We start from the raw sequence: 55,958 nt of genomic DNA, 5'->3' as shown, positions 1-55,958 counted from the left end.
CGAGGACCGCCCGGCCGCGCGCGGCGCGGGCGCGGACGTGGCCTACGTGCACACCTCGGAGTGGACTTTGACCGCCTCGCAGAACGCCGACACCGACGAGGCCGGCTGGGGCGTGCTGCCCGTGGACCGCCGGGTCTGGCGCTCCCTGGAGGACTCCGGCTACGCGGTTGAGCAGCCCCAGCCGCCCGAGCACCTCTCCGGCGACCCCGACCCCCTCACCCAGCTCTTCAGCGAGGGCCCCACCGAGGAGGAGTGGGGCGACGGCGAGGGCGGCAACGGCATGTTTCTCACCTGGAAGCCCGACACCCTGCCCACCGACCCCGACGAGCTGGCCGCCCGCCTGTCCACCGTGCACGGCGTGGACAGCGGCAGCAGCGCCCAGCTCTTCGCCGGGATCCAGACCCTCTACACCGAGATGCCGGTCGAGCCGGAGGTCCAGGCGGGCATCCTGCGGGCGCTGGCCGACCGCGACGACGTGCGCTTCGCCGGCACGGCCACCGACCGCGAAGGCCGCGAGGGGCTCCTCTTCCTGACCGAGGACCGGGAGTCCGCCGAGGGCGAGGTGCTCCAGCGCCGCCTGATGTTCGACCCCGAGACGGCGGCGCCGCTGTACCACGAGACCGTGGTGGTGCGCAGCGAGTACGCGACCCCGGCCGACCTGCCGCTGGTGAACAACTACACCGCCCTGGTGGAGACCGCCTGGGTGGAGGAGGTCCGCGCGGCCCCCTCCCCGCGGGCCCCCCCGCCCCCCCCCCCGCGGGGCCGCCCCGGGGGGGCCGCGGCGCGCCCGCCGGCCCGGCCGCCTCCGGGAGCGGCCCGGGCGCAGCCCGCGCCGAGGGGGTCGGCGCGGGCGGCGGGCGGTGCGTGCGGCGCGGTGCGCCTCAGGCCACGGCGGTACCCTCCAACTCCACCATCAGGGTGGGCAGCGCCAGCCGCGACACCCCCAGCATCGTGGTGGCCGGCGCCGCCTTGGCCGCCCCCAGCCGCGCCGCCAGCACCCCGTAGTGCTGGAAGAGCAGGTCGACGTCGGTGGTGTAGACGTTCAGCCGGACCAGGTCGCCCAGGGACATGCCGGCCTCGCCCAGCACCGCCTCCAGGTTGGCCAGGCTCGCCTCCACCTGCGCCGCCATGTCGCCGGGGTGCAGGGGCTCGCCGGCGCCGTTCATCGCGGCCTGGCCGGAGCAGTACAGGGTCCGGGTGCCCCCGGACACCAGCTCACCCTGGTTGTAGCCCATCTCCACCGACCACGGCCACGGGTTGACCGCCGTGCGTTCCATCGCCATATCAGCTCCGTTCGGATCACCGAGTACAGGGACGCCGGCGGCGCGGATGCCGCGCCGCCGACGCCGTGGTGGAGAGCCTGCCAACGAATCACGACATCTCGTGTCGTGTATTCCGTTAGGGTTGCGCACATGCGCGCCGACCGGTTGGTCTCACTGGTCCTGCTGCTGCGCCGCCACGGCCGGCTGTCCGCCGCCGCGCTCGCGCGCGAACTGGAGGTCTCCACCCGCACCGTGCTGCGCGACATCGAGGCGCTGTCGGCGGCCGGTGTCCCGGTCTACTCCGAACGCGGCCGCCACGGCGGCTTCGCACTGCTGCCCGGGTTCCAGACGGAGCTGACCGGGCTCAACCACGACGAGGCGCTCGCCCTGCTGGTCGCCGGGTCCCGGCGCGGCGCGCAGGCGTTCGGATTGGGCTCGGCGCTGGCCTCGGCCATGCGCAAGGTGGTCGACGCGCTGCCCGAAGCCGACCGGGCCACTGCCGCCGAGGCGGCCCGGCGGCTGCTCGTCGACCCCGAGACCGACCTCCTCGCGCGCCGGCTCACCGCCGAGGAGGTGCCCGAGGCCGTGGTGGCCGAGGTCCGGGGCGCGGTGTTCGCCGGCCGCCGGCTGCGCATCCGCTACGCGGCGCCCGACCGGTCCCCCCGGTGGCGCACGGTGGACCCGATCGGCCTGGTGACGGCGGGCGGCCAGGGCTACCTGCTGGCCACGCGGTCCGGCGAGGACCGCACCTACCGGCTGTCCCGCATCCTGGCCGCCGAGGCCCTCGCCGAACCCGCGCAGCGGCCCGACCGGGTGGACCTGGACCGGGTGTGGCGGCAGCGCGGCACCCGGTTCCGCACCGGCGGCGCCCAGGTGACCGTGCGGGTGCGGGTGGACCCCCGGCGGCGGGCGGAGTTGACGGCCACCGCTCTGGCCGTGCGCGCCGAGGAGACCGAGGCGGACGGCCGACTGCGGCTTGAGGTGGCCTTCCAGGACGCCCGGCACGCCGAATGGGCCGTGTGGCAGGTCGCCGCCGACGCGGAGGTCCTGGCCCCGCCGTGGCTGCGGACGGCCCTGCACACACGCGCCGCCGCGATAGCGGCCCGCCATGCCCCGCCGCCGTGAGGCCGTGCCGCCGCCGTCTTTACGAAGTAGATTCGTTTGTCCGCGTTTGTCCGCCCGCCGGCGTGAACCAAGGGCCGCCGCCACCGCGCCCGGTGCGGCGGCTGGTTTGCGCCCGACCGAAGGGCCTTACGCGGCCGGGGCGATACCGGGCGCCGGATGCGCCGAGCGCCCCGGCTTGCCCCGTTGCGCACCGGGCCGGCGGCGCCGGGTCGGTGCGGCGGGGTTGGCGCCGCGGGCGCCGCGGAAACGATGTAGGCGGTACCGCCCCCACCGGTCGGGCCGGCGCACCGGCCGCGACCGCTCCCTCAGGCCAAGGAGGCACCCCACCGATGGCGCCCACACAGCACACCACCTCCGCCGACCTCGGCCGGCTGGTGCCGGTGCTCTTCGGCCACGCGGCGTTCCAGCAGCTCAACGCCGGCTGCCAACTCGGCCTGTTCGAACTGCTCGACGCCGAGGGGCCGCTGCCGGCGGCGCGCGTATGCGAGCGCCTGGGCCTGCCGGAGCGCTCCGGCGACATCCTCCTGCTGGGCACCACCGCGCTGGGGCTGACGGCGCTGGGCGAGGACGGCTACCGCAACGGCCCGCCGGTGGCCGCCGCCTTCGGCGCGGGCCTGTGGCCGGTGCTGCGCGACATCGTGGAGTTCCAGGACCGCATCGCCTACCTGCCGGCCGCCGACTACGCGGAGTCCCTGCGCACCGGCACCAACGCCGGCATCCGCCGCTTCCCCGGCACCACCGCCGACCTGTACTCGCGGCTGGCCGGGGTGCCGGGCCTGGAGGACCTGTTCTACCGGTGCATGCACTCCTGGTCGCGGCTGTCCAACCCCGTGCTGGTCGAGCGCACCGACCTGTCGGGGGTGCGCCGGCTGCTGGACGTGGGCGGCGGCGACGCGGTCAACGCGGTGGCCCTCGCCCGGGCGCACCCGGACCTGCGGATCACCGTCATGGACCGCGAGGGCGCCCTGGAGGCCGCCCGGCGGACCATCGGCCGGGCCGGGCTGGCCGACCGGATCGACACGTGCGCGGCCGACATCTTCTCGGGCGCCTACCCCGACGGGCACGACTGCGTGCTGTTCGCCCACCAACTGGTGATCTGGTCGCCCGAGCAGAACGCGGCGCTGCTGCGCGCGGCGCACCGGGCGCTGCCGCCCGGCGGGCTGGTGCTGGTCTTCAACGCCTTCGCCGACGACGACCGCTCCGGTCCGCTCTACGCGGCGCTGGACAACGTCTACTTCACGACCCTGCCCTTCCGCGACTCCACCCTCTACCGGTGGGAGCAGTGCGAGGGCTGGCTGCGCGAGGCCGGGTTCACCGACGTGCGCCGCACCGCCGGCGCGGGGTGGACGCCGCACGGCGTGGTCAGCGGCCGCCGCCCGGTGGGCTGAGGCCGCCCGCGCCGCTCCCCTGCCCCGCCCCCGTCCGCCGCTCCCGCTCTCCCGCGCCCGTCCGCCGCCGCCCGACCGGAGCGCCGGGCTGGGCGGCGGGGTCCGGCGCGGTGTCCGGCCGGCGCCGGGCGAATGCGCAGAAATACGAAACCGGGTGGCCTGATTTCGGGGAATTCGACCAATGAATACCGGCACCCGCCCGCAAATGGGTAAACTGACCTCAGTGATTATGCGAATCTTATGTGTGTACTGATATACCGTCGCGCCCCACACGCGGCGGATGTCACTCCACCACTACGGGGGGAACCGCATATGGTCCAGCATGGGGAAAAACCGTGCGCCTTCCAGGGGGAAGACCGGTCCGAAAACACCTTTTCCCCACCCGAGGAAATCCCGCCGGTACCGCGCCAGGCGGACCGCAGCCCTGAATTCGACTGTCCGGCGACCGCCCCCGCCGACCAGATCACCACCGCCCTGGACTGGATGAAATCCTTTCTCACCACACCCCACCCCGACATCGGCAGAAAAGGAGCCGTCTGCCCCTTCGTCGAACCCGCCATGCGCGGCCGCACCCTCCACATCCAGCACCGCCGCCTGCCGCCCGACGCCGCCCCCGCCCACATCAGCGCGCTCGTGGAGGACATGGTCCACACCTTCGCCACCGCCCGGTGGAACCACCCCAACAAGACCCTCCACGCCCTGGTCACCGTCATCGACGGCCTCCCACCCCACCGCACCACCGTCCTGGACGACGCCCACCCCCTCATCAAACCCTCCCTCGTCCGCCGCCGCCTCATGCTCGGACAGTTCCACCCGACCTGCCCCGAGACCGCCGCCCGCAACCCCGACTTCCCCGTCTCCCAGTCCCCCGTCCCCCTCCTGGCCCTGCGCCACATGGCCTTCCACGACATCCTCTTCCTCCACCACGACCCCGCCTACTTCACCGCCTACGCCCAGACCTACGGCCACCGCTACCGCCGCAGCACCATCCCCGACCCCCACTTCACCGACCTCTACACCCGCGCCTGCCGCACCTGGGACATCACCCCGTAGCCGGCCGACGCGCCCGGCCTCAGCGGGTCTCGCGCAGCCGGCGCAGGTAGGCGGCGGTCAGCGCGACGGCGCGGTCGGCGTCCTTCGCCAGCTCGGCGAGCGCGGCGGAGGCCCTGGCCCCCGGGATGTCCGCCAGCGCCTGGGTCAGCCGCAGCCGCGCGGGCGCTTGGGCGGCGCCGGCGCGGATGCGGCCCACGACCTGCGCGGCGATCCGGTCGGCCGACTCGGGGTCGCTCGCCAGCGCGCTGAGGGCGTCGGCCGCGTCGGTGTCGTTCCTGCCCTCCACCACCATGGCGACGAGCACGGGCACCGCCGCCGCCTCCCCGCGCGCGCCCAGCGCCAGGGCGGCCTGCCCCCGCACCGCGGCGTCGGGGCTCTCCAGGGCGGCGCGCAGGTGGGCCGCGGCCTGGTCACCGGACATCTCGGCCAGGGACCGCACGGCCCGTTCGCGCACCGCCGCCGCCGGGGAGTCCAGGCCAGCCGCCAGCGCCGCCGCGGCGCCCTCGCCCGACCGCGCCAGCGCCCACCGCAGGGCGCCGGCGACGTTGGGGTCGGCCTCGCTGAGGACCGCCTCGACCAGCGCCTCCACCGGGACCTCCTCGGCCGCGGCGAGGGCCGCGCGCTGGCGGGTGCCGGGGCTGGTCGACCGCAGCGCCTGGAGGCGGGCCACGACCTGGAGGACGTCGGTCCAGTCGGCGGGCTGGGCGGCGCCGATGCGGCGCAGCCGGGTGAGCAGGTCGGTCTCGGCCGCGATCCGCTCGCGGGTCTGGTGGATGAGGTCGTCCACGAGCGCGGCCGGCGCGAAGGCCGGGTCGTCGAGGGCGCGCCCGATCTCCCGCAGCGACAGGCCCAGCGACCGCAGGCTCTCGATGTGGAAGATCCGCCGGATGTCCTCGCCGGAGTACTCCCGGTAGCCCGAGCCCGTGCGGGCCGAGGGCCGCACCAGGCCCAGCGCCTCGTAGTGCCGCAGCATCCGGGCGCTGACCCCCGAGCGCCGCGCGACCTCGCCGATCAGCACGTCCTATCCCTCCTCCTGCGCCTTCTGGTCCGGGACGCCGAGGGTCGCCACGCGCTTGGCCTCCTCGACCGCCGACTCGAACGCGGCGTCGGGGTCGCGCAGCAGCCGCTCGGTGGCCAGCGCGTGGGCGCGCACGCCGGGGTCGGCGTGGGCCGCGGCGGACGCCAGCACCGGCACCACGGCGTCCTCCTCCAGCGCGACCAGCGCCCGGCTCAGGCTGAGCTGCGTCTCCCGCCCGCCGCGCCCGAACTGGGTGGCCAGCACGGCGGCCAGTCCGGCGTGCTCGCCGTCGGGCACGAGCACCACCGCCGCCCGCCAGGCGCTGCGCGCCACGTCGTCGTCGGGGTCGGTCAGCAGCGCCCGGGTGATCGCCGGCCACGCCTGCCGGTCGCCGATCTTGGACAGCGTGTGCAGCGCCTGGCTGCGCGCCCGCGCCCGCCGCGAGCGGAGTTCGCCGAGCAGCGGGGGCAGCGTCTCCGCGACCGGGTGGCGGGTCAGCGCCCAGGTCAGCATGTCGCGGACGAAGAACTCGGGCTCGACCGCGCAGCGCTCGACCAGGGTGGCGACGTAGCGGGGGTCGGGCGCGGTGCCCACCGCCAGGGCCGCCCGCAGCCGCACGGACGAGCGGCCGTCCGCCAGTCCCCGCAGCGCGCCTCGCACGTCGGTGTCCTTGCTCGCCATGGTCATCGGGACCACCTCCTCGACACGCAGTCAACGCCTTGCCACCGTGTCAAGGTCAACACGTCCGAGGTGCGGGTTTTTGGAGGTGCCCGCTGGGGGCCGCCGGCGGCGGCCTACGCGCCGCCCGGCCTACCCCCGCCGGGCGGCCCCGCGGCCGGCGCGCTGCTGCGGCGGTGGGGCGCCGGCGCCCCGGGCCGCGGGGGGTGCGGCCACGGGGAAGCGCGCCTTCAGCGCCTGCTCGATCCCGTGGGGGGTGTCGGGGCCGGCGCCGGCCCGCCGGGTGCGGGCCGGTCCCGGGCGGCCGCGGCCGATGTCCAGGTATCGGGGCATGAGCAGCAGGTGGTTGGCCATCGGCCGGCCCTTGGCGGGCTCCCAGACGTAGTCGGTCTGAGTGCCCGTGGGCCAGCGCAGGTAGTGGCGGTTGCCGTAGTCGCGCACGGCGGTGTCCTGGCGGGTCCAGATCCTGGCGGTGCTGCCGCCGTCGAGGAAGCAGCCCCAGGTGAACCCGAACCTGGCCGCGACGTAGGCGCGGGCCTCCTCGGGGGTGGCGCCCACCAGGTCCGCGGAGCCGGGGCGGGCGTCGAACAGGGTGACGTGGATCCGGCCGTCCGCGCCCCCGTGGAGGAGCATGCGCGCCGCCCGGACCTCCGCGAAGGGCGGGTTGTCCCCCAGGGAGGGGTCGGCGTTGATGGGGTGGCCGGCGAGGTCGGGGTGGTGCAGCGAGGGGCCGGCCGAGACCGCGTGGTCGGGCAGGCGGCCGGCCGGCCACGGCCCGACCTGGAGGACCCGCAGGGTGTCGCCGGTACCGCGCACCAGCGCGCGGGGGCACCGGATGACCACGTCGTGGGGGAACAGGGGCAGCCCGCCGCCGGCGCGGGCGGCGGAGGAGCGGAAGACCCCGCCCTCCGCGGCGTCGAAGCCGACGTCGACCACGTCGGGGTCGCCGGTCGGCGGGGTGTGCTTGGAGGACTCGCGGACCGCGCGGGAGCGGTTGCGGGCGTTGTCGACCTCGATGGAGATGTTGCCGTTGCCGTAGACCTCGGCCCCGGCCCCGGTGCCCGCACCGGTGTCAACGCCGCCGCCGCGCCCCGCGCCCGCGCCGCCGCGCCGGCTGCCCCGCCACGGCAGGACGGTGCCGTTGACCTCCAGCAGCCCGGCGGCCGGCACGTGCTCCACCGAGAGGTCGCCGCCGCGGCACACCACCGCCTCCCGGTCCGCCACCGGCAGGCTCAGCGCCCGCCCGTCGCGGACGACCAGGTTGAGGCTGGTGTGGCGGGGCAGCACGGGGGTGCGGTCGGCCAGTGCGAAGAACGAGCCGCTGGTGGTGGCCACCGCCCTGCGGTCGGTGTGGGAGACGTGGGCCGGCTGCTCGTGCACCCGGATGCCCGCGGAGACCAGGTCGCGGCTCCAGGCGATGTCGTAGACGTTGGTGAAGCCGCCGTCGGGGAAGTGGTGCGCCCGCTGGGTGAGCACCGCGCCGTCGGCGACGGCGCTGTCGTGGCTGACGACCGGGCGGTCCAGTACGGCGCCCAGGTAGGCGGTGGCCTCCTCGACGGAGGAGAAGGAGATGTCGTGCGCCATGGCGGCCTCCTGTCCGGACCCGCGCCCACGCGCCCGCGCGTGCCGCCCGGCCCGCGTCGGCCCCGGGCGTCCGCTGCCCCAAGGGTAGTCCGTGCGCGCGGCGGGCTTCCGGCGGCGCCGGCGGGGGCACGCTGACGGGTGCGTCCCGGCGGCGCCCCAGCGCCGCCCGCCCCCAAAGCACGACGGAGACCACCGTGACCGACGAACCGCCGCACGTCGCCGCCGTGTCGCGCGAGGACCGCAGGGTCCTGGCCGGCACGCTCGCCGGAACCACGATCGAGTGGTACGACTTCTTCATCTACGCGCAGGCCGCGGGGCTGGTGTTCGCGCCGCACTTCCTGGCCCCGCTGAACGAGCGCGCGCCGGGCCTGGCGACCATCGCCTCGCTGGCCACGATCGGCATCAGCTTCCTGTTCCGCCCGCTGGGCGCGGTCCTGGCGGGCCGGTTCGGCGACCGGCTGGGCCGCAAGCGCATGCTCGTGCTGACCCTGCTGCTGATGGGGGCGGCGACCACGCTGATCGGCCTGCTGCCGACCTACGGCCAGATCGGGGTGGCCGCGCCCGTCGCCCTGGTGCTGCTGCGCGTCCTCCAGGGGTTCTCCGCGGGCGGGGAGTGGGGCGGGGCCGCCCTCCTCGCCGTGGAGCACGCGCCGCGCGGCAGGCGCGGCCTGTTCGGCGCCTTCCCCCAGATCGGCGTGCCCGTGGGGCTGGTCCTGGCCACCGGGGTGCTGTGGGCGACGAGCGCGGCCACCACCCCGGCGCAGTTCGCGGCGTGGGGGTGGCGGGTGCCGTTCCTGCTGTCGGTGACGCTGATCGTGGTGGGCTACCTGGTGCGGCGGTCGGTGGAGGAGAGCCCGGTGTTCGAGGAGCTGCGGCGGCGCACCCGGACCTCCTCGGCGCCGCTGCGCGACCTGTTCCGCACCGGTACCCGCGAGGTCGTGCTCGCGGCGCTGGTGTTCATGGCCAACAACGCGGCGGGCTACCTGCTCATCGCCTACTTCATCGGCTACGGCACCGGCCCGCTGGGGCTGCCCCGGAGTGCCGTCCTGCTCGCCACGGTGGCGGGGGCGCTGGGCTGGCTGGTCTTCACCCTCTACGGCGGGGTGCTGGCCGACCGGATCGGCCGCGTCCGCACCTTCCAGATCGGCTACGCGGCGGTGCTGGTGTGGATGCTTCCGCTGTTCGCGCTGATGGAGACCCGCGACATACGGCTCTTCACCGCGGCGGTGCTGGTGCTGAGCGTGGGGCTGGGCCTGTCCTACGGCCCGATGTCGGCGCTGTACGCCGAGATGTTCCCGCCGGAGGTGCGGTACTCGGGCGCGGCGATCGGCTACGCCCTGGGCGCCATCCTGGGCGGGGCGTTCGCCCCCATGATCGCCGAGTCGCTGGTGCAGGCCACCGGCAGCGCCTACTCCGTCGGCGCTTACATCATGGTGCTCTGCGCGGTGTCGCTGGCCGCCGTCTCGGCGGTCCGGGAGACCCGGGGCGCCGACCTGGGGGCCGGCCGCCCGCCCGCCTGAGAGGGTGCGCCCGGCTCCCGCCCCGGGGGCCGGGCGCACCCGGGGTGATCCCGCCGCGCGGGCGGGGTGCACACTGAAGCGCGCGGGCGCCCCAAGCGCCCGCTGAGCGGAGAGGTGCGCGATGACCACCGGCGGTGTCACGATCGGGCAGGCGGCGGCGTTCGCCGGGGTGACGGTCAAGACCGTGCGGCACTACCACCGGCTGGGGCTGGTGGCCGAGCCCGAGCGGGATACCTCGGGCTACCGGCGCTACCGGTCGGACGACCTGCTCCGGCTGGTCCGGGTGCGGACCCTGGCCGAGGCCGGCGTGCCGCTGGCCGAGATCGGCGACCTGCTCGACGCCGACGCCGAGCGGTTCGCCGAAGCCGTCGGCGACGTCCACCGCAGGCTCACCGAGCGCATCGACGAGTTGACCGCGCGCCGCGACGCCCTCGACCGGCTGGCCCACGGCGACCGGGGCCTGCTGCCCGAGCAAGCGTGCGCGCTGCTGGACCGGGTCGCCGAACTCGGCTTCCGAGCCGACTACGTGGAGACCCAGCGCGAGGGCCTGGTGCTGGCCCGCGTGCTGGTGCCCGATCTGTTCGACAGCCTGGTGGACCGGCTGGAGCGGCGGCTGGCCGACCCCGAGTACGTCGAGTTGACCAAGCTCGGCTGGGAGGCCGGCTCCTGGGACGCCGACGATCCCCGGCTGGAGGGGCTGGCGGCCGCGCTGGCCGACCGGCTGCTGGCCGACCGCGCGCTGCTGGCACCGCCCGACGGGTTCGGCCGGCGCACCGACACCGGCTCCCGGTACGAGATGGTCAACGCCCACGGGACCGAGCAGGCGCCGGCGGTCGTCCGGTTGAACGCGCTGATCGAGGCGCGGCTGCGCTCGGCCGGCATCGACGTCCCGCGCCACTGAGGCCGGCGGGCGCCCGCGCCCCGGTGCCCGGCCCCCTCCGCCGCCCCGGAACCGCCCGTACGCGGCGGGTTCCGGCGCCGGGCCCCACCCGCTACGTTGGAGCGGCCCGTCAGCGCTGCCCCGTGGAGGAGTGGTCGTGTCCGATCCCATGAACACCGTGGAAGTCGAGTTGGCCCGGGCGATCGTCCAGACCCTGGTGGGCGGGCTCGCGGAGCTGGTGCGCAAGGTCCCCGCCCTGTTCCGGCGCGGCGGGGAGCGCGAGGAGCAGGCGGCTCAGGCGGAGCTGGAGCGGTCGGCGGCGGCGCTGGAGGCGGCCGAGGGCGCCGACCGGGAGCGGGAGGAGGTCCGGCAGGAGGCCGTGTGGGAGACCCTGCTGCGCCGGCTGCCCGACGACGACCCCGACACCCGCGCCGCGCTGGCGGCGCTGCTGGAGGAACTGCGGGCGGGCCTGGCCGGGGCCGCGCCGGGCGGGGAGGGCGGGCAGGTGGTCTCGGGCGGCGAGGCCGGCACCGTGCAGCAGGTCCGGGCCGGCCGCGACGCCTACACCGCGGGGGGTGACCAGCACTTCGGCTCCGGACCGGACCGGCGCCCGTGAGCGATCCCGTCCCCCCGCCGCAGTACGTCTCGGCGGGCCGCGACGCCTACACGGCAGGGCGCGACCAGCACTTCCACCTGACACTGGCGCCCCCGGTGCGCTGGCTCGCGGTGCTGCTGGCGGTCCTGCTGGCCGCCGGAACCGGGCTGACCGCCGTGATCGTGGTCCACCTGGGCTCCTCGGCCGCCGTTCAGTCGCTGGTGGGGGTCCTGGCGTTCCTGGCGGCCGTGGCGGTGGGCGTGGTGGCGGCCGTGGTCATGTGGTCCCGGCGGCGCCCCTCCCGGCGGCTGGGCCGCCGGCACCTGGCCGGGCTCAAGGCCGACCTCGCCCGGCGGGTCCGCGACGAGTGGGCGCGCGAGTGGCGCACACGCGTGCGGTTCCCGCTGCTGGAGGTGGAGTGGGCCGCCGCCGGTCCGGCGGCGGAGGCACCGGGCGGCGACCCGCCGCAGACGGGCACGACCGCCGACGTGCTCGCCGCCTTCACGCGGCTGCCGCCCGAGGAGCGGCGGCTGATCGTGACCGGCGCGGGGGGCTCGGGCAAGACCGTGCTGGCGCTGCGGCTGACCCTCGACATGATCGACGCGGTCACCGACTGGGGCGGCCCCGCGCCGGTGCCGGTCTACGCCCCGGCGGCGCTGTGGGACCCCGCCGCCCAGGACCTGCGCGGGTGGCTGGTCGACCGCGTCGCCCAGGACCACACCGGGTTCGACGCCGTCGTCGTGGACGAGGAGGACGGCCGGGCCAAGTCGGTCGCGGGCCTGCTCTTCGACCACGGCGCGCTCCTGCCCGTGCTGGACGGCCTGGACGAGATGGGCCCCCGGCACCTGGCCGCCGAGGCGCTGGCCAGCCTGGGCCGCCCCTTCGTGCTGACCAGCCGCCCCGCCGAGTTCGACGACGCGGCCGCCTGGCTGCGCGGCCAGGGGCTGGACTTCGGTCCGGCCCTGGTGGTGGGCCTGCGGCCGCTGACCGACACCGACGCGGTGGTCGACTACGTCAGCGCGGGCTCCCCGCCGCGCCACGCCGAGGGCTGGGCGCAGGTCCGGCGGCAACTGCGCGCGGCGCCGCGCGGGCCGCTGGCCCGCGCGCTGGCGACCCCGCTGATGGCGGCCCTGGCCCGGACCGTGCACGGGGCCGCCGACCGGGGGCCCGGGCCGCTCCTGGACGCGCCCGACCCGGAGTCCTACCTGCTGGGCGCGTTCCTCGCCGGGGTCTACGACGACGGGCTGCGCTCGGCGGACCGGGAGCGCCACGAACGCGACCGGCCCCGCCACCGGGGTGACGCGCCGCTCCGCTGGCTGGGGTTCCTGGCGTCGGGCACCCGGCGCACCGGGCGCCACACCGTGGCGTGGTGGGAGTTGCGCGGCCTGACCGCGCCCGTCCTGCCGGAGGCGGTGCTGGGGGCGGCGGCGGGCGCGGCGGCGGCTCCGCTGCTCGCCGCGCTGGCGGAGCGCGGCCTGGGCCTGGTGGCCGGCCCGTGCCTGGGGCTGCTGTTCGGCGCCGCGTTCGACCTCGCCTACGCCGGCGTGCGCGGCGCGCGCTCCGCCGACCGCTCGGTCGGCGGCTTCCGGACCCGGCTGGACCCGCCGACGATCGCGCGCTGGCTGGGCACCGGGGCGCTCGTGGTCGCGGCGGCGCTGGCCGCCGGGGCAGCGCTGCTGGGGGCCGGGGCGGCGGCCGGCTGGTGGCACCCGTTCGCGGTCGCGGTGCCGCGCGCGGCCACCGCCGTGCTGGGGCTGCTGCTCGCCGTCGTGGTCGCGTGCACCGCCGGGCTGGTGATCGGCCTGGTGGCGGGGGTGGCGCTGAGCCGGCCGGCGGTGGAGCGCAAGGTCGCCACCGTCCGCGCGGCCACCCCGGCGGGCACGCTGGCGCGGGACCGCACCGCGAGCCTGGCGCTGATGGCCATGTTCGGCGTGGCGGTGGGGTTCGCGGCGGGCGCGGGGGCGGCGGTGGCCTTCGGCGGGGACCTCGCCCTGGGGGCGTGGGCGGCGGCGACCGCGCTGGTGCCGGGCGGTGTGGCGGCGGCCATGATGTTCACCGCGTGGACGCCCTATGTGCCCGTCCGGCTGTGGCTGGCGGCGGGCGGCCGGCTGCCGCTGCGGCTCACCGCGTTCCTCGCCGACGCGCGCCGGTGGGAGGTGCTGCGCCAGTTCGGCGCGCACTACCGGTTCCGGCACGAGGCGCTCCAGCGCCACCTCGCCGACCGCTACGAGGCCGGGCGGCGCCCCGGCCGCCGGGCGCGGCGCCGCGAGGGGCGGCGGGAGGACCGGGGGTAGGCCGGCGCCGGCGGGCCGCCGCGCCCGGCGGGGGCCGGTCCGCGCCCGGTTGGCGCCGCCGGCGCGGTCAGCGCCCGGCCGCGAAGTCCGCGCCGCCCAGCACCGCCAGCAGGCGGATCCTGTCCTCGGCCGCGCTGCCGGGTGCGGGGGTCAGGACGAGCAGGGCCTGGGACTGGTCCTCGGTGAACAGCGCCTGGCAGTCCACGTCGATCCGGCCGACCTCGGGGTGCACCAGGGTCTTGTGGTCCTCGAAGCGCACCCCGACCTCGTGGCGGTCCCAGACGCGGCGGAACTCCGGCGACTTCGCCCGCAGCACCCGGACCAGTTCGGCCGCGCGCGAGTGCTCGCCCTGGGCGCCGTAGGCGGCGCGCAGGCCGGCGACCATGCTGCGGGCCTGCCGGGCGTGGTCCTCGGGCGGGTACACCGCGCGGGAGGCGGGGTCGGTGAACCAGCGGTAGACGTCGCTGCGCGCCCAGCCGGTGAGGTGCGACCGGTCGCCGAAGACGGCGGTCGCCAGCCGGTTGGCCACCAGCACCTCGCTCAGCGAGGACAGGATCAGCGCCGGGCTGTCCTCCAGCCGGTCCAGGACCCGCAGCAGGGCCGGGGCGACGTGGGTGTCGTCGGGCGTGCGCCGGGGCACGTTGTGGCCCGCCAGCCGGTACAGGTAGTCGCGCTCGTCGGCGGTCAGCCGCAGGGTGCGGGCCAGCGCCGCCAGCATCTGCTCGGAGGGCTGGGGGCCGCGCTGCTGCTCCAGCCGCACGTAGTAGTCGGTGGACATCCCGGTCAGCCCGGCGACCTCCTCGCGCCGCAGCCCGGGGGTGCGGCGGCGCGGTCCGGGCACCAGGCCCACGTCGGAGGGGCGCAGCCCCTCGCGGCGGCGGCGCAGGAAGTCGGCGAGTGCGGCGCGGTTCACGCCTCCCATGGTGGCCCACCCGCCCCGGCCCAGCCAGGGACCGGCGGTCCTACGATCGGCGGGTCTCTCCCGCCGCCGGGCCGGGGCGCGCAGGGTGGGGGCATGGACATCACCGGAAACACCGTCTTCATCCCGGGCGCCACCTCGGGCATCGGCCTGGCGCTGGCCCTGCGCCTCCAGGCCAAAGGCAACACGGTGGTCATCGGGGGGCGGCGCACCGAGCTGCTGGAGAAGCTGGCCGCCGAGCACGGTCTGGACACCGTGCGGGTGGACACCGCCGACCCGGAGTCGATCACCGCCGCCGTGCGGGAGGTCCTGGACCGCCACCCCGACCTCAACGTGCTCGTCGCCATGGCCGGGATCATGCGCGTGGAGGACTGGCGCACGGCCGGCTTCCTGGCCGACGCCGAGGAGGTCGTCACCACCAACCTGCTCGGCCCGATCCGGCTCATCGCCGCGCTGGTGGAGCACCTGGCGGCGCGGCCCCGCGCCGCGATCGTCACGGTCTCCTCGGGCCTGGCGCACGCCCCGCTGCGCGTCACGCCTTCCTACAACGCCACCAAGGCCGCCATCCACATGCTCAGCGAGTCCCTGCGCCTCCAGCTCGCCGACACCGGGGTTCAGGTGGTCGAACTGGTCCCGCCGTCGGTCCGCACGCAACTGCTGCCCGGCCAGGAGACCTCGGACTTCGCCATGCCGCTCGACGCGTTCGCCGACGAGGTCATGGAGCTGCTGGAGGCCGACCCCGACGCCCGCGAGATCCTCGTCGAGCGGGTGAGGTTCCTCCGCCACGGCGAGGCGCGCGGCGACTACGACCAGGTCGTCGCCGCGCTCAACGCCGCAGACCCGCACGCCCGCTGACCGCCGCCGATCACCTCGCCACGACAGGAAGGACCCACCATGCCGTTCGCCAACATCAAGGTGCCCGCCGACACGCTCACCCCCGAGTCCAAGAAGCGGCTCCAGGACGCCGTCACCGAGGCGTTCGTCGGCGTGTACGGGGAGCGCGCCCGGCCGACCACGCTGGTGGTCCTGGAGGAGGTCGCCGACGGCGGGTGGAGCCTGGGCGGCACCGTGCTCACCGCCGAGATGCTCGGCCGCAGCTAGCGGCCAGGCCGGCGGCGGGCCGGGCCGGCCGCGCCGCTCCCGCCGCACCTGTCCCAACCCCGCCCCTGCCCCGGCGGGCGGCGGCCCCGCCCCCGCTTCAGGGGCGCGGGGCCGCCGGCGGGGCGCCGCCGGCTGCCAGGCCGGCCAGTTCCGCCATGGCCGCGCGCTCGGTGCGCGCGATGCCGCTCAGCAGGGCGCCCGCCCGGTCGAGGGCGCCCTGCTCACCCGTCTCGCCGGCCTCGGCGACCAGGGCCGCGACCCGGCTCCATGCCTCCGCCGCCTCGGTGTACAGCTCGTGGCCGGCGCGCAGGCGGGGGTCGTCCAGCAGCCCGGCGCACTCGCCGAGGAAGTCGCGGTAGAGGTTGCGGAACAGGGCGCCGCCGGTGCCGGCCCGCTCCATCAGCAGGGCCGCCTGGGGCAGGTCCCGCCGCGGGTCGGCGGCGCGCCGCAGCCAGCCGGGCACCAGCCGGGCGGCCTTCTCGATGCCGCGGTGGCCGATGTTGGCGATGGGCGGGTCGAGGAAGGCGCGGGCGCACGCGGTGATCGCGGGGACGATCCGCTCGCGCGGGTCGGGCGCCTCGGGCGGGGCGGTGATGGTGAAGGACCGGTGCCGGGCGGTCATCGGTCCGCGCGCGGCCCGCGCGGCGGCCAGGCTCGCCAGGCCGGTGGTGACCGCGCCGCCCTGCTGGTCGGTGTCCACGAGGAAGGCGCGGGTGTCGTCGTAGCCGTACATGGCCACCACGTGGCCGCCGAAGTGCACCCGGGTCGTGAAGTAGTCCAGGTGGTAGCTGTCGAGTTGGAGCCCGACGGGCCGGCCGGCGTCGAGCGCGGCCGCCACGTTGTCCCACGCCCGGCGCGGCGAGGCGGTCTCGCGGACGTCCAGGCGCAGCCCGAGCCGGTCGGCCAGGTTCGCGGTGAGCACGAAGGGCTTGACCCGGCCGGCGAGGAACGGGACGTCCATGGCGCGGGTGTCCCAGTACAGGAAGGACAGTCCCGAGCCGAGGCCGAACAGCATGGGCTCGGACAGGTCGATCCCCTGGTGGCGCAGCAGCACCCCCAGCGCGGTCGTCTCGCAGTGGGCCATGCCCCGGGGCTCGATCGCCACCGTGGTGGTCATACCGTCGCCTCCTCGACGCCGAGGACCAGCCGGACCGCCGGTTCTCCCGGCCTTCCCGGCTCCGCCTCTCTTGGCCCGGCGGGGTGGGCCTCGCACACGGGCGGGCGCGGGGTCAGCCCCCGCTCGTGGACGGCGGCGAAGAGGGCGTTGTAGGCCAGGGGGAGTTCGGCGTAGGACCCCACGTGGGTGGTGTGGAGCACGGGTCCGCCGGGCAGGTCGACGGACTCCAGGCCGGGCGGCGCCTGGCCCGGGGGCGCGCACACCCCGACGGCGATCTCCATCGGGTCGGCCAGGTCGAGCGGGTACAGCGCCCACAGCGGGTGCTCCCCGGCGCTATCGGTGCCGCCGGTGCCGCCGAGCGCCGCCGCCAACCGGCCCGCGCACGTCCCGAACGCCGCGCCGATCCCGGCGGGGGCGCACCGCGCCCGCACCGCCACCAGCCGCCGGTCCGGCTCCGTGCCCGCCGCCACCTCGTAGGCGGGCAGGCCGTCCTCAGCCAGCCGCTCCAGCACGGCCAGGCGGGCTTGGTCCCGGGTGATCCGCTCGGCCAGCCGGTCGCGCTGCGCGCGCAGGATCCGCGTCCGGGGCCCGGGGTCGGCGGCCAGCGCCTGGGCGATCACGGCCAGCGGGAGGTCCACGTCGCGCAGGAGGGCGATGGTCAGGGCGTCGCGGGCCTGGTCCGGTGCGTAGTAGCGGTAGCCGGTGTCGGGGTCCACCCGGACCGGGGCCAGCAGCCCCAGGTCGTCGTAGTGGCGCAACTGCTTGACGCTGAGCCGGCACAGGCGGGCGAAGCGCCCGATGGTGAGGAGGTCGTCGTGCACGCCCCCCATGGTGGACCCTCCCACGGTGGGAGGGTCCACCGCCGCGCCCGTCGGTCGGCCGGTGAGGGAGGGCTGGGGGTACACGGGAGGGCCGGGGCGCCGCGCGCCCCGGCCCTCCCGCGCGTGCCGCGCCCGGCGGCTACCGGTCCGCGGCGGCGTCGGCCGGCGGCGGAGCGGTGTTGAGGTTGGACTTGCGGTAGGAGTAGGCGAAGTAGATCACCAGCCCGATGAACAGCCACAGCAGGAACCGCAGCCAGGTCTGCACGTCGAGGAAGGAGATCAGCCAGATGGAGAACACCACGCCGACCAGCGGCACCACGGGCATGCCCGGCGTCTTGAACGTGCGGGGCAGGTCCGGGCGGCGGTAGCGGAGCACGATCACGGCGATGCACACCACCACGAACGCCGACAGGATGCCGATGTTGGTGAGCGCGGCCGCCTCGCCGATCGGCAGCAGGCCCGCCAGCACGGCCGAGACCACGCCGGCGATCCAGGTCACGCGGACGGGGACGTGGTGCTTGGGGTCGGTCTTGGCGAACCACTTGGGCAGCAGGCCGTCGCGGCTCATCGCCCACCACACCCGCGTCGCGCCGAGCATGAACGTGAACATCACGGTCAGGATCGAGATCACCGCGCCGATGGCGATGAGGTTGGCCAGCCAGCCCAGGCCGTTGGCCTCGAACGCCACGGCGAACCCGGCCGTGGGGTCGATGTCGGTGTAGGACTGCATGCCGGTCAGCACCAGGCAGGCCAGCACGTAGAGCACCATCGAGATGACCAGCGACAGGATGATCGCCTTGGGCATGTGGCGCTGGGCGTCCTTGGACTCCTCGGCGGCGGTGCTCATCGCGTCGTAGCCGAAGACCGCGAAGAACACCACCGCGGCCCCGGCCATCACCCCGCCGGCGCCGTAGGGCAGGAACGGCGAGTAGTTGGCGGTGTCGACGTAGAACACGCCGACGAAGATGATCACCAGGACGATGGCGACCTTGAGGCCGACGAAGAACGTCTCGAAGCGCGCCGCGTTCTTCACGCCGCGCGTCAGCAGGAACGCGATGAACAGGCACAGCAGCACCGCGAACAGGTTGATGCGATAGGAGCCGTCGGGGACGCCCTCGGGCTCGGTGCCGGGCGCGCCCATCATCCACAGCGGCAGTTCCATGCCGATGGACGACAGGAAGAAGTTGAAGTAGCCGGAGATGCCGATGGCGACCACCGCCACGATCGCGATGTACTCCAGCAGCAGGTCCCAGCCGATGAACCAGCCCACGATCTCGCCGAGCACGGCGTAGCCGTAGGTGTAGGCCGACCCGGCGCGCGGGATGAGGCCGGCGAACTCCGCGTAGGAGAACGCGGCCGCCGCGCTCGCGATGCCCGCGACAAGGAAGGAGAAGAGGACACCGGGGCCGGCCGTGCCGTTGGCGACCTCCCCGGCCAGGGAGAACACGCCGGCGCCGATGATGGCGCCGACGCCGATCGCGGTCAACTGCCACAGGCCCAGGGAGCGCTGGAGCCCGCCGCCGCCCGCTTCCTCGATGTGGTCGATCGGTTTGCGGCGGAACACCCCTCGTGCGGGGCCCGCCTTACCGGTGGATGCCATGGTCGCGTCCAGTTCTGCTCGTGACAGTGAAACGCCGAGCACCGTCCCCGTGTCGTCGGGCGCAAGGCTGGACGAACCGTATTACGCGCGGCCGCCGGAAGGGGACAACGGTTACGACACTGGGCACGGCCCGTTGTCCGATCGAGAGAAACGATCACCGGCCCGGCCGGCGCGCCCGCCCTCACGCCGGCCGGGTCGTCTTTCCGGCGGTGGCGCCGGTGCCGGCGCCGAGCGCGCGGACGGTCGCGCGCACGACCTCATCCCACGGCGTCGCCTCGATTCCGAGCACCTCGGTGGTCTCGGCGGCGTCCAGCACGTAGGGGCGGTCCCACTGGTACAGCAGGTCGCCGACCTCGCGCAGGAGCGGGGCCACGGGGAAGGCGAGCCGGACCAGCGGGCGCGGGACCCGCACCACGCGCGGGGGCCGCGCCCCTGCCTCGTGTGCCAGGTCGGCGGCCGTCTGGCGCAGGGTCCGCGCCGGCGGCGAGGGGACGTGCCAGGCCCGGCCCCAGGCGCGCTCGTCCGACGCGGCGGCGGCGAGCGTGCGGGCGACGTCGGGGACGTAGGTGACGGTGTGCGGCACGTCGGGGTCGCCGAGCACGACGGCCGGGCGGCCGCGCACCGCCGGGGCGGCGAAGAGCAGGGGGAGGCTGTTCATCGGCGCCACGGCGCCGACGTAGTCGGAGGCGCGGACCTCGGTGGCCCGCACCGCGCCCGCCTCGTGGCGGGCCAGGGCCTCCCGCCACATCCGGGCGCGCAGCCGCCCCTTGCGGTCGGTGGCGGCCAGGGGCAGGTCGGGGGTCATCGGGCCGTCGACGGGGCCGTAGCCGTAGAGGTTGCCGGCGACGGCCAGCACCGCGCCGGTGTCCTCGGCGGCGCGCAGCAGGGCCGCCGCCAGCGGCGGCCAGTCCCGCGCCCACCGGGTGTAGGGGCCGGGGTTGGCGCAGTTGTAGAGGGCGGCGGCGCCGCGCGCGTGCTCGGTGAGCACCGCCGCGTCGGAGGCGTCGGCCCGCACCCGGGTCACCCCGGCCCGCTCGGGGCCGCCGCCGGAGCGGGTGAGGACCCGCACCTCCTCACCGGAGTCGGCGAGCAGGTGCGCGAGCGCGGTGCCGACCGGTCCGGCACCGACGATGACGTGGAGGGGCATGGCCGCCCTTTCGGATGAACGCGGGAGTGGCGGGTGAGGGGGTGGTGTGGGAGGGGTGGGGAGGGAGTGGCGGGTGCGGGGGTACGCGGGTGATCAGTCTTCCACCCTCGGCTGCGCGCGCGGGCGCGCGGAGGCGGGGGCCGGATGTCAGAGCATGCCCAGCAGGACGGGGGCCGCGTTCACCGCGCCGTGCACGACCAGCAGCGGCCACATCATCCGGTACCGGCTCCACAGGTAGCCCAGGAACAGCCCCTGCACCCCCTGGTTGGCGAAGGCCGAGGCCAGGTCGGTCGGCAGGTGGCCGGTGCCCTGGATGGCGACGTGCCAGGAGGCCCAGAGCAGCGAGGACAGCAGGATGGCGGGCCAGGGGCCCAGCAGGCGCTCCCACCGGGTTTGCAGCCAGCGCCGGTAGAAGACCTCTTCGAGCAGGCTGTTGACCGCGAACACGACGACCACGGTGACCAGCAGGGTGACGGCGTCGACCTGGTCGGCGTAGCCGCTGGGCGGCACGGCCAGCGGCCCGGTGTAGGTGAGGGCGAGCCAGGCGGCCACCGGCACCAGCGGCCCGTAGCGGCGCCACGCCCCGGTCCGTTCGCGCGCCGGCCGGGGCACCTCGGGAGCGGGGCGCGTCAGCCGGAACAGCACCAGCGGCACGGCCAGCAGCAGCACGAGTTTGAGGACGGTGTGCGCGGGCTCGCCGCCGCCCAGGAGGTACAGCGCCACCGCGAACAGCACGGCCGCGGCCGTCAGCACGCCCGCCTGGACCCGCGGCCCCCGCTCCCCCACGGACCCGATCGCCGCCGGTACCGCATCGAGTCGGGGCGGCACCAGCCGCACCAGGAGCAGGCCGACGAGGGCGGGGACCCAGCGGTGCCACACGGGAACCGTGCCGTTGTGGTCGGCCGTGTAGCGGATCTCGGTTGCCCCGCTCACCACCAGCCACGCGACGGAGGCCCCCAGCAGGAGCAGCCCGGCGCCCAGCACGGCGAGGGAGGCCGCCCGGCGGCCCGGGGAGCGGTGGTCTGTCGTCTTCGGCACGGCCGCACCCTAGTGGCTCGGCCGGAAACGCCGACAGGTCCGACTTCCCTATGACCGATTGTGGTCCGGGCGGGCGGTCACCGGCCCGCAGGACCGATGGCTGCGGCAGGCGGCGAGGCGCCGACGGCGGTGCCCGGGGCGGCCTGCGGCCGTCCCGGGCACTAGGTGCGGGTGTGGGTGCGGGTGCGCGTCAGCTCCGCTCGGAGGGCACCCGGTCCGCCCCGCCGCGGTCGGCCTCGGCCGTGGGCGCGGTCTGGGCCGGCTCCGGGTGCTGGTGGCGGGACTCCAGGGCGGCGCCCTCCACGTCGATGTCGGGCAGCAGCCGGTCCAGCCAGCGGGGCAGCCACCACGCGGCGTCGCCGGCGAGGTGCATCAGCGCGGGCACCAGCACCATGCGCACCACGAACGCGTCGATGAGCACGCCGAAGGCCAGCGCGAAACCGATCGAGCTGATCATGACGGTCTCGGAGAACACGAACCCGCCGAACACCGAGATCATGATGACCGCCGCCGCCGTCACCACCGCGCGACCCGCGCGGAAGCCCTGCACCACCGCCGTGCGGGCGTTGGCGCCGTGGACGTAGGCCTCGCGCATGCCCGTGCCGATGAACAGCATGTAGTCCATCGCCAGGCCGAACAGGATCCCCACCAGCAGCGTGGGCAGGAAGTTCAGCACCGGGCCGGTGTTCTCGATTCCGATGAGGCCGCCCAGCCACCCCCACTGGTAGACGGCCACCACACCGCCCAGCGCGGCGAAGAAGGACAGGATGAACCCGAGCGTGGCCACCACCGGCACGAAGACCGACCGGAACACCAGCAGCAGGATCACCAGCGACAGCCCCACGACCACCGCGAGGTAGGTGGGCAGCGCCGCGCTCAGCGTCTCGGAGATGTCGATGTTGCCGCTGGCCACGCCCGCGACCCCCAGCGGCCCGGTGCCCTCGATCGGCTCCAGGTCGCGCAGGGAGTGCACCAGGTCCTCGGTGGAGGCGCTGGCCGGGCCGCCGACGGGCACGACATGGAAGAGGGCCGTGGTGTGGTCGTCGGAGACGCCGATCGGCGCCACCGCCGCCACGTCGTCGAAGGAGTAGATCTCCTCGGCGATCTCGGCCTGCTCGCGCTGGGCGTTGCGCTCGGCGGCCTCCTCGGTCGGCCCGCCGGTGAGGCGGGCGGCGGCCAGGAGCGTGCCGTTCTGCCCGGCGCCGAAGTTCTCCGCCACGGCGGTGTGGGCCTGGTACTGGGTGGAGTGGGTGGGCTCCGACGACCCGTCGGGCATGCCCAGCCGCAGGTCCAGCGCGGGCAGGGCGATGATGACCAGGGCGGTCACGGCGGCGGCGGCCTGGGCCAGCGCCCGTCCGGTGGGCATCGGGCGCGGCGGCGCCGCGGCCTCCTCCCGCGCCGCGTCGCCGGGGGCGCGCTCGGCCAGGCGGGCGCGCTCGCGGCGGGCCAGGATGCGGGGGCCCAGCAGCGACAGCAGCGCCGGGACCAGGGTGATCGCCACGAGCACGGCGACGGCCAGCGCGAGCGCGCCGATGCTGCCCATGAGCCCCAGGAAGCCGATGCCCATCAGGTTGAGGCCGAGCAGCGCGATGAGCACGGTCGTGCCCGCGAAGACCACGGCGTTGCCGGCGGTGCCGGTGGCCAGGCCGATGGACTCGGCGACCGCCACGCCCTGCTTGAGCTGGCGGCGGTGCCGGTTGACGATGAACAGCGCGTAGTCGATGCCGATGGCCAGCCCCAGCATCAGGCCGAGGATCGGCGTCACCGACGCCATCTCCACCACGCCCGACAGCGACATCGCGGTCAGGGTGGCGATCCCGACGCCGACCAGGGCCGTGACGATCGGCAGGCCGGCGCCCACCAGGGTGCCGAGCATGACCACCAGCACCACGCCGGCCACGATCACGCCGATGATCTCGGCGGCGCTGACCAGGGTGGGCATGGTCCGGGCGAGGTCGCTGTTGAAGTCGACCTCCGTGCCGGGCACGGGGTTGTCGGCGAAGGCCGCCATCACGGCCTCGCGGGTCTCCTGCGAGACCTCCATCTGGTCCTCGGTGAAGGAGACGTTGACCAGCGCGGTGTCGCCGTCCTCGGAGACCGTGCGGATCTCGGCGGCCATCTCCATCATGGCCTCGCCCTGCTCCAGTTGGCGGTACTCCGACTCCAGGGTCTCGCGGCCCTCGTCGATCTCGGCCTGCTCGGCGTCGAACTGCGCCTGGGCCTGGTCGAGCATCCCGGCGGCCTCTGCCTGCTCGCGGGCCTGGTCCAGCTCCTCCTGGCCGGACTCCAGCTCCTCCATCGCCGCGTCCAGCTCCTCGCGGCCGTCGGCCAGCTCCTGCTCCTGGTCGGCGCGTTCGCGCTCGGTGGCGAAGGGGTCCACGGCGTCGGCGACACCGGGGAGGTCGGCGGCGTCCTCGGCGCGCTGGGCGATGGCCTCCCGCTGCGCCTCGGTGAAGTCCGAGCCGTCCTCGGTCTGGTAGACGACGATGCCCGCGCCGCCGCCCATCCCGGAGAACTTCTCCGACAGCAGCCGGTTCACCTCGTCGGTGGGGGTGCCGGGGATGGAGAAGCTGTCCTCCAGTTCGCCCGCGTAGAGGACGTAGGCGGTGCCGGCCGCCGCCAGGAGCGCCAGCCAGACCGCGATGACACCGCGGGCACGGCGCGCGCACGCGCGCCCGAGTCGGTACAGAAGTTCAGCCATGGAGTTCGCCAATGAGGTAGGTGAGGTGGGAGGTAGGCGGGGGTGCGCGCGGCGCGCTTAGGGGGAGGCGGGGCCGGCCGAGCCGTACCCGTCGCGGTTGAGGGCGATCATGCGGTCCAGCAGTTCGACCCAGACCCGGCGGGACTCCGCGCTGTCGACGCCGCCGGTGATCCGCTCCCAGTGCTGGACGGTGACCGCGCCGCCGCTGATGATCGCGCCGCACATGAGGTCGACCACGAGCGGGTCGGCGCCGGGGTGGCGGCGCATCATCATCGCGGCCAGGCGGGCGCCGACGTCGTTGATCGCCCGCTCGTACAGCGCCGCGCGGCTGGGCGGGGCGGGTTCGTGGCCCTCCGGGCCGACCAACTGCCTGAGCCGGGTGATGGGGGCGACCAGGTCGGTCCGGCGGATCGCCGCGGCCAGGCCGTCGAACATGCCGTGGGGGCCTTCGGCGGGCACCGCGGCGAGGTTGGCCTCGATGCCGTCGACGATCGCGTCCAGCATCGTGCCGAACGCCTCCAGGACGATGTCGTCCAGGGACTTGAAGTGGTTGAACACGGTGCGGCGCGAGACGTCGGCCCGCTCGGCGAGCTGGTCGACGGTGAAGCCGGTGTCGCCGCGCTCGGTCATCAGCGCCGAGGCGGCGTCGACGATGGCGCGGCGGTGCCGCGACTTCAGCGCCTCGCGCCGGTCGGGCGCGGGCGAGCGAGGGGACAACCGGGGCTGGTGCACGCCACCACGGTACGGAGGTCACTGCACTCAGTGCAACGACGCACTGAGTGCAGCGTGTCACACCCCGGCGGCCGGGTCACACCCCGGCGGCCGGGTCACACCCCGGCGGCCGGGTCACGTCAGCTCCGGCCGGGGCCCCGCCCACACGTGGGCGGTGATCGCGGCGGCCATCAACAGGGCGTGGGCGTCCTCCTTGCCGGCGTTGCTGAGCAGGCAGGCCAGGTCGTGCTTGGGCCGGGTGACCCGCGTCCGGGCGGCCTTGGTCGTGAGGAGGCGCAGGTGGCCGTAGTCCCAGCCGTCGGAGGGCACCCATTCGGCGCCGGTGATGTGGGCCAGCGCGATCTCGCGGCGGTGGGCCTTGCGCTTGCGCGACGCCGCCGCCCAGCCGGTCCACAGCAGCCGCACGGCGGACCGGTCGAGGGTGGCCGCGCCCTCCGCCGTCTGGATGTGGAAGGGCAGCGGCGGCACCAGCCGCGTCGCCAGGTCCGGCGGGAGGGCGGCCGTTTCGGCGGCCTGCCCGGCGGCGAAGCGGATCTGGTCGGCCAGGTACTCGGCGACCAGCTCGGTGCTCGCCGGGCCGACCAGCCGGAAGGGCTGCGCCTTCTCCGCCAGCATCGCCCCCGCCGCCGCGTAGGGGTCCGTCCGCTCGCGCAGGCGCAGGTGCAGCGCCCAGCGCCGCTTGCGGCCGCTGAACAGGTCGAAGTCGACCGCGGCGACGGCGGCCACGGGCACCTCGCACCGGCCCAGGGCCTGGAGCACCGGGTTCGCGAACCGGCCGGCGCGGTAGCGGATGGCGACGGTCTCGCCGTCGAAGCGCCAGGTGGCGCGGTCACCGTTCAGGTCGTCCATCGGTCGTCCATCACCGGTCCTTCGCGGCGGGGTGGCGCTGGGGTGCGGCGGGCGGCGGCGCGGGGCGCGGCGCGCCGGGCGGGGCACTCGGCCGGCCGCCGCCCGGCGGGCGCGCGGGCTACTCGACCGGGGACAGCCAGAACTCCTCGCCGTTACCCATGCCGGCGTGAGGGGTGGAAACCTCGATGCGGACGGTGCCCTCGCGGCCCTCGGTGCGCCAACTGTCGCGGTCGCGCCCCCACGTGCAGGTGACCGGCTCGCCATCGCCCTCAGTGGGGATGACGTGGACCTCGTCCATGTCGCAGCGCACGGTCTCGGTGTCCATCTCGAAGCGCACGAGGTCCTCGGCGACGTCGCGCACCACGTGGCGGCCCAGCGGCCGCATCTGCGAGGAGGCGAAGTAGTCGCCGCCGTTGACGGTGACCTCCCATTCGGCCTCCACGCCTTGGAAGACGACCGTGCACACCAGTTCGGAGTCGACGCTCGTGTCGAACTCCGGGCACTCGGCGGCGGCGTCGGGGTCGGCGACGCGGGCGAAGCGGCTGGCCGAGTCCACCAGGTTCCACTCGATCTTGTCGGCGAACGGCGCGTCCTCCCCCGGCTCGGGGGGCAGGTCGGCGTCGGCGACCCGGGGCGCGTCGTCGGGGATGGGCGCCGAGCGCAGCGAACTCAGGTCGGGGCCGCAGGCCGTGAGCGCGAGGGGCAGCGCGGCCGCGAGGGCGGCGGGGCGCAGCAGGCGGGCGGGCACGGCGGGGGCGGAAGCGGGCATCGGAGGTCTCCGGGGATTCAGGGCATGGTCAGGCGCCGGACCGGGGCAGGGTCGGGCGCTTCGTGGCAGACCAGACGCATTGTCGCGCACTCCTGGGGCGGCCCCCGCTCTCGCGCGGACCGACCCGGGGCGCGTCGGCCGCCGGCCCGCCCCCGGTACGCGCAAACGGCCCTGGTCAAGGGCTGGACCGCCGCCGCGCGCCGCCGGCCGCGCCCGGGTGCGGCCGGGCACCGGCCGGAACCGGCCGCGCGGTCGGGAACTCGGCTACCGACCGGTTGGAACCCGCCGGAGCGGGCGGGCATGGGGATCGGCGGGCGGGCGGGCGGCCCGGGTGAGCGGCGCGGGATCGGCGGGCGGTGGCCGGGTGCGGACACGCGGATCCGGGCGGGGCGGGAGTCTGGGATCATCGGGCCGTTCGCGTGCCCCCGGCGGAAACGGTGCCATGCCCAGCCCCCTCCTCGACGGCGATCCCACCCGGATCGGCCCCTACCGGCTGCACGGGCGGCTGGGCGGCGGCGGGATGGGGCTGGTGTACCTGGGCCTGTCCCCCGGCGGGCGGCCGGTGGCGGTCAAGGTGGTGCGGCCCGCGCTGGCCGAGGACGCCGACTTCCGCCGGCGCTTCGCCCAGGAGGTGCGGGCGGCGCGCCGGGTCGGCGGGTTCTACACCGCCCAGGTGGTGGACGCCGACACCGAGGCCGCCGCGCCGTGGATGGCCACCGCCTACATCCCCGGCCCCTCCCTGCACCAGGCCGTCGCCGACCACGGGCCGCTGCCCGCCGCGTCGGTCGCCGTGCTCGGGGCCGGCCTCGCCGAGGGACTGGGCGCGGTGCACGCCTGCCGGCTGGTGCACCGCGACCTCAAGCCCGGCAACGTCATCCTCGCCGCCGACGGCCCCCGCCTCATCGACTTCGGCATCGCACGGGCGACCGACACGCTCACCTACACCAGCCACCAGCCGGTGATCGGCACCGCCGGTTTCATGTCCCCCGAGCAGGGGCGCGGCGAGGAGGTCGCCCCGCCCAGCGACGTGTTCGCGCTGGGCTGCGTGCTCGCCTTCGCCGCCACCGGCCGCTCGCCCTTCGGCACCGGCCCCGCCGAGGCCGTCGTCTACCGCATCGTGCGCGAGGAGCCCGACCTGTCGGGCGTGCCCGCGCCGCTGGCCGGCCTGGTGGCGGAGTGCCTGGCCAAGGAGCCCGGCGCCCGGCCCGGTCTGGAGCGGGTGCTGGGGCTGCTGGCCGCGCCGGCGCCGTGCGGGGGCGGGAGGGCGCGGGAGGGGTGGCTGCCCGACGACCTCACCGCGGCCGTCACCCGGCAGGAGACGCGCCTGCTCACCCTCGTGGAGACCGCGCGGCGGGATCCGGCCGCCGCCGGTCCGGCCCCCGCCGCGACCCCGCCGACCGGATTGGCCGTCGGCAACCTCACCCCGGCCGGCCTGGACGTCGTCTGCGACGACGCCGTGCTCGGCACGGTGCCCCCGTTCGCGAGCGCGGTGTTCCCGGTGGCGGCGGGGACGCGGACGGTGCGGGCCGGCGGCGGCCGGGGACCCGGCGCGGCGCGGCGGGTCGAGGTTCCCGCCGACGGCGTGGAGCGGGTCGTCTTCGGCGGCGGGCCGGGCGGCGGGGGCCCGCCCAAACCGGTCGGCTCCGCGGTGTTCTCCCCGGCCCGGGCGGCGGCGGTGGCCGGGAGCGGCCTGGGCTGCACGGCGGCGGCCGCCGCCGGCATGGCCGTGCTGACGGTCCTCGTCATGGCGGCGCAGGCGCTGGCGGGCGAGGAGTTCCGGGGGAACTGGCCGGACCTGCTGCTGTTCTGCGCGGCGGCGACGGCGCTCGGCGGTGCCCTCGGCGCGTTCCTGCGCTGGCGGAGCCCGTCGGCCCGGCTGGTCGTGGGCCGCGACGCGCTGGCGTTCACCCCCACCCCGGGCCTCGACCACCGCGCGCCCGTGCGCACGACCACCGTGCGCTGGTGCGACCTGACCCAGGCCAGCCTGGTCGAGCACCGGCGCGCCACCCGGCTGGTGGTCTGGCCCCGCCCGGGGGCGCCGCGCCCCGAGGGCGAGGAGGTCCAGGGCGGTGTGGCCGTGTGCCGGGCGGCCGAGGTCGGCGCGGGCGGCGGCGCGGACGCGCGGCGGCTGCGGGCGGCGCTGCGCTGGTTCGCGGACGGGGTCTACCTGGAGCAGGCGCGGTGAGCGCCGCCCGCGCGGGAACGGCGGCCCGCGCGTGCCCGAAGCGTTTGGGCGGCCATTGTCGAACGTGGGTGAACGGCGCGTGAGAACCGCGGGAATAGCGCGGAACCATTGCCGTCCGCCGGGAAAGGGGAATGGTAGGCTCGCGGCCTCGGTAATCGCGGCCGGCGCGCGCCGCACCGCGTCGCGCGGCGCCCCACGAGAATAGGGAGCGGTCATCCGGTACCTCGTCCGCTACCGCGTGGGCATCCGCACCGGAATTCTCGGTATGGCGGCGATGCTCGGCCTCTCCGGCGACTTCATCGGCACCCTTGAGGGGTCGGCCTGGTTCCAGCGCGGCTGGATGGTCGCCGTCGGCCTGCTGCTCCTGGGCGCCCACGTCGCCGTGGAGATGCTGAACACCCGCGAGGACCGGCTGCTCGCCGCCGAACTGGAGAAGGCGCGCGTCCAGCGGGAGGAGGCCGAGGACACCGTCCGCCGGCTCGACCGGGAGCGCGCGGAGTTGCAGGGCAGCGTCAAGGCGCTGCGCACCGAGGCCGAAGTGATGAAGCGGCGGGTGGGCGAGCGCGCGCGGGAGCAGGAGGGCCTGGACTGGCTGGCCGGTGAGCAGGGCCGGGCGGCGCTGGAGGGGCTGCGCGACTTCGCGGAGCGGTTGAACACCGCCTACCGGTCGGCGGACGGCGGCGAGGACCCGCCGCGCCCCGCCGAGGTCCGCCCCCGGGCCGCCGCCGATCCCTCGCCCCTGCGCCTCACCGCCTCGCGGATGGTGCTGCAACTGGTCGTCGGACTACTCGCGGCGGCCGTTTTCGGGTTCACCGTGTACGTCGTCGAGGTCTACTTCGACTGACGTCCGAACGGCGTCCGGAATCGGCCGTTCCCGAACTCCGATATGCCCGTTCCCGCGCGCGGGAACGGCGGCCGTGGGACTATGTCGGGCGGCGCGGCACGGAACTCCGCCGCGTTTTCGGGCATCGAACATCGCGACCGGCACGAAAGGCGGGAGTCATGCCCGTTCCGTCCAGGACAGCGCGATTTCGGGTCCGGTCTGCCCTTCTCCTCGCGGCCGTGGCACTGGCGGCCTCCGGGTGCGGCGCGGCGTCGGGAGCGGTGGACATCGTCAGCTTCGCCGATCCCCGCGGCGCGGCCTGCACCGCGCTGGTCGTCAGCCGGGGCGGCGCCTTCGGCGGCGACGACGAGATCGAGGGCAGCGCCGACTGCGAGGTCCCGCCGGCCGACCGCGAGCCCGTCCCCGAGGACCGGCGGGTCCTGCCCATCGACGTCCCCGCCCTGTCGGTGGACCAGCGGGGGGCCGAACTGGTCACCACCACCGACGCCCACGGGCGCGCCTGCACCCTGGTGGCCACCGTGCTGGTCGGCGGGGTCGACGAGACCAGCATCGACTGCGACTACCCGCCCGAGGGCGTCCAGCCCGGCTCCCCCACGCAGCAGCCGCCGCCCGACCCCGGCACCCGTTCCGACTGGAACCGCGTGGCGATCGCGACCTTCGCCGACACCCACGGCCGCACCTGCACGACCTCCACGGCCGACGGCGGGGCCTCCACGGAGATCGACATCACCTGCGAGTACACCGACCGGGAACCGCCCGAGCGGCCCGTCGAGACGCCCCTGCCCGGATGACCCACGACCCGAAGGCGGGAGACATGCGCGTTCCCTTCAGCCCGGCGCGGCCGGCACTCCTGTTCGCGGGCGTGGCGCTGGCGGCCGCCGGCTGCGGCCACGTGCCGACCGAGACCGCCGACATCGTGAGCTTCACCGGCGCCGGCGGCACGGCCTGCACCGTGCTGGTGGTCGTGTCCCCCGACAGCCCCGACGAGTACACCGACCGGGGCGACGAGACCGACGCCGGCATCGACTGCGAGGCCCCGCCGCGGGGCCGCGAGCCGGTGCGCCAGGACCGGCGGCCGCTGCCCGAGCCCGACCCCGGCCGCGACTGGGGGTGGGAGGAGCTGCTGACCACCACCGACGCCCACGGGCGCGCCTGCACGATCGTCGCCTCCACCCTGGGCTCCGGCGAGGTGGACGAGACCCGGATCGACTGCGACTACCCGCCCGAGGGCGTGGAGCCGGGCGAGCGGACCCGGCGGCCGCCGCCCGACCCCGATCCGGAGTCCGACGCGGACCGCGCCTCGGTGGTGGCGTTCACCGACGCCCACGGGCGCGCCTGCACGACCATCACCACGCGCGGAGCCGCGCGCGCGGAAATCGACATCGACTGCGCCTACACCGGCACCGCCCCGCCCGGCGGCGCGGAGGAGGCCCCCGTCCCCCGGTGACCGGCGCCCGGCCGGGCGGGGAGCGGCGCGGGGGCGCGCCGCGCGCCGGGCGGGTGTCGGTACGGTGGCCCCTATGAGCGGGCGGATGACGCGGACGGACCGGGTCGCGGCGACCCGGGAGACTCTCCTGGACGCCGCCGAGCGGCTGTTCGCCGAGCACGGCCTGGCCCAGGTCTCCAACCGCCAGATCAGCCAGGAGGCGGGCCAGGGCAACAACACGGCGGTCAGCTACCACTTCGGCTCCAAGGCCGGCCTGGTCCGCGCGATCGTGCGCCGCCACGCCGGGGAGATCGAGCGGATCCGGGGCGCCATGGTGCGGCGGGTGCTGGCGGCCGAGCGCTCCCCCGGGGTGCGCGACTGGGTCGCCTGCACGGTCGAGCCGCTGGCCCGGCACCTGGCCGACCTGGGGATCCCTAGCTGGTACGCCCGCTTCAGCGCGCAGGCGGTGAGCGACCCCGCCGGCCGCGAGGCCGTGGCGGCCGAGGCGATGGCCTCCCCCGCGATCGTGCGCGTGGGCGAGGAACTGCGCCGGTGCCTGCCCGACCTGCCGGCCGAGGTCCGCGCCGAGCGCCAGGAGATGGCGCGCCTGCTCATCGTGCACACCATGGCCGAGCGCGAGCGCGCCCTGGCGCAGGGCGAGCACACCCCGCGCGACTCCTGGCAGCGGGCCGCGGCGGGGGTGACCGACGCCCTCACCGGCGTCTGGCTCGCCCCGGTCACCGAGCCGGCGGCGGGGTCCTGGGCGGACTGAACCCCACGGCCCCGGCGGTCCTCGCAACACCGGCGCCCCCGGCGGCGGCGCCGCGCGGCGGGCCGGCCCCTACAGCGCCGCCCCGGCCGCCAGGTGCGCGAGCGCGTCGTCCAGGTCGGCCACCGGGTCGCGGCCGGGTTCGCGCGCCCAGCGCAGGAAGACCGTGACGGCGATCCCCAGCACGGCGCCGGTCAGCGCCCGGATCGCCGGGTCTTCGCGGGTGCGCCCGGTGCGCTCGGCGACGAGTCCGGCCAGGACCTCCAGGCCGGTGGCGAGCAGGCCGGCGTTGGCCGACCACAGCTCGGGCACCAGGACCAGTCCGGCGTCGCGGTCGCGGCGGCCGGCGCGCTCGTCCGGGGGCAGTTCGGCGAAGACCTCGCGCAGCGTCCCCCGCAGGGCCTCCACGGCGGAGAGGTGCGCGGGCTGGCGGGCGAAGGCGCGCTCGATCAGCGGGCGCAGCGTGTAGTGGTCATCGAGCGCCGCCAGTTCCTCCTTGGTGGCGAAGTAGCGGAACACCGTGCTGGGCGCGACCTCGGCGGCCTCGGCGATCTGCTCGACGGTGGTGGCGTGGTAGCCCTGCTCGCGGAACAGCCGCAGCGCCTGCCGCTGGATCTCGGTCCTGGTCTTGGCCTTCTTTCGCTCCCGCAGCCCGGGAGCGGGCGCGGGGTGCTCGGAGCTGGGTGTCATGGGCGCGTTCCGCGGGGTGAGGTGGGGCACTGGGGCCATGGGGAGGCCGCGCGGCCGGGCGGGACGCGCGGCGGGAGGGTCCCAGCGTAGCGGCCCGGGTCTGCCTCGCACCGAAAACAAGACCGGACACTCATATAGTAGTGTGATCGCACTTGATATCGAGTCTCACATTCCCTTGGACGTTCACCCCCCATCAAGGAGCCGCCATGCCCGCCCTCCCCTCCCCCGGCCCGGTGATCACGGGGCTGCACCACGTGGGCCACGTGGTGCGCGACATCGCGGCGGCCGGCGCCGTGTACCTGCGGCTGGGGTTCCGGCTGCCGCCCGCCGCGTTCCCCGCCCTGCCGGCGCCCGAGGGCGGTCCGCTCCGCCCCCTGGGCGCGGGCAACACCCGCGCCGTGTTCGCGCGCGGGTTCGTGGAACTCGTTGCGGTCCTGGATCCCGGGGAGCGGTCGGGCGGCGTGCGCCTGCACCCGCTGAACGTCCCGCCCCAGGCCCGCGAGGGGCTGGCCCGCAGCGCCGAGCGGACCGCCGCCCGGCTGCGCGCCGCCCTGGAGCGCTTCGAGGGGCTGCACATCCTCGCGTTCTCCGCCCCCGACGCCGACGCGGCGGCGGCGCGGTTCACGGCGGCGGGCATCGGGCACAGCGGGGTGCACCGCCTGCGGCGGCCTGCCGCGGAGGGGGAGGGCGAAAGCCCGGTGGACGTGGGCTACCTGGAGTTGGACGACGCGCCGGGGCGGACCCCCGAGGGGCGCCTGGCGGTCGCCGAGCCGGCGCCGGCGGACCCGGCGGCGGCCGCACCCGGCCACCCCAACGGCGCGGTGGCGCTCGCCGAATCGGTCCTGCGCGTCCCCGACGGCGCGCTCGACCGCTACGCGGCCCGCTACGCCGCCTACCTCGGCCGGGATCCCCAGGGCGGCGGCGGCGTGCGCGTCTTCGGGCTCGGCGGTTCGCGGCTGGTCCTGGCCACCGCGGCGGGCCTGCCCTCGGTGGCGCTCGGCCACGGTGATCAGGGTGAAGGCGCGGCGTTCGCCGCCTACGGGGTCGAGGTCGGCGACCTCGACGCGGCGGCGGCGCTCCTGCGGCGCAACGCCGTGCCGTTCCGCGAGGCGCGCGGGGGCACCGAGGTGCACGTGCCGGCGGCGTTCGCCCTCGGTGCCGTGGTGGTGTTCCGCCAGGCCGCGCGCCCGGCGAAGTCTCCCCCGGTGCTAGGGCTTCACGGCGACGGCCGCGTGCTCCCAGATCGGCTTGTCGGCCGGGCGCTCGACGGGGGCGGCCTCCGGGCGCCGCCAGGTGTCGCAGTCGACCAGCACCTCGGGGTAGGAGCCGTCCTCGGCCGGGGACACCACCCGCAGCCCCGCCACGGCCGCCTCACACTCCTCGGGCGAGCGCACCCGCCCCCACGGCGCGCCCGAGGCCAGCACGCCGGAGGTGAAGTCGTCGGCCCGCTCGCGGCGGTCGGAGCACAGGTGGGAGTAGACCAGCGCCGACCCCGAGGGGAACGGCTCCAGGTAGCGGCGCACGAGGTCGAAGGGGTTGTCGTGGTCGGGGATGCAGTGCAGGAGCGAGACCAGCATCAGGCACACCGGCTCCTCGGGGCGGATGAGGCGGCGGGTGGCGTCGTCGGACATCACCCGATCCACCTCGCGCAGGTCGGCGGTGATGACGGCGGTGTGGTCGTTCTCCTCCAGCAGCGCGCGGGCGTGGGCCAGCACCATCGGGTCGATGTCGACGTAGACCACGCGCGCGTCGGCGGCGGCCCGCTGGGCGACCTGGTGGGTGTTCTCCACGGTGGGCAGGCCCGAGCCGAGGTCCAGGAACTGGCGCAGGCCCAACTCGGTGGCGGCGTAGGTGACGGCGCGCGACAGGAAGGCGCGGTTCTCGTGCGCCAGCACCGTGGTGCCGGGGTTGATCTCCTCGACCCGGGTGGCGAGGTCGCGGTCGAGCTGGAAGTTGTCCTTGCCGCCCAGGAGCGCGTCATAGGCGCGGGCGACGGTGGGACGGCTCGTGTCGATTCCCTGCGGAACTGAAGCGTCGGTCATCAGGCGGGGGGCCTCTCGTGTCACGCGTCCTTTTGGCCACCGACTCTACGGTCGCGGCGCACCCGTGAGGACCCGTTTCGGCGGTGTTACCGGGCTTTAGGGAACATCGTCCGCGATGGGGCCGGTGAGCCCCCCGCGCCTGGCGTGGGAGTTCCCCCGCATTGCCCACTCCGGGGCCGCCGCACACCCGCCTGGCCTGATCCGGCCACCGGGTGCGCACCGGGCGGCCGGAGTGTCGGCACCTCAGGCGATGATGGCGTCGCGGGCCGTGACGGCGCACCGGGCAGCCCCGCCCCGGGCGGCTCCCCCAACCCCCCGCTTGGAGTACCGCGATGATGGCCCCCGCCCACGCCGCCACCGGCCTCTTGGCCGGCGTGCTGGCCACCGGCGCCGTGTCCCCGTTCATGGCCGTCGGCCCGCTGGAGGTCGCCGCCGGCGCCGCGATCGGCGCCGGCTCGGCGCTGCTGCCCGACCTCGACCACCCCGGCTCCACCGCCGCCCGCGCCCACGGCCCCCTCACCGGGTGGCTGTCGCGGGGGGCGCGGTGGGCCTCGCGCGAGGTCTACTACCGCACCCTGACCCCCGCCGACGCCCCGGCCGACGGTGCGCACCGGTTCCTGTGGCACACCCCCGCCGCCGCGCTGGCGGTCGGGCTCGCGATGGGGGCGGGTGCGGCGCTGAGCGCCTGGGTGCTGGCGGGGGTGCTGTGGTTCACCATCGGGCTGGGCGTGCTCGGCCTGGCCCAGGTGCTGCCGCGCCGGCGCCCGCGCGGCCCGGCCCGGCTGCTGGTGCCCCGTGGGCTGGGCCGCCTGCGCCGCACCCTCACGCGGTGGCCGGTGGTGACCGCCGCCTCGGGCGCGGGCACGGCCCTGCTGCTCTACGCGGGCGCCTCGCCGGGCGCATGGGTGGGCGCGGTGGTCGGCGCGGGCATGGCGACCGGTGTGCTGGGCGACGCGCTCACCCGCTCGGCGGTGCCGCTGGCCTGGCCGGTGCAGGTGGGCGGCCGCCGGTGGGCGATGGTCGGCCTGCCGCGGCGGGTGCGCTTCGCCACCGGCACCTGGCCCGAGCACGTCATCGGGTGGGGGTGCCTGCTGGCCGCTCCCCTGGTCGGCGCGGCCCTGGTGTGACCGGCCGGCGGCGGAGGCGGGGGCGGCGGGGCGGGCCGGGCCGGGCGGGTCACAGCAGGATCAGCGGCTTGCCGCCGCCCTGCGGCGGCCGCCGCAGGGCGGAGCGGATGTCGGCGAGCGGATGCTCGGCGCCCACGCGCGTGGCCAGCCGGCCCGCCCGCAGGTGCGCGAAGGCGCGGTCGAACAGGGCGAACAACTCCGCCCGGGGCGCGTCGTGGACCAGGCGGCGCAGGTGGAAGGGCACGATCCGGCGGTCGGCCGCGCCGTCGCCGCCGGGTGGGATGGGCCGGCCCGACAGCAGCCCGTACTGCACCAGCCGCCCGTGGGGGGCCAGCGCGCGCAGCAGCGCGGCGCCCTGGGGGCCGCCCACGCAGTCGAAGACGACGTCGGCGCCGCCGGCCGGCAGCAGCGCCGCCAGGTCGCGCTCCCACCCCGGGGCGCCCGTCCGCACCAGGCCCGCCCACAGCCGGGGGTCGGCGACGGCGCGCCCGGGGGTGCCGCGGGTGAGCCCGACGGCGGGCACGCCGCGCAGGGCGAGCAGTTCGGCCAGGTGCCCGGCGATCGCCGACGACGCGGCCGTGACCACCGCCGCCCGGGTGCGCGGCCCGACGAACCGGTCCGCCATGGCCAGGGCCGTCAGCGGGTTGACGTAGGCGAAGCAGGCCGCGCGGTCGGCGATGTCGTCGGGCACCGGCACGCACCAGCGCGCCGCCACGCGCTTGGCCTGCTGCCAGGCCCCGGCCGAGCCGATGGGCAGCACCCGCGTGCCGGCCAGCTCCTCGGGCACGCCGCCGCCGGTCTCCTCGACCACGCCGACGCCCTCGAAGCCCGGGACGAACGGGAACACCGTCCGCGAGGGGTAGGCGCCCGCGACGGTCACCAGGTCGGAGGGGTTGATCGTGGCCGCCGTCATCCGGACCACGGCCTCGCCGGGGCCGGGCCGGGGGCGCTCGCGCCGCTCCAGCTCCACCACCTCGGCCGCCGCGCCCGCGCGCACCGCCACCGCGGCCGTCATCGCCACGCCGCCCCTCCCCTCCGGCCGCCGGCCCGTGCCGGGGCGCGGCCCGCGCCGGCCCCAGCGGCATTCTGCCGCCGAAGGCGGACGGGCCGGCCGGCGGCCCCGCTCGGTGCCGCTCAGTGCCGCGCGGTCCCCCTCAGCGCCGCGCGGCACCCGTCGGCCCGGCTCAGCCGCGCGCGGCCTCGGCGGCGCCGTCCGCGCGGTAGGGCGTGGCGCGCAGCAGCGTCACGGTGACGGTGCGGCCGTTGGGCGCCCGGTAGGAGCGCCGCTCGCCCTGGCGCGCGCCCAGCAGGGCCGCGCCCAGCGGCGACTCCGGGGAGTAGACGGTGATGTCCTCCTCGGCCGCGCGGTCGCGCACGCCCAGCAGGAACGTCTCGGGCTCGCCGCCGTCGCCGTAGTCGACCGTCAGCACCATGCCGGGCTCGGCCACGCCGTCGTCGGGCGGGGCCTCGCCCACCACGGCGTCCTTGAGCAGCTCCTGGATGCGCGCCACGCGCGCCTTGCGCGCCGTCTCGTCGGGGTAGGACCCGAACTCCGCCGCGCCGGCGGGGTCGCCGGCCGGGCCGGAGAGGTAGTCCAGTTCGCGGCGGAGCCGGTCGTGGGTGGCCGGGGTCAGCCAGTGCCGGGTGGAGGCCATGCGGGTTCCCTCGTTTCAGGAGGTTTCAGGAAAAGGGGTCGGATGCGCGACGGGTGTGCGGACCGGTGGCCATCCGCACACCGGCCGTGCGGGGTCGCGGGTGCGCCGACCGCCGGCCCCGCGCGCAGCGGGGCCGGCGGTCGGCGCGGCGGTGTCGACGCCGGTGTCAGCGCAGCGGGTCGAGCGGCCGCAGGGCCGCGGGCGTGGTGCCGGTGGCGATGGCCTCGGCCAGCAGCCGCCCGGTGACCGGGCCCTGGGTGAGGCCCCACATGCCGTGCCCGCCGGCCACGTGGAGGCCGGGCACGCGGGTGCGCCCCACGAGCGGCAGGCCGTCGTCGGTGACCGGGCGGGGGCCCACCCACTCGTCGCTGCGCTCATCCAGGCGCAGTCCCCGCAGGAACCCGCGCGCGGAGTCGGCGATGGCGCGCGGCCGCGCCGGGTTGACCGGGGCGTCGGGCGAGTGGAACTCCATCGTCCCGGCCAGGCGCAGGCCCCCGCTGTGGGGCGTGCAGGCCACCCGCACCTCGGGCAGGTACACCGGGCCCGGCAGGGGCTGGTCGGTGGGGGCCAGGAAGCTGTAGCCGCGCCCGGCGCCCATCGCCGTGCGGATCCCCCACTCGCGGCCCTGCCGGCCGAGCCAGGCGCCGGTGGCGGCGACCACCGCACCGGCGGCCTCGGTCTCGCCCTGGGTGGAGCGCACGGTCAGCCCGGCGGGGCCGTTGTACTCCAGGCCGGCGACCTCGAAGTCCTCGACCACCGTGCCGCCCCTGCGGCGCACCGACGCCGCCAGCGCCTCGGTGAAGACGCCGGGGCTGAGGTAGCGCTGGCCCTCGATGCGCACGCCGGCGCGGACCCGCTCGGCGGCCTGGGGCAGCGCCGCGTGCGCCTGCGCGCCGGTCAGCGCGTCGAACCGCAGCGGCAGGCCCGCGGCGGCGGCGACCCGCAGCTCGGCCAGCAGGCGGGCGGCGGCGCGCTCGGAGGAGAACAGCGCCGTGATGGGCGCGGTGGTGTCGCCGACGTCCACACCGCCCTTGGCCAGGAGGTCGTAGGCCTCCAGGCAGGCGCGGTTGAGCGGCAGGGTGCCCGCCAGGGCGCGCCGCCACGCCGGGGCGCGGCTGTTGAGGGCGAACCGGGTGAGGAACCGCAGGAGGCCGGGTTCGGTAAGGGAGGCGATGGACAGCGGCGCGCGCGGGTCCACGAGCGCCCGCGCGCCGTAGCGCACCACGCCCGGCTCGTTGAGCGGCAGGGCCAGGCCCGGCGACAGCCAGCCGGCGTTGCCCCAGGACGCGCCCGAGGCGACCCGGCCGCGGTCGACGACCGTCACGCCGATGCCGTGCTCCTGTAGGAACCACGCGGTGGACAGCCCGACGACCCCGGCGCCGACAACGACGACGGTCTCCGCAATCCCGGCGCTCCGGGTCCCCTCCATATGCGGTCTTCTCCTCAGCCAACCGGTTGCCGACAGTGGTAAACGCACCTTCAGCGTCGCCCAGCCCGCCCGGACGCGCATTGTCCGGACCTGCCGAAATGCGGCTAGCCTCTTGTCAGGAGCGGACAAGGGTGCCCGGGGTGTCAGGAGGCGCGGCATGATTCGCCTGGAGCGGCTGCTGGCCATCCTCGGCGGCTACGGTGCCCGGTCGGTCGGCGCGCGGCCCCGGCCCGGCGCACTGGTGCGCGGGGTCGCCGTGCACGACGCCACCCGCGCCGAGCCCGACCAGGGCGACATCTTCCTGGCGGTGGGGGTGCCGGAGGCGGCCGAGGCGGTGGACCTGGCGCTGCGCGCGGGCGCGGAGACCGCCGTGGTGCGCGCGGCCGCCGACGAGCACGGCCCCGCCGCCGCCCTCGCCCGGGAGCGCGGCACCGTCCTGCTGGCGGTGGACCCGGCGGTGTCGTGGAGCCAGGTGGCGGGGATCGTCTTCGGCCTGGTCCTGGAGGGGGGCGAGACCGAGTCGGGGCGCGGCCCCGCCGACCTGCCCTCGCTGGCCGACACCATCGCCGCGCGGGTGGGTGCGGCGGTGACCATCGAGGACCGCCGGTTCCGGGTGCTGGCCCACTCCGACGGCCAGGAGTCGGCGGACCGGGCCCGCCTGGAGACGATCCTGGGCCGGCGCGTCCCGGCCGACGTGCGGCGCCACCTGGACGACGCGGGCGTGACCGCGCGGCTGGCCGCCTCGGTGGAGCCGGTGTTCGTGCCGCCCTCCCCCGAGCACGGCCTGCGCGGGCGCACCGCCATCGCGGTCCGGGCGGGCCGGGAGACCCTGGGGTCGCTGTGGGTGATGACCGAGCGCCCGCTGGACCCCGAGCGGCTGGCGCTGCTGCGCGAGGGCGCCCGCACGGTCGCCCTGCACCTGCTGCGCACCCGGGTCAGCGCCGACCTGGAGCGGCAGGTGGAGTCCGACCTGGTGACCCGGCTGCTGGAGGGCGGGATCGACCCGACGGAGGCGGCGAGCCGGCTGGGCCTCAGCTCCGAGAGCCACCGCGTCATCGCGCTCCAGGCGCACACCCCTGGGGAGCGGCACGCGGCGGCGCTGATGGCGTTCGAGCGCGCCACCACGGGGTTCGGCTGGTCGCGCGCGGCCCGCAGCACCATCTTCGGCAGCACCGTCTACACGCTGCTGCCGTGCGGGCGCGACCCCGCACCGGCCCGGGAGTGGCTGCGGGCCACCTGCGCGGGGCTGCCCGACCACGTCCTGGTGCACGCCGGCATCGGAGGCCCGGCCGACCTGCCGCGGCTGCCCGACAGCCGCCGCGAGGCCGACGAAAGCCTCAACCTGCACTCCACGCTGGGCCCCGGGGCCGCCGCCGTGGCCTACGACGAGTCCTGGGACGCGGTGCTGCTGCACCGCCTGCGCCTGGCCTCCACGTCGGGGCGCCGCCCGGCCGAGGGTCCCGCCGCCGTGCTGGCCCGCCACGACGCCGACCACGGGACGCGCTACGCGCCCACCCTGCGGGCCTGGCTGCGCGCCCAGGGCGACCCCGCGGAGGCGGCCCGGGCGCTGGGCGTGCACCCCAACACGGTGCGCCACCGCATGCGCCGCATGTCGCAACTCGCCGACCTGCGCCTGGCCGACCACGCGGCCCGCTTCGCCCTGTCCATCGCCCTGGAGACCCTGCCGGAGGCACCCCCGGAGACCTGAACCGCGGGGCGGGGCCGGAGTCCGCCCCCGGTCACTCCGCGGGCAGCAGCTCCGCGGTGACCGGCACGTGCGGGGCCGTGTCGTTGGCCACGACGTGCAGTTCGTGGCCGTCGGCGGTGGGACGCCACTGGCCTCCGGCGAGTGGGAGGGCGGCGACGTTCGGCGCGGCGCCGGTGGTCCAGTCCAGCGGGCCGACCACGGTCTCCAGCCGGGTGCGGGCGAGCGCCGCGGCGACGGACGCGCGGTCGGTGGGGTCGTCGGCGCGGGCCAGCGCGTGGTGGGCGACCTCGACCAGCGCGTGCGCCAGGCCCAGGGGCTGCGACCACGGGCGGCCGGTGGCCTCCTGGTAGGCGGCGGCCAGACCGGACGAGGTCGTGCCGTCGATCGACGAGCGGTGCGGGTGGTGCGGGGTCCAGTAGACCAGGGTCGCCACCCGGGCGCCGACCAGCCCCTCGACCGCCGCGCGGTCCCGGGGGGCCAGGGCGGGGTCGGCGTGGGGGTAGGTCAGCCAGCGCGAGCAGGTGAGCAGCCGGAACCGCATCCCGGCCGCGCGCGCCTGGTGGTGGAACCGGGCGAGGTCGATGCCGGTGGCCGCGCTGGTGACCACGTCGGTGTCGTGGCGGCGCAGGCGCTCGACGTGGGCGCCGAAGTCGGGGTCGCCCTCGCGGTAGGCGCCGGGGTCGACCAGGGGGCGGCCGCGCTCGGCCGCCACCGGGGCGAACCAGCGGCGCAGGAGTTCGCCCTGGAGTTCGTCGTTCCACAGGCAGGCGACCTCGCGGACACCGCCCACGCGCTCCCACAGGTCGGCGAAGACGGCGGCGATGTCCTCCAGGCCCCAGGCGAAGTGGTAGGTCCACCGGTCGCGTTCGGCGGCGGTGCGGCAGTGCTCGTAGGCCTGGCGGGGGAACGTGGTCGACAGGCACGGAGTGCGCAGGTCGGCGCAGGCGTCGGCCACGGCGGGCAGCACCCGCGTTCCGGCCATGGTGATGACGATGTCGGCGCCCTCTTCGGCCACCAGCTCCTTGACCGCCTGCCGGGCGTGGCCGGGGTCGGACCGGCTGTCGCGGACGGCGACGCGGACGGGCAGCCGGCCGGCGCCGGTACGCACCGGGGGCAGCAGCGGCGCCAGGCGGCGCAGGACGAAGGACAGGGGGTCGCCGAGCCGGGCGAGCCTTCCGGTCAGGGGGACAACGGCGGCGATGCACAGCCGCGGGTCGGTCCGCATGGTCACCTCGGTCGCGGTTGGGGCGGAGGGGGCGGGTCGGAAGCGGGGGTCCGGGCGCACCGGACCCCCGTCGGCAGGCGCCGCCTAGTGGTCGACGGTCACGCAGGTGGTGCGGCTGAGCACCGCGACGGTCTCGTTGCCGCAGTTGTTGCTGTGGCCGGAGGCGTTCCGGGCGAACAGCAGGTTGGAGAGGGTGCCCCCGCTGGGGCCGGCGACGTCGCCGCCCGGCCCGTTCCCGGTGTCGTGGGTGAAGCACTCCCGCTCCTTGAGGACCGCGACCTTGCCGGTGCCGCAGAGGTTGGCGTGTCCGGAGGAGTTTCGGCCGGAGAGATTGGACAGCAGACCGCCCGCTCCGGCGTCGGTGTCGCCCGTGCTCGCGTGGGCGAGGGCGACCCCGGCGGGGGTGGCAAGGATCCCGAAAACGGTCGCCGCGACCACGGTGAACCTTTGGATTGTCCGCATAGTTCCTGCCTTGGTGTGTAAAGGGATAACCCCGGGGAAGGCGTTCGCGCCTTCCGGGACATCGCAGATACTAACAGCGGGAACACCGGCGCGACCATGTTTCGGCGCCGCTCGGGTAATCCGCATTCCGTGTCGAAACCCCGGACAGGACGGCACGTGACAGATCCACACCCGCACAAATAAGCGCATTTCCCATCCCGGTCGCCACCCTCGGGAATTCCCCCGATCCGGCAATGCACCGGGAATCCGATGGGGCGAATCGCGTCACTGAGAATCAGCCCGGACAAAGGACTTCCATAAAGTGAACTCAGCTCAACCGGCCGGAAACTCCGTACCGGAAAGGCGGGTTCTCCATCCCCACGCACACCACCGCCCGCGCGGAGGCGGGCAGCGGCGGTCGCGGCGATGGTGCGGGTGGCAACGGGGCGCCGACGCGGATGCGGACGGAGCCGGGGGCCGGGGTTCGGGGCCGCTAAGCTGCGGCCGTGACTCAACCCTTCACCGACCTCTGCGGGCTGCCGCGTGGCACCACATGGGAGCCCGTGACCGACGGGGAGTCGGGGGCGCCGGTGTTCCGGTCGGCTGATGGGACCCGGTACGCCAAGTGCGCCGCCGGACCCGTAACGGCCGACCTGGCCGCCGAGCGCGACCGGGTGGACTGGCTCAGCGGCCAGGGCGTGCCCGCTCCCCGGGTCCTCGACTGGATCGCGACCGGCACCGGGGCCTGCCTGGTGACCGGCGCCGTCGCGGGCGTGCCCGCCGACCGCGTCCCGGCGGCGGCGCTGCGCGCGGCCTGGGAGCCGATCGCCGACGCCGTCCGCGACCTGCACGCCCTGCCCGTGGACGCCTGCCCCTTCACCCGCGACCTCGCCGCGATGTTCGCCACCGCGCGCGACGTCGTCGCCCGCGACGCGGTCAACCCCGACTTCCTGCCCGTGGACCAGCGCGACACCCCGCCCGCCGACCTGCTCGCCCGGCTGGCCCCGCAGGTCGAGCGGCGCCTGGTCCAGGAAGCCGCCGACGCCGTGGTCTGCCACGGGGACCTGTGCCTGCCCAACATCGTCCTGGACCCCGACTCGCTGCGGGTGACCGGCTTCATCGACCTGGGCCGCCTGGGGCGGGCCGATCCCCATGCCGACCTCGCCCTGCTGTTCGCCACCGCCCGCGAGACATGGGAGGCGCCCGACGGGCGCGGCGACGAACGCGGCGGTGCCGGCGATGAGGGCGCGGGCCAGGGGCGCGGCGCCCGGTGGATCGCCGAGGCGGAGGAGGCGTTCGCCGCGCGCTGCGGTAGGGCCCTCGACCGCGACCGGGAGCGCTTCTACCTCCACCTCGACCCGCTGACCTGGGGGTGAGCCGGCCGGGACGCCCCCGGCGGGCGCCGCGCCGGCGCGGTGTCCGGCACGGATCCCGGTACAGGTCCGTGTGAGCGCCGCGCGACCGGGTAACCGCCGGTCATGGGCGCATCGAAACGGTTGCACCGCGTCGACCGGCGGCTGGTCTGGCACGCCGCCTCGTGGCGGCCGCCGTGGGACCGGCGGCTGCGCGCCACACTGGAGACCGCCAGCGAGCACACTCGGGTGTGGTGGGCGGCGGCCGCGCTGATGGCCGCGACCGGCGGGCCGCGCGGGCGCCGGGCGGCGGCGGCCGGGCTGCTCGGCATGGGGCTGGCCGAGTTCCTGTCCAACGGGGTGTGCAAGCGGGTCTACCACCGCCACCGCCCGCCCGAGGAACTGGCGCCTGATGAGGAGGCGTGCGACCGGCCCAACGGGTCGTCCTTCCCCTCCGGGCACACCGCCGCCGCGGTGGGGTTCACCGCCGCCGCTGCCGGGGTGTCGCCCGCGTGGGGCGCGGCCTGCGCCGTGCCGGCGGCGCTGGTGGCCCTGGAGCGGGTGCACGCCGCCAGCCACTACCCCAGCGACGTCGTCACCGGTGCCGCCATCGGCGCGACCGGCGCCTGGCTGGTGCACCACGTCCCCCGCCCGGCGCGCGCCCTGGCGACCCGGTGGGCGCACCGGGCGTGGGCGGCCGTCGCCCCCCACCGCTGAAGACGCCGCGCACCGGACGCGGCGGCCCTCACGCCACGCCGCTGGAGGACCCGGCCGAACGCGGCGCGGCGGCCCCCTGGCGGCTCTCCCGGACTTGTCTGCCCTACCCGGCCACACCCGGGCCGGACACGCCGAAGGCCGCCGCCCGGGCGCGTGGTGCGTCCGGGCGGCGGCCCTGATCCCTGCTTCCGCTCGCTTTGCCGACTCAGCCCTCGCGGCGGTGGGAGGCCACCGTCTGGCCGGAGTCCCGGGCCGTCTCCGAGACGTGCCGGGCGTCCTCCTGCGCCTGCCGGCCGGTGGCCTGCGCGGCGCCCTGGGCGCTGCCCTTCACCTCCTCGGCGGCCTGGCGGGCCGATTCCCGGGCGCCGCCCTTCAGCCGCTCGGCGGACTCGGCGACCGACTGCTCGACCGGGCGGACCGCGTCGCCCGCCTCCTCGCGCAGCCGCTGCGCCGCCTGCCGCTCGGCCTTGCTCTCCGAGAGCAGGGACGCCGCCAGCAGGCCCGCGCCGAAGGCGATCAGCCCGGCGGCCACGGGGTTGCCCTGCGTCTGGTGGACGACCTGGTCGGGCACGGAGCGCACCGCGTCCATGGCCTGGCCGCCGCCCTCCTTCATTGACCCGGAGGTCTGGGAGGCGCTGCCCATCACGCGTTCGCGCATGTGGTGCGCCCGGTGGCGCACGGCCTCGGTCCGGCGGCGGGCGATGGCCCGCGGGCTCGTGCGGTCGGCGAGCCGGTTGACGTCGCGGGTCAGTTCGGCGCGCGTCAGCTCGATGTCGCCTCTTATCTGGTCGGGTGCCGTGCCCATTGCGCGTCCTCCTTCAGCGTCTCGACGGTTCGCTCGGGCTTGGGCGATACCTCGCGCATCCTGGTGCGCCCCAGGACGAACAGGACCGCGCCGGCCACGGCCCACACGGCGGCGACGATGAGCGCCGCCCAGCCCGCGGGCATGACCGCGGCCAGGCCGAAGACGGCCGCCAGGCTCACCAGCACGACCACCATGTAGCCGGCGAACGCGGCGCCGCTCAGCATTCCGGCGGCCTTGCCCGCCTTGGCGGCCTCCTCGCGCACCTCGGCCTTGGCCAGTTCGACCTCCTGGCGCAGGAGGGTCTGCACGTCGGCGACCAGGTCGCCGACGAGGTCGCCGAGCGACCGGTCCTCGTCGGCGCGCTGGGCGGGCACCTGCCGGGTGGCCCGCTGCTCCTCCGCCATCTGGGCGGCGGCCCGCTGCTCCGGGGGTGTTGCGTACGGGACGGTCATCTCACCTCACCTCGCGGTACTGCGGCGGGACCCCGCCGCCCTGCTCGGCGATCGGCTGGGGTTCTCCGGCGGCCCCGGCCGGGTCGGCCTGGGACTGCCGCTCCCTGCCCTGGGCGCCGCCCGCGTCGCCGTCTCCCGTGCCGCGCGCGGACTTCACGATGCGGCCCACCGCGAACCCGGCCGCCGCGGCGCCGGCCAGGAAGAGCGCGGGGCGGCGGCGGGCGAAGGACGTCATGTCGTCCAGCACGCCCTGGGCGCCGTTGCGCTCCAGGTAGTCGGCCGCGGCGTCGCCGCGCTCGGCGAGCCGGTGCACCGCGCCGCGCGCCGGGGACCCGGTGTCGGCGTTGTCGGCCATCGACCCGAGGTCGCGCGACCACTGCCGCAGCCCCTGGCACAGGCGCTGGGTCTGCTCCTCGGCCTCGTCGGCGATCCGGCCGCGCATGTCCTCGGCGACGGCGCGGGCCTGCGAGCGCGACTCCGCCGCGACGGTGCGCACCTGGTCGCGGGCTGTCGACGCGACGTCGGAGGCCGCCGAGCGCGCCTCCCCGGCGGTGCGCGACGCCTGCTCCTTGGCCACCTGACCGGTCTGCTGCTCCGGCCCGGCGCTGGTCTCAGATCTCATCACCGGTGCCTCCTCAAGACGGTCCGTTGGGTGCGATCCCCGTTCGGCTACCCAGCACGCCGGGGTCAATTCGCCCGGACGGGGCCTTCCGGGACGGCGCGGGCGGGGCGGCGGCCGGAGGGCGGACCGCCGCGCCCTCTCCGGGGCCGCGCGCGGGCGGCGCCAGGGGAGGGCGGGGAGGGGCGGGTTCAGCGCCGGGTGCCCAGCGGGGGGCTCAGCAGGCGGTGCCGGGCGGCGGGAGTTCGCGGGTGCGCAGGTAGGCGTCGGCGTGGGCGACGACGCAGGCGTTGCCGCCCCAGTACAGGCCGTGGCCGGGGCCGTCGTGCTCGATGGCCACGCTGCCCGCCACGTCCTCCACCGCCCGCGCGGTGGAGCCGAACTCCCGCCACGTCCCCGCGCCCAGCAGCGGCGGCACCTCCTCGGGGAGGGGCCCCGGCGGGTTGGCGACCGGCGCGGGCCAGCCGGCGCAGGAGAGGATGTTGCCGTACATCTGGAGGCGGCCGCCGGTGTTGGGTGCGACCTCGTCCAGGCGCGCGGCGGTGGCCTCGGCCTGCGCGTGGTCGGCGGGGCGGTTCCAGTCCAGGCACTCCACGACCCCGGGCTGGGGCGAGCCGGGGAAGGGGTGCGCGGGGTCGCGCACGAACCCGGAGGCGTCGCCGTCCTCGGCCGCCACGACGGCTTCGGCCAGCGCTTCCCAGGTGGCGCCGGGGCGCTCGGCGGTGAGCACGGCGACGGCGGCGGCCTTGAGGTCGCGGCCGGTGTAGTCCACCCCGGCGACGGAGGCGGGGATGGGGTCGGCGTCGGCCCCGGCGGTCAGCGCCCGCCAGCGGCGCTCCACGTCCTGGCCGTGCAGCGCGCAGGCTTCCTCGGCGGCGCACCAGTCGGCGAAGCGGCCGAACGCGGCGTCGCCGTCGCGCGCGAAGCCCTCGTAGACCGCGTCCCCCTCGCCGGTGTGGTCGGCGACCCCGTCGAGGTAGAGGGTCCGCACCCGCTCGGGGTACTGCCGGGCGTAGCTCTGCCCGATCACGCCGCCGTAGGAGGTCATGTGCAGGTTGAGCCGGCGCTCGCCCAGGGCGGCGCGGACGGCCTCCAGGTCGTCGGCGTGGTCGGCGGAACTCATGTGGTCGAACAGCGCGGGGTCGGCGGCGCGGCACTCCTGGGCGGTGGCCCGGTTGGCGGCGGCCAGGTCGGCGAAGGCGGCCTGGTCGGCGGGGAACCGGGGGGTCTCCACATAGCCCCAGTGGCAGTCCAGGGCGGTGCTGAACCCGCCGTGGCCGTTGGGGTCGCCGCGCAGGTCCCAGGTGACGATGTCCATGTCCTCGCGCAGTCCGGTGAAGGCGTCGCCGTAGGTGGCGAGGTACTCGATGCCGATTCCGACCGGGCCTCCGGGGTTGACGACCACGGTCCCCTCCGCGCCGCCGTCCCCAATGGCGGGCAGGCGGCCCACGGTGAGGGTGATGTGGCGGCCGCGCGGTTTGTCGTGGTCGACCGGAACGCGCAGGGTGGCGCACTCCATGCCGATGCCGTAGTCGCCTTCGGGGCAGGCGCCCCAGTCCAGGCGCTGGCCGCGCCCGGGGGGCGCGGCGGTGCCGGCCTCCTCGGCCCAGGCCGGCGCCGACAGCAGCGGGGACAGTACGGCGGCGATCGTGAGGGGCAGCACGGACGCGGTCGCGGCGGGTCGTGCGGGCATGGCGGCTCCCTGGCGGATGGGGGTCTCTGGCGGGGCACACCCTCCCGCACCGGCGGGGCCGGGCGCATCGGGCCGGGGGCGGGGATCGCGCCTGCGCCCCGGGGCGGAGGCGGGGCCGCCCGGCCGGTGCGCGCTCCGCCCCCGGGAGGACCCCGGCCGCGCCCGGTCCGTCCCCGGTATGACCCGGGCAGGCAGGGGCGCGGCCGGGGGTGAGGGAACACTGGCCCATACGGCCATACCGTTTCCCATACACCTGTATAGCCTGGAGTCGTGCCGACCGATCCGAACCCGCGCCCCGAGCCGAACCCCCGCCCTCGCCCCGGCCCGCCCGACGACCGCACCGCGCGGGCGCGCATCCGCGACGCCGCCCTCGCCGCCTTCGCCGAGCACGGCACCCGGGGCGCCACCATGCGCGGCATCGCCGAGGCCGCCGGTGTCTCGGTGGGGCTGGTGCAGCACCACTTCGGCACCAAGGACGGCCTGCGCGCGGCCTGCGACGAAGCGGTGGTGGACCTGTTCAGGCGCCAGGTGTCGGCCGCCGGCCTCGGCGCCGAACTCTCCGGGCCGGGCGGGCTGGGCGCCCTGCTGGCCGCCGGCCCGGCGGCGGCCCGCTACCTGGCGCGGGCCATGGCCGACGGCTCCGCGGCGGCCGACGGCCTCCTCGACGAACTGACGGACGGCGCCGAGGACTTCCTCAGCGCCACCTGGCCCGACCGCTTCCCCGCCGGCTCGGCGCGCGCCCGCGACGCCGCGGCCGCGCTGGCCGCCATGCACGGCGGCACGCTGGTGCTGCACGCCCACCTGGCGCGGCGCATGGGCGCCGACCCCCTCGACGGCACCGACCCCGGCCGCCTGGGGCGGGCGATCATCGACGTCCACCGGGCGCTGGGCGAGTTCGCCGCCTCGCCGACCGGCGCCGCGATCGCCGACTCCCTCGGCACCGGCCCGGACCCCGGCCCCGATACCGACACCGCCCCCGCGCCGAAGGAGCCCGGACGTGGTTGACCCGTTGTTCGACGCCCCAGCCGCCCTGGCCCGCCTGTCCCCGGTCGAGCGCACCCTGCTGGTGACGCTGGCCGGCCGCGCCCGCGACGACCGCAGGCCGGCCCCCTACCTCGGCGACCCGATGCCCGCCGCCGTGCTGGAGCGCCTGGGGACCGACCCCGCGCGCCTCGGGGTCGGCTCCGTGGTCTCCCTGGCCACCGCCCTGCGCAGCGCCATGCTCGACCGCGCCGTGCGCGCGTTCCTCAGCGCCCATCCCGACGCGGTGGTCGTGGAACTGGGCGCCGGCCTGGAGACCCGCCGCCACCGCCTCCGCCCGGGTGCGGGGGTGGACTGGTACGACGTCGACCTGCCGGCGGTGGCAAAGCTGCGCCGGGCCCTGCTGCCGCCCGAGCCCCTGTCGGCCGGCGGCGCCCGCGCGCACCTGGTGGCCGCCGACGCCACCGCGCCCGACTGGCTCGCCGGCCTGCCGCGCGACCGCCCCGCGATCGCCGTGGCCGACGGGCTGGTCGGCCTCCTGCCCCCCGACCGCGCGCGGGCGCTGCTCACCGCGCTCGCCGCCCACTTCACCGAGGGCGAACTGGTCTTCAACGCCTATCCGCGCCTGGTCGCCCGCACCATCGGCGCCCAGCCGGTGCTGCGGCGCATGGGGATCCCCCGGGGGTACACGGGCTTCGGCTTCGACGACCCCCGCCACGTCGAGGCCCTGGTCCCGGGCCTGTCCTTTGTCGAGGAGCGCTTCGGCACCCAGGAGCGCGGCGCGGCGATGCCGCCGGCGCTGCGCCTGACGGCCGCCCTGTTCGCGCGCTGGCCGGCGCAGTCCCGCCGGGGGGTGTGGGTGGTGCGCTACCGCTTCACCGGCGCCCGGGGCTGAGCCGCGGCGGCCCCGCCTCCCGCCCGCCGCCGGGTGCGGGGGCGCGGGGCGGGGCGCGGTGTCAGGCCACGACCAGGCTGAGCAGCATGGCCATGGCGAACCCGGTGAGGCCGACGATCGTCTTCATCACCGTCCAGGACTTCAGGGTGTCGGCGACCGACATGCCGAAGTACCGGTTGGCCATCCAGAACCCCGAGTCGTTCACGTGCGAGAACGCGGTGCCGCCCGAGGCGATCGCGATGCAGGTGAGGGCGAGCACGGGGTCGCTGACGTCCATCTGGGCGGCCAGCGGCTGGGTGAGCGTGGCGCCGGTGATCATGGCGACCGTGCCCGACCCCTGGGAGATCCGGATGACCGCCGAGGAGATGAACCCGAACGCCACGATCGGGATGCCCCAACTGGTCATCGCGTCGGCCAGGATCTCGCCGACGCCGGAGTCCACCAGCAGCCCGCCGAACACGCCGCCGGCGCCGGTGATCAGGATGATCACCCCGGCCGGGGCCAGCGCGGCCGTGGCCGTCTCCTGGAGTTGGGCGGCGCTGGCGCCGCGCCGCACGCCGAAGAACCACAGCGTGTACAGGCAGGTCAGCAGCAGGGCGATCACCGGGTGGCCGATGAACGCGAGCGCGGTGTGGGCCGCGCTCCCCTCGGGCAGCAGCGCGCCGCCGGTGGTGCCGGCCAGGATCAGCACGAGCGGCAGCAGCAGGGCGCCGATGACCGAGCCGAATCCGGGCAGGGCCGGGCCCTCCCCCGCTCCCGCGCCGGCCCCCGCCTCCGGGAGGCCGGCGGTCCCGCCGGTGTTACCGGCGTCGTCGGTGCCGCCCGCTCCCGTCGGCCGCCCGTGCCCGCCCACCGCCGCGCCCTCGGCCTCGGCCGGGGCGGGCACGAAGACGCGCTCGGAGATGAAGCGGCCGAACAGCGGCCCGGCGACCACCACGGCCACACCGCCGCAGACGACGCCGAACAGGATGACCAGCCCCATGTCGGCGCCCATGATCCCGGCGGTGGCGATCGGCCCGGGCGTGGGCGGGATGAAGGTGTGGGTGACGCTCAGCCCCGCGCACAGCGGGATCCCGTAGTAGAGCAGGGACCGCTTGGTGCGCCGGGCGATCTGGTACAGCATCGGCACCAGGACCACGATCGCGACGTCGATGAACACCGCGATCGAGACGAGGAACCCGGCGAAGCCCAGCCCCCAGGCGACGTGGCGGTCGGGGAAGCGGTCGATGAGGGTGGCGGCCAGCCGCTCGGCCGCGCCCGCCCGGCGCAGCAGCTCGCCGAAGATCGAGCCCAGGCCGATGACCAGCGCGACCTCCCCCAGGCCGCCGCCCATCTTCTCCACGACGAGGTCCGCCAGCTCCACCGGCGGGGTGCCGGTGGCCAGGCCGAACGCGATGCTGACCAGCAGCAGCGCGACGAACGCCTGGAACTTGAGCCGGATGACCAGGATCAGCAGCAGGACCACGGCCAGCACGGCCGCGGCCACCAACCACGCGGTGGTCTCCATGTCAGCCGTGCCCGGGGGCGGGCGCGGACGCGGCGGAGGCGCGGCCGGGCGACGCGGGGTCGGCGGGCACCGCGCCCCGGTCGGTCTCCGACCGCAGGAAGCGGAAGTCGCAGCCCTCCTCGGCCTGCGTCACCTGCTCGACGTAGAGCCGGCGGTAGCCGCGCGCGGGCAGCGGCGGTGCGGCGGGGGCCTCCTCGGCGCGCCGGCGCAGCTCCTCCTCGGGCACCTCCAGCTCGATGACGCGGTCGCGCACGCTGAGGCGGACGGTGTCGCCGGTGCGCACGTGGCGCAGCGGGCCGCCCACGGCGGCCTCGGGCGAGACGTGCAGCACAACGGTGCCGGCGGCGGTGCCCGACATCCGGCCGTCGGAGACGCGCACCATGTCGCGGACCCCCTGGAGGGCGAGCTTGCGGGGGATGGGGATGTAGCCGGCCTCGGGCATGCCGGGGGCGCCGACGGGGCCGATGTTGCGCAGCACGAGCACGTCGTCGGCCTCGACGTCGAGGTCGGGGTCGTCGATGCGGGCGGCCAGGTCGGCGGAGTCCTCGAAGACCACCGCGCGGCCCCGGTGCTCCATCAGGTCCTGGTCGGCCGCCGCCTGCTTGATGATGGCGCCGTTGGGCGCGAGGTTGCCGCGCAGCACCGCGATGCCCCCGAGGGGGTACACCGGCGCGCTCCGGGGCCGGATGACGTCCTGCTCGAACGGCTCGGGCGAGCGGTCCAGCTCCTCGCCCAGGGTGCGGCCGGTGACGGTGAGGGCGTCCAGGTGCAGCAGGTCGCGGATCTCGCGCAGCAGCCGGGGCACGCCGCCGGCCTTGTGCAGGTCCTCCATGTAGTGGCGGCCGGCGGGCTTGAGGTCGACCAGGACGGGGGTGTCGCGGCTCATCCGGTCGAACCGGTCCAGGTCCAGGGTGTAGCCCAGGCGGCCGGCGACGGCGGCCAGGTGCACGATGGCGTTGGTGGAGCCGCCCACGGCGAGCAGCACGCGCAGGGCGTTCTCGATCGCCTCGGGGGTGAGGATGCGGTCGACGGTGAGCCCTTCGGCCGCGAGTTCGGCGGCGCGGCGCCCGGTCAGCTCGGCGACGCGCATCCGGTCGGCGGTGACGGCGGGCGGGGTGGCGCTGCCGGGCAGGGCGATGCCCATGGCCTCGGCGACGCAGGCCATGGTGCTGGCGGTGCCGGCGACCGAGCAGGTGCCGACGCTGCCCACCAGGCTGCCGTTGACCTCGGCCATCTCGGCCTCGTCCAGTTCGCCGCCCCGGTGGCGGCCCCAGAACGCCCGGCAGTCGGTGCAGGCGCCCACGCGCGCGCCCCGGTAGGCGCCGGTGAGCATGGAGCCGGTGACCAGCTGGATGGCCGGCTTGTTGGCCGAGGCGGCGCCCATGAGCTGGGCGGGGACGGTCTTGTCGCAGCCGCCGATGAGCACCACGGCGTCCACCGGCAGCGCGTTGATCATCTCCTCGGTGTCCATGGACATGAGGTTGCGCAGGAACATGCTGGTGGGCTGGGCGAAGCTCTCGTGCAGGGAGATGGTGGGGAACTCCACCGGCAGCGCGCCGGCCAGCAGCACCCCGCGCCGCACGGCCTCGATGAGCTGGGGCGCGTTGCCGTGGCAGGGGTTGAACCCGCTGCCGGTGTTGACGATGCCCACGACGGTCCGGTCCAGGGCGTCGTCGGTGTAGCCGGCGCCCTTGATGAACGCCTTGCGCAGGAACAGCGCGAACCCGGCGTCGCCGTAGTTAGTGAGGTTGCCGCGCATGCCGCGCGGCCCCTCCGGGCGCTCGGCCCGATCCTCAGTCATTATCGACTCCATTATTGATAATCTCGGCAATGAAGCTCGGCCATGGAACCACGGCGATGTGGTCCGCGCAACTACCATGGGAGCCGCGCATCACGCGCGACCCCGTCACGGAAGGGACAACGCACGTGCCCGGCACACGCGCCACGGGTTCGCTCGACCTCGCCGAGCAGTTGGAGGAGGAGATCGTGCTCGGCCTGCGCTATCCGCGCGAACGCCTGGTCGAGGACGACCTGATGGCGCGCTTCGACGCCAAGCGGCACGCGGTGCGCAGCGCGCTGCGCGAACTGGAGACCCGGGGGCTGGCCGAGCGCCGCCCCAACGCCGGCGCGTTCGTGCGCTCCTACACCGCCAAGGAGGTCCGCGACCTCTACGGGGTCCGCGAGATCCTGGAGGTCAGCGCCGCGCGGCTGATCGAACTGCCGGTCGCCGAGGGCTGCGTGGAGGAGCTGACCGAACTCCAGCACCGGCACGACTCCGCCATCGAGGCCGGCGACCTGCGGTCGGTCGTGCGCGCCAACATGGCCTTCCACGACGCCCTGTTCGCGCTGACCGACAACACCGTCCTCACCCAGACGATCCGCCGGCACGCCCGCATGGCCCACGCCATGCGCTCGGTGACCGTGACCTCGCCCGACTTCCTGGACCAAAGCCGGCGCGAGCACTGGACCATGATCGAGGCCCTGCGCGGCGGCGACGCCGACCTGCTGGCCGACACCTGCCGCGCCCACCTGCTGCCCTCGCGCGACGCCTACCTGAGCCGGGTGGCGGGCCGGCTGGACTGAACCGGGCGGCGGCTACCGCGCCGCCGCGCCCCACAGCTCGGCCGCGACCCGGATGAAGGCGCGGATCGCCGGGTTGGCGTCGCCCCGGTTCCAGGCCACGACCAGGCGGCTGGGCGGCACGTCCGCCAGCGGCACCGCCGCCAGGCCCTCGGGCGGAGTGTGGGTGAGCGGCGCCATGCCGACCGTGCCGTTCCACAGCACCGCCTGGAGGCACTCCTGCGCGGTGCGGACCACGGGACCCTCTCCCCCGGCGCCGCCCGGCCCGGCCGGTGTCCAGTAGGCGCTCCACACCGGGTCCGCGCCCTCGGGCAGCCGGAACCACGGGCGGTCGGCGAGGTCGGCCACGCGCAGGCGGGGGCGGGCGGCGAGGGGGTCGTCGGCCCGCAGGACCGCGCCGACCGGGTCGGCCCGCAAAACCCGGACACTGATCCCGGCGGTGTCGAAGGGCGCCCGGGTCAGCGCCACGTCCACCAGCCCGGCGCGCAACCCGCCGGTGGGGTCGGCGAAGTCGGCCTCGCGCACCCGCACCCGGACCCGGGGATGGCGCTCGCGGTAGGCGGCGGCCAGGAGCGGCCCGGCCTGCTCGGCGCTGTCGGCGAGGGTGCCCACGGTGATGGCGGCGGCGCCCGCCTCGGCGGCGACGTCGGCGCGCGCCCACTCGGCCTGGTCCAGCAGGGCGCGCGCCCGCTCATAGAGCACGGTCCCGGCGGGGGTGAGCGCGACACCGGTCGCCGAGCGGCGCAGCAGTTGCGCCGACACCTCGGCCTCCAGTTGCTTGATGGCGCGGCTGAGGGGCGGCTGGGTCATGTGCAGGCGCTCGGCGGCGCGGCCGAAATGGCGCTCCTCGGCGACCGCCACGAAGTAGCGCAGCAGGCGCAGTTCCATGAGCAGACACGATATCCGCGCGGTATCGGGCCGACCGGACCGGTGTTGGACGCCCGCACCCCTCCCGCGCTGGACTGGGGGCGCAGAAGACGTCGGCGGGCGCCGCCCGGTTTCGGCCGCCCGCAACCCGCTCGTGTGAGGAGCCCCGACCATGGCGCAGCGCCAGACCACCGACCCCCGGGTGCGGACCGAGGGGGCGCGCGAGATCGCCCCCGACCTGGTGGTCATCCCCGACCAGGGGGTGCGGTTGGTGCCCAACATCGGCGTCATCGGCGGCACCCGCGCCGTGCTGGTGGTGGACACCGGCCTCGGGCCGGACAGCGCCGAGGAGGTCCTGGCCTACGCCGCCGCCCGCGCCGGGGACCGCCGCCTGTACCTGACGACGACCCACTTCCACCCCGAGCACGCCTTCGGCGCCCGGGTCTTCGCCGACCGGGCCGTCTACCTGGCCAACCGGGCGCAGACCGCCGACCTCGCGGCCAAGGGGCCGGGCTACCTGGAGATGTTCCGGGGGCTGGGCGACCACGTGGCCCGGCACCTGAGCGGCGTGGACCTGACCGCGCCGGACGTCGTCTACGAGGAGTCGGCCGAACTGGACCTGGGCGGGCGCGTGGTGCGGCTGCGGGCCGTGGGCCGGGCGCACAGCCGGGGCGACCAGGTCGTGGAGGTGCCCGACGCCGGGGTGGTGTTCACCGGGGACCTGGTGGAGGCCGGGCAGTTCCCGATCTTCCCGTGGTTCCCGCCCCACGACACCGACGTGTCGGGCCCCGGCTGGATCGCGGCACTGCGGCGGCTGGCGGCCGAGGAGCCGCGCACGGTCGTCCCCGGCCACGGCGCGGTCGGGGGACCGGACCTGCTGGCCGACGCCGAGGGCTGCCTCCGCCTGCTGCGCGACGAGACGTGGGCACGCCGGGACGCGGGCGTGCCCGAGGAGCGGACGGCGGCCGAGGTGGCGGGCGTGCTGACGGCCCGCTACCCCGACTGGTCCGAGCCGGAGTGGATCGAGAAGGGCGTCGGCTGCCTGTACGCGGAGTACCCGGCCGCGTAGGAGGGAGGGGAGCAGGACTGAGGCGGGACGTGGGCTGAGAGAGGGGCGCGGCCCGATCCGGCCGCGCCGACACGGGCCGCCGGACTTGCCCGCCGCTTCGCCGGAGCCCTTGAATGGTCCGGTACCCCTCCCCCACCCCTCCCCCGCGCTCCCCGCCGCGCGCTCCCCAGGAAGCAGGACCCACCGCCGTGCCCCCCGAGACCCCCTCCACCGCGATCGACGCCTCCGTGCCGCACAACGCCCGCATCTGGAACTACTGGCTGGGCGGCAAGGACAACTACGCCGTGGACCGCGAGATGGGCGAGCGGATCCGCTCGTTCTTCCCCGAGATCGTCGACAACGCCCTGGCCGACCGCGCGTTCCTCGTCCGCACCGTCACCCACCTCGTGCGGGACCGGGGCGTTCGGCAGTTCCTCGACGTCGGCACCGGGCTGCCGACCCACAACAACACCCACGAGGTCGCCCAGTCCCTGGCGCCGGAGTCGCGCGTGGTCTACGTCGACAACGACCCGCTGGTGCTCGCCCACGCCCGCGCCCTGCTCTCGGGCACCCCGCAGGGCGCCACCGCCTACGTCGACGCCGACCTGCGCGATCCCGACCGGATCCTGGCGGCGGCCGGGGAGACGCTGGACCTGGCTCGGCCGGTCGCCCTGATGCTGCTGGGCGTGGTCAACTTCGTCGCCGACGAC

General features: G+C 76.3%; 51 protein-coding genes and 2 pseudogenes (2 of these 53 cut by a window edge). 25 read left to right on the top strand and 28 right to left on the bottom strand.

Translation table 11 applies throughout. The features are described 5' to 3' along the window. Positions 1-553, top strand: a pseudogene (locus LG943_RS15560) (CU044_5270 family protein) (its annotated part extends 227 nt beyond the left edge of the window); the annotation flags it as partial. A gap of 328 nt (positions 554-881) precedes the next feature. Here LG943_RS15560 and LG943_RS15555 read toward each other — a convergent pair. Beyond that, positions 882-1,277, bottom strand: a complete 396-nt coding sequence (locus LG943_RS15555; RefSeq protein ID WP_270073013.1) for a RidA family protein — start codon at positions 1,275-1,277, stop codon at positions 882-884. A 135-nt stretch (positions 1,278-1,412) separates the two neighbouring features. Between LG943_RS15555 and LG943_RS15550 the strand changes: the two genes are divergently transcribed. The 3 genes from LG943_RS15550 (at position 1,413) to LG943_RS15540 (ending at position 4,828) form a co-directional block, all read left to right on the top strand. After that, positions 1,413-2,387: a helix-turn-helix transcriptional regulator gene (locus tag LG943_RS15550; protein ID WP_270073006.1), complete on the top strand. Its 975-nt coding sequence runs from the start codon at positions 1,413-1,415 to the stop codon at positions 2,385-2,387. Positions 2,388-2,716: 329 nt separating this feature from the next. Then, positions 2,717-3,775, top strand: coding sequence for a methyltransferase (locus LG943_RS15545; RefSeq protein WP_270073005.1), 1,059 nt, complete (start codon positions 2,717-2,719; stop codon positions 3,773-3,775). 240 nt (positions 3,776-4,015) lie between these two features. Beyond that, entirely contained in the window at positions 4,016-4,828 is an 813-nt protein-coding gene (locus tag LG943_RS15540; protein WP_333486374.1) for a DUF6875 domain-containing protein, read from the top strand. Between the two features lie 19 nt (positions 4,829-4,847). Here LG943_RS15540 and LG943_RS15535 read toward each other — a convergent pair whose 3' ends face one another. From LG943_RS15535 to LG943_RS15525, 3 genes are all read right to left on the bottom strand, one after another. Then, positions 4,848-5,846 carry a MerR family transcriptional regulator gene (locus LG943_RS15535; protein ID WP_270073003.1) on the bottom strand — a complete coding sequence of 333 codons (999 nt, stop codon included), beginning with the start codon at positions 5,844-5,846 and terminating at the stop codon, positions 4,848-4,850. Between the two features lie 3 nt (positions 5,847-5,849). After that, the gene (locus LG943_RS15530) at positions 5,850-6,533 is read right to left on the bottom strand and encodes a HEAT repeat domain-containing protein (protein ID WP_270073002.1); all 684 of its coding nucleotides are present in this window, start codon (positions 6,531-6,533) and stop codon (positions 5,850-5,852) included. Positions 6,534-6,656: 123 nt separating this feature from the next. Then, positions 6,657-8,108: a hypothetical protein gene (locus LG943_RS15525; RefSeq protein WP_270073001.1), complete on the bottom strand. Its 1,452-nt coding sequence runs from the start codon at positions 8,106-8,108 to the stop codon at positions 6,657-6,659. Positions 8,109-8,302: 194 nt separating this feature from the next. Here LG943_RS15525 and LG943_RS15520 point away from each other — a divergent pair, with 194 nt between their 5' ends. The 4 genes from LG943_RS15520 (at position 8,303) to LG943_RS15505 (ending at position 13,397) form a co-directional block, all read left to right on the top strand. Then, positions 8,303-9,628, top strand: coding sequence for an MFS transporter (locus LG943_RS15520; protein ID WP_270073000.1), 1,326 nt, complete (start codon positions 8,303-8,305; stop codon positions 9,626-9,628). Positions 9,629-9,749: 121 nt separating this feature from the next. Beyond that, positions 9,750-10,529, top strand: coding sequence for a MerR family transcriptional regulator (locus LG943_RS15515; protein WP_270072999.1), 780 nt, complete (start codon positions 9,750-9,752; stop codon positions 10,527-10,529). 136 nt (positions 10,530-10,665) lie between these two features. Then, complete coding sequence (locus LG943_RS15510) at positions 10,666-11,124, top strand: hypothetical protein (RefSeq protein ID WP_270072998.1); 459 nt, start codon at positions 10,666-10,668, stop codon at positions 11,122-11,124. Continuing rightward, the gene (locus LG943_RS15505; protein WP_270072997.1) at positions 11,121-13,397 is read left to right on the top strand and encodes an NACHT domain-containing protein; all 2,277 of its coding nucleotides are present in this window, start codon (positions 11,121-11,123) and stop codon (positions 13,395-13,397) included. The genes LG943_RS15510 and LG943_RS15505 overlap by 4 nt, the downstream gene beginning before the upstream one ends. A gap of 67 nt (positions 13,398-13,464) precedes the next feature. Here the strand turns inward: LG943_RS15505 and LG943_RS15500 are convergent, their stop codons facing one another. After that, positions 13,465-14,310: a helix-turn-helix transcriptional regulator gene (locus tag LG943_RS15500; RefSeq protein WP_270072996.1), complete on the bottom strand. Its 846-nt coding sequence runs from the start codon at positions 14,308-14,310 to the stop codon at positions 13,465-13,467. Between the two features lie 102 nt (positions 14,311-14,412). Here LG943_RS15500 and LG943_RS15495 point away from each other — a divergent pair, with 102 nt between their 5' ends. Together LG943_RS15495 and LG943_RS15490 are read left to right on the top strand one after the other, a co-directional pair. Then, a complete protein-coding gene (locus tag LG943_RS15495; protein WP_270072995.1) occupies positions 14,413-15,171 on the top strand; it encodes an SDR family oxidoreductase in 759 nt (252 codons plus the stop codon). 39 nt (positions 15,172-15,210) lie between these two features. Next, a complete protein-coding gene (locus LG943_RS15490) occupies positions 15,211-15,417 on the top strand; it encodes a tautomerase family protein (RefSeq protein ID WP_270072994.1) in 207 nt (68 codons plus the stop codon). A 97-nt stretch (positions 15,418-15,514) separates the two neighbouring features. Here LG943_RS15490 and LG943_RS15485 read toward each other — a convergent pair whose 3' ends face one another. The 9 genes from LG943_RS15485 to LG943_RS15445 form a co-directional block, all read right to left on the bottom strand. After that, positions 15,515-16,534, bottom strand: a complete 1,020-nt coding sequence (locus tag LG943_RS15485) for a BtrH N-terminal domain-containing protein (RefSeq protein ID WP_270072993.1) — start codon at positions 16,532-16,534, stop codon at positions 15,515-15,517. Continuing rightward, the gene (locus LG943_RS15480) at positions 16,531-17,355 is read right to left on the bottom strand and encodes a MerR family transcriptional regulator (protein WP_270072992.1); all 825 of its coding nucleotides are present in this window, start codon (positions 17,353-17,355) and stop codon (positions 16,531-16,533) included. Before LG943_RS15480 ends, LG943_RS15485 begins: the two co-directional genes overlap by 4 nt. 139 nt (positions 17,356-17,494) lie before the next feature. Next, the gene (locus LG943_RS15475) at positions 17,495-18,955 is read right to left on the bottom strand and encodes an amino acid permease (RefSeq protein ID WP_270072991.1); all 1,461 of its coding nucleotides are present in this window, start codon (positions 18,953-18,955) and stop codon (positions 17,495-17,497) included. 181 nt (positions 18,956-19,136) lie between these two features. Continuing rightward, positions 19,137-20,102, bottom strand: coding sequence for an NAD-dependent epimerase/dehydratase family protein (locus tag LG943_RS15470; RefSeq protein ID WP_270072990.1), 966 nt, complete (start codon positions 20,100-20,102; stop codon positions 19,137-19,139). Between the two features lie 147 nt (positions 20,103-20,249). After that, entirely contained in the window at positions 20,250-21,140 is an 891-nt protein-coding gene (locus tag LG943_RS15465) for a CPBP family intramembrane glutamic endopeptidase (protein ID WP_270072989.1), read from the bottom strand. A 190-nt stretch (positions 21,141-21,330) separates the two neighbouring features. Beyond that, positions 21,331-23,841 carry an MMPL family transporter gene (locus tag LG943_RS15460; RefSeq protein WP_270072988.1) on the bottom strand — a complete coding sequence of 837 codons (2,511 nt, stop codon included), beginning with the start codon at positions 23,839-23,841 and terminating at the stop codon, positions 21,331-21,333. A gap of 57 nt (positions 23,842-23,898) precedes the next feature. Further along, a complete protein-coding gene (locus tag LG943_RS15455) occupies positions 23,899-24,573 on the bottom strand; it encodes a TetR/AcrR family transcriptional regulator (protein WP_270072987.1) in 675 nt (224 codons plus the stop codon). A gap of 114 nt (positions 24,574-24,687) precedes the next feature. Then, the gene (locus tag LG943_RS15450; RefSeq protein ID WP_270072986.1) at positions 24,688-25,422 is read right to left on the bottom strand and encodes a DUF4429 domain-containing protein; all 735 of its coding nucleotides are present in this window, start codon (positions 25,420-25,422) and stop codon (positions 24,688-24,690) included. 118 nt (positions 25,423-25,540) lie between these two features. After that, entirely contained in the window at positions 25,541-26,191 is a 651-nt protein-coding gene (locus LG943_RS15445; protein WP_270072985.1) for a hypothetical protein, read from the bottom strand. 442 nt (positions 26,192-26,633) lie between these two features. On the opposite strand from LG943_RS15445, the gene LG943_RS15440 reads away from it, so the two are divergent. From LG943_RS15440 to LG943_RS15420, 5 genes are all read left to right on the top strand, one after another. Continuing rightward, positions 26,634-28,376: a serine/threonine-protein kinase gene (locus LG943_RS15440; RefSeq protein ID WP_270072984.1), complete on the top strand. Its 1,743-nt coding sequence runs from the start codon at positions 26,634-26,636 to the stop codon at positions 28,374-28,376. Positions 28,377-28,641: 265 nt separating this feature from the next. Next, the gene (locus LG943_RS15435) at positions 28,642-29,220 is read left to right on the top strand and encodes a hypothetical protein (RefSeq protein WP_270072983.1); all 579 of its coding nucleotides are present in this window, start codon (positions 28,642-28,644) and stop codon (positions 29,218-29,220) included. Positions 29,221-29,438: 218 nt separating this feature from the next. After that, on the top strand, positions 29,439-30,011 hold the full coding sequence (locus LG943_RS15430) for a hypothetical protein (RefSeq protein WP_270072982.1): 573 nt from the start codon (positions 29,439-29,441) through the stop codon (positions 30,009-30,011). Positions 30,012-30,034: 23 nt separating this feature from the next. Then, positions 30,035-30,667 (top strand): hypothetical protein, encoded by a 633-nt coding sequence (locus tag LG943_RS15425; protein ID WP_270072981.1) that lies wholly within the window; start codon positions 30,035-30,037, stop codon positions 30,665-30,667. A gap of 85 nt (positions 30,668-30,752) precedes the next feature. Beyond that, entirely contained in the window at positions 30,753-31,418 is a 666-nt protein-coding gene (locus LG943_RS15420; protein WP_270072980.1) for a TetR/AcrR family transcriptional regulator, read from the top strand. A 69-nt stretch (positions 31,419-31,487) separates the two neighbouring features. Here the strand turns inward: LG943_RS15420 and LG943_RS15415 are convergent, their stop codons facing one another. Continuing rightward, positions 31,488-32,105: a TetR/AcrR family transcriptional regulator gene (locus tag LG943_RS15415; protein WP_270072979.1), complete on the bottom strand. Its 618-nt coding sequence runs from the start codon at positions 32,103-32,105 to the stop codon at positions 31,488-31,490. Positions 32,106-32,311: 206 nt separating this feature from the next. On the opposite strand from LG943_RS15415, the pseudogene LG943_RS27775 reads away from it, so the two are divergent. Next, positions 32,312-32,989: pseudogene (locus LG943_RS27775) on the top strand (VOC family protein); the annotation flags it as partial. A gap of 324 nt (positions 32,990-33,313) precedes the next feature. Here the strand turns inward: LG943_RS27775 and LG943_RS15410 are convergent. Further along, positions 33,314-34,171 carry an SAM-dependent methyltransferase gene (locus tag LG943_RS15410; RefSeq protein ID WP_333486373.1) on the bottom strand — a complete coding sequence of 286 codons (858 nt, stop codon included), beginning with the start codon at positions 34,169-34,171 and terminating at the stop codon, positions 33,314-33,316. Between the two features lie 308 nt (positions 34,172-34,479). On the opposite strand from LG943_RS15410, the gene LG943_RS15405 reads away from it, so the two are divergent. Then, the gene (locus tag LG943_RS15405) at positions 34,480-35,274 is read left to right on the top strand and encodes a metal-dependent hydrolase (protein ID WP_333486372.1); all 795 of its coding nucleotides are present in this window, start codon (positions 34,480-34,482) and stop codon (positions 35,272-35,274) included. A gap of 49 nt (positions 35,275-35,323) precedes the next feature. On the opposite strand, the gene LG943_RS15400 is transcribed toward LG943_RS15405, so the two are convergent. The 3 genes from LG943_RS15400 to LG943_RS15390 form a co-directional block, all read right to left on the bottom strand. Then, the gene (locus LG943_RS15400) at positions 35,324-36,289 is read right to left on the bottom strand and encodes a zinc-dependent alcohol dehydrogenase family protein (RefSeq protein ID WP_270073010.1); all 966 of its coding nucleotides are present in this window, start codon (positions 36,287-36,289) and stop codon (positions 35,324-35,326) included. 169 nt (positions 36,290-36,458) lie between these two features. After that, a complete protein-coding gene (locus tag LG943_RS15395; protein ID WP_270072978.1) occupies positions 36,459-36,929 on the bottom strand; it encodes a GreA/GreB family elongation factor in 471 nt (156 codons plus the stop codon). Positions 36,930-37,095: 166 nt separating this feature from the next. Continuing rightward, a complete protein-coding gene (locus tag LG943_RS15390) occupies positions 37,096-38,358 on the bottom strand; it encodes an NAD(P)/FAD-dependent oxidoreductase (RefSeq protein ID WP_270072977.1) in 1,263 nt (420 codons plus the stop codon). Positions 38,359-38,515: 157 nt separating this feature from the next. On the opposite strand from LG943_RS15390, the gene LG943_RS15385 reads away from it, so the two are divergent. Further along, positions 38,516-40,066, top strand: coding sequence for a PucR family transcriptional regulator (locus LG943_RS15385; protein WP_270072976.1), 1,551 nt, complete (start codon positions 38,516-38,518; stop codon positions 40,064-40,066). 31 nt (positions 40,067-40,097) lie between these two features. On the opposite strand, the gene LG943_RS15380 is transcribed toward LG943_RS15385, so the two are convergent. Together LG943_RS15380 and LG943_RS15375 are read right to left on the bottom strand one after the other, a co-directional pair. Beyond that, positions 40,098-41,291 (bottom strand): ABC transporter substrate-binding protein, encoded by a 1,194-nt coding sequence (locus LG943_RS15380; RefSeq protein ID WP_270072975.1) that lies wholly within the window; start codon positions 41,289-41,291, stop codon positions 40,098-40,100. A gap of 84 nt (positions 41,292-41,375) precedes the next feature. Further along, a complete protein-coding gene (locus tag LG943_RS15375; protein WP_270072974.1) occupies positions 41,376-41,753 on the bottom strand; it encodes a hypothetical protein in 378 nt (125 codons plus the stop codon). A gap of 485 nt (positions 41,754-42,238) precedes the next feature. On the opposite strand from LG943_RS15375, the gene LG943_RS15370 reads away from it, so the two are divergent. Then, positions 42,239-43,108, top strand: coding sequence for an APH(3'') family aminoglycoside O-phosphotransferase (locus tag LG943_RS15370; RefSeq protein ID WP_270072973.1), 870 nt, complete (start codon positions 42,239-42,241; stop codon positions 43,106-43,108). 102 nt (positions 43,109-43,210) lie between these two features. Beyond that, positions 43,211-43,801 carry a phosphatase PAP2 family protein gene (locus LG943_RS15365; protein WP_270072972.1) on the top strand — a complete coding sequence of 197 codons (591 nt, stop codon included), beginning with the start codon at positions 43,211-43,213 and terminating at the stop codon, positions 43,799-43,801. A gap of 205 nt (positions 43,802-44,006) precedes the next feature. Here LG943_RS15365 and LG943_RS15360 read toward each other — a convergent pair whose 3' ends face one another. The 4 genes from LG943_RS15360 to LG943_RS15345 all read right to left on the bottom strand — a co-directional run bounded on the left by LG943_RS15360 (position 44,007) and on the right by LG943_RS15345 (position 47,370). After that, complete coding sequence (locus tag LG943_RS15360) at positions 44,007-44,606, bottom strand: DUF3618 domain-containing protein (protein ID WP_270072971.1); 600 nt, start codon at positions 44,604-44,606, stop codon at positions 44,007-44,009. Continuing rightward, positions 44,582-45,058: a phage holin family protein gene (locus LG943_RS15355; RefSeq protein WP_333486371.1), complete on the bottom strand. Its 477-nt coding sequence runs from the start codon at positions 45,056-45,058 to the stop codon at positions 44,582-44,584. The genes LG943_RS15360 and LG943_RS15355 overlap by 25 nt, the downstream gene beginning before the upstream one ends. Before the next feature lies 1 nt (position 45,059). Next, entirely contained in the window at positions 45,060-45,680 is a 621-nt protein-coding gene (locus tag LG943_RS15350; protein ID WP_270072970.1) for a hypothetical protein, read from the bottom strand. 214 nt (positions 45,681-45,894) lie between these two features. Beyond that, a complete protein-coding gene (locus tag LG943_RS15345) occupies positions 45,895-47,370 on the bottom strand; it encodes an alpha/beta hydrolase (RefSeq protein ID WP_270072969.1) in 1,476 nt (491 codons plus the stop codon). Between the two features lie 270 nt (positions 47,371-47,640). Here LG943_RS15345 and LG943_RS15340 point away from each other — a divergent pair, with 270 nt between their 5' ends. After that, positions 47,641-48,375 (top strand): TetR/AcrR family transcriptional regulator, encoded by a 735-nt coding sequence (locus tag LG943_RS15340; RefSeq protein WP_270072968.1) that lies wholly within the window; start codon positions 47,641-47,643, stop codon positions 48,373-48,375. Then, positions 48,368-49,246, top strand: coding sequence for a class I SAM-dependent methyltransferase (locus LG943_RS15335; RefSeq protein WP_270072967.1), 879 nt, complete (start codon positions 48,368-48,370; stop codon positions 49,244-49,246). Before LG943_RS15340 ends, LG943_RS15335 begins: the two co-directional genes overlap by 8 nt. A 61-nt stretch (positions 49,247-49,307) precedes the next feature. On the opposite strand, the gene LG943_RS15330 is transcribed toward LG943_RS15335, so the two are convergent. Together LG943_RS15330 and LG943_RS15325 are read right to left on the bottom strand one after the other, a co-directional pair. Beyond that, a complete protein-coding gene (locus LG943_RS15330; RefSeq protein ID WP_270072966.1) occupies positions 49,308-50,753 on the bottom strand; it encodes a GntP family permease in 1,446 nt (481 codons plus the stop codon). A 1-nt stretch (position 50,754) separates the two neighbouring features. Continuing rightward, the gene (locus LG943_RS15325; RefSeq protein ID WP_270072965.1) at positions 50,755-52,554 is read right to left on the bottom strand and encodes an IlvD/Edd family dehydratase; all 1,800 of its coding nucleotides are present in this window, start codon (positions 52,552-52,554) and stop codon (positions 50,755-50,757) included. Between the two features lie 125 nt (positions 52,555-52,679). Between LG943_RS15325 and LG943_RS15320 the strand changes: the two genes are divergently transcribed. Then, the gene (locus LG943_RS15320) at positions 52,680-53,336 is read left to right on the top strand and encodes a GntR family transcriptional regulator (protein WP_270072964.1); all 657 of its coding nucleotides are present in this window, start codon (positions 52,680-52,682) and stop codon (positions 53,334-53,336) included. Between the two features lie 12 nt (positions 53,337-53,348). Here the strand turns inward: LG943_RS15320 and LG943_RS15315 are convergent, their stop codons facing one another. Continuing rightward, positions 53,349-54,221 carry a LysR family transcriptional regulator gene (locus tag LG943_RS15315; RefSeq protein ID WP_270072963.1) on the bottom strand — a complete coding sequence of 291 codons (873 nt, stop codon included), beginning with the start codon at positions 54,219-54,221 and terminating at the stop codon, positions 53,349-53,351. A 151-nt stretch (positions 54,222-54,372) separates the two neighbouring features. Here LG943_RS15315 and LG943_RS15310 point away from each other — a divergent pair, with 151 nt between their 5' ends. Next, the gene (locus tag LG943_RS15310; RefSeq protein WP_270072962.1) at positions 54,373-55,269 is read left to right on the top strand and encodes an MBL fold metallo-hydrolase; all 897 of its coding nucleotides are present in this window, start codon (positions 54,373-54,375) and stop codon (positions 55,267-55,269) included. Positions 55,270-55,457: 188 nt separating this feature from the next. Next, positions 55,458-55,958: the 5' portion of an SAM-dependent methyltransferase gene (locus LG943_RS15305; protein ID WP_270072961.1), read on the top strand. 303 nt of this gene lie beyond the right edge of the window; only the first 501 of its 804 coding nucleotides appear in the window; its start codon is at positions 55,458-55,460; the stop codon falls past the right edge of the window.

It is taken from the genome of Streptomonospora mangrovi, from assembly GCF_027604915.1.
GTDB classification, from domain to species: Bacteria; Actinomycetota; Actinomycetes; order Streptosporangiales; family Streptosporangiaceae; genus Streptomonospora; species Streptomonospora mangrovi.
Note: the sequence above shows the minus strand (reverse complement) of the source record. Positions and strands in the feature narration are given on the sequence as shown.

Coding starts and splice junctions, on each gene's coding strand:
- LG943_RS15540 (WP_333486374.1), top strand. CDS start 4,016: ATGTGTGTACTGATATACCGTCGCGCCCCACACGCGGCGGATGTCACT.
- LG943_RS15460 (WP_270072988.1), bottom strand. CDS start 23,841: ATGGCTGAACTTCTGTACCGACTCGGGCGCGCGTGCGCGCGCCGTGCC.
- LG943_RS15470 (WP_270072990.1), bottom strand. CDS start 20,102: ATGCCCCTCCACGTCATCGTCGGTGCCGGACCGGTCGGCACCGCGCTC.
- LG943_RS15400 (WP_270073010.1), bottom strand. CDS start 36,289: ATGACGGCCGCGGTGGCGGTGCGCGCGGGCGCGGCGGCCGAGGTGGTG.
- LG943_RS15445 (WP_270072985.1), bottom strand. CDS start 26,191: ATGCCCGCTTCCGCCCCCGCCGTGCCCGCCCGCCTGCTGCGCCCCGCC.
- LG943_RS15310 (WP_270072962.1), top strand. CDS start 54,373: ATGGCGCAGCGCCAGACCACCGACCCCCGGGTGCGGACCGAGGGGGCG.
- LG943_RS15360 (WP_270072971.1), bottom strand. CDS start 44,606: ATGGGCACGGCACCCGACCAGATAAGAGGCGACATCGAGCTGACGCGC.
- LG943_RS15405 (WP_333486372.1), top strand. CDS start 34,480: ATGATGGCCCCCGCCCACGCCGCCACCGGCCTCTTGGCCGGCGTGCTG.
- LG943_RS15380 (WP_270072975.1), bottom strand. CDS start 41,291: ATGCGGACCGACCCGCGGCTGTGCATCGCCGCCGTTGTCCCCCTGACC.
- LG943_RS15450 (WP_270072986.1), bottom strand. CDS start 25,422: ATGGACGACCTGAACGGTGACCGCGCCACCTGGCGCTTCGACGGCGAG.
- LG943_RS15545 (WP_270073005.1), top strand. CDS start 2,717: ATGGCGCCCACACAGCACACCACCTCCGCCGACCTCGGCCGGCTGGTG.
- LG943_RS15325 (WP_270072965.1), bottom strand. CDS start 52,554: ATGACTGAGGATCGGGCCGAGCGCCCGGAGGGGCCGCGCGGCATGCGC.
- LG943_RS15550 (WP_270073006.1), top strand. CDS start 1,413: ATGCGCGCCGACCGGTTGGTCTCACTGGTCCTGCTGCTGCGCCGCCAC.
- LG943_RS15425 (WP_270072981.1), top strand. CDS start 30,035: ATGCGCGTTCCCTTCAGCCCGGCGCGGCCGGCACTCCTGTTCGCGGGC.
- LG943_RS15415 (WP_270072979.1), bottom strand. CDS start 32,105: ATGACACCCAGCTCCGAGCACCCCGCGCCCGCTCCCGGGCTGCGGGAG.
- LG943_RS15395 (WP_270072978.1), bottom strand. CDS start 36,929: ATGGCCTCCACCCGGCACTGGCTGACCCCGGCCACCCACGACCGGCTC.
- LG943_RS15525 (WP_270073001.1), bottom strand. CDS start 8,108: ATGGCGCACGACATCTCCTTCTCCTCCGTCGAGGAGGCCACCGCCTAC.
- LG943_RS15385 (WP_270072976.1), top strand. CDS start 38,516: ATGATTCGCCTGGAGCGGCTGCTGGCCATCCTCGGCGGCTACGGTGCC.
- LG943_RS15555 (WP_270073013.1), bottom strand. CDS start 1,277: ATGGAACGCACGGCGGTCAACCCGTGGCCGTGGTCGGTGGAGATGGGC.
- LG943_RS15515 (WP_270072999.1), top strand. CDS start 9,750: ATGACCACCGGCGGTGTCACGATCGGGCAGGCGGCGGCGTTCGCCGGG.
- LG943_RS15490 (WP_270072994.1), top strand. CDS start 15,211: ATGCCGTTCGCCAACATCAAGGTGCCCGCCGACACGCTCACCCCCGAG.
- LG943_RS15420 (WP_270072980.1), top strand. CDS start 30,753: ATGACGCGGACGGACCGGGTCGCGGCGACCCGGGAGACTCTCCTGGAC.
- LG943_RS15345 (WP_270072969.1), bottom strand. CDS start 47,370: ATGCCCGCACGACCCGCCGCGACCGCGTCCGTGCTGCCCCTCACGATC.
- LG943_RS15485 (WP_270072993.1), bottom strand. CDS start 16,534: ATGACCACCACGGTGGCGATCGAGCCCCGGGGCATGGCCCACTGCGAG.
- LG943_RS15390 (WP_270072977.1), bottom strand. CDS start 38,358: ATGGAGGGGACCCGGAGCGCCGGGATTGCGGAGACCGTCGTCGTTGTC.
- LG943_RS15440 (WP_270072984.1), top strand. CDS start 26,634: ATGCCCAGCCCCCTCCTCGACGGCGATCCCACCCGGATCGGCCCCTAC.
- LG943_RS15435 (WP_270072983.1), top strand. CDS start 28,642: ATGGCGGCGATGCTCGGCCTCTCCGGCGACTTCATCGGCACCCTTGAG.
- LG943_RS15355 (WP_333486371.1), bottom strand. CDS start 45,058: ATGACCGTCCCGTACGCAACACCCCCGGAGCAGCGGGCCGCCGCCCAG.
- LG943_RS15350 (WP_270072970.1), bottom strand. CDS start 45,680: ATGAGATCTGAGACCAGCGCCGGGCCGGAGCAGCAGACCGGTCAGGTG.
- LG943_RS15330 (WP_270072966.1), bottom strand. CDS start 50,753: ATGGAGACCACCGCGTGGTTGGTGGCCGCGGCCGTGCTGGCCGTGGTC.
- LG943_RS15530 (WP_270073002.1), bottom strand. CDS start 6,533: ATGACCATGGCGAGCAAGGACACCGACGTGCGAGGCGCGCTGCGGGGA.
- LG943_RS15365 (WP_270072972.1), top strand. CDS start 43,211: ATGGGCGCATCGAAACGGTTGCACCGCGTCGACCGGCGGCTGGTCTGG.
- LG943_RS15475 (WP_270072991.1), bottom strand. CDS start 18,955: ATGGCATCCACCGGTAAGGCGGGCCCCGCACGAGGGGTGTTCCGCCGC.
- LG943_RS15315 (WP_270072963.1), bottom strand. CDS start 54,221: ATGGAACTGCGCCTGCTGCGCTACTTCGTGGCGGTCGCCGAGGAGCGC.
- LG943_RS15495 (WP_270072995.1), top strand. CDS start 14,413: ATGGACATCACCGGAAACACCGTCTTCATCCCGGGCGCCACCTCGGGC.
- LG943_RS15375 (WP_270072974.1), bottom strand. CDS start 41,753: ATGCGGACAATCCAAAGGTTCACCGTGGTCGCGGCGACCGTTTTCGGG.